At 69.6% G+C, this 48,486-nt stretch carries 57 protein-coding genes and 2 tRNA genes (1 of these 59 running past the window's edge); 27 read left to right on the plus strand and 32 right to left on the minus strand.

Annotated features, from left to right (window positions below; translation table 11 throughout):
* Positions 1-204, minus strand: the 5' end (the start) of a protein-coding gene (locus C469_RS04190; protein ID WP_008004133.1) for a hypothetical protein. Its footprint begins 1,239 nt before the window's first position; the window shows 204 of its 1,443 coding nt (coding positions 1-204); the start codon lies at positions 202-204; its stop codon lies beyond the left edge, outside the window.
* Between the two features lie 137 nt (positions 205-341).
* Between C469_RS04190 and C469_RS04195 the strand changes: the two genes are divergently transcribed.
* Positions 342-866 carry a DoxX family protein gene (locus C469_RS04195; RefSeq protein ID WP_008004136.1) on the plus strand — a complete coding sequence of 175 codons (525 nt, stop codon included), beginning with the start codon at positions 342-344 and terminating at the stop codon, positions 864-866.
* A gap of 98 nt (positions 867-964) precedes the next feature.
* Here C469_RS04195 and C469_RS04200 read toward each other — a convergent pair whose 3' ends face one another.
* The 3 genes from C469_RS04200 to C469_RS04210 form a co-directional block, all read right to left on the minus strand.
* Positions 965-1,615 carry a class I SAM-dependent methyltransferase gene (locus tag C469_RS04200; RefSeq protein ID WP_008004138.1) on the minus strand — a complete coding sequence of 217 codons (651 nt, stop codon included), beginning with the start codon at positions 1,613-1,615 and terminating at the stop codon, positions 965-967.
* A gap of 110 nt (positions 1,616-1,725) precedes the next feature.
* Positions 1,726-3,867: a type II secretion system F family protein gene (locus C469_RS04205; RefSeq protein ID WP_008004140.1), complete on the minus strand. Its 2,142-nt coding sequence runs from the start codon at positions 3,865-3,867 to the stop codon at positions 1,726-1,728.
* Entirely contained in the window at positions 3,864-5,534 is a 1,671-nt protein-coding gene (locus C469_RS04210; protein ID WP_008004142.1) for a type II/IV secretion system ATPase subunit, read from the minus strand. Before C469_RS04210 ends, C469_RS04205 begins: the two co-directional genes overlap by 4 nt.
* A gap of 205 nt (positions 5,535-5,739) precedes the next feature.
* Between C469_RS04210 and C469_RS04215 the strand changes: the two genes are divergently transcribed.
* The gene (locus tag C469_RS04215; RefSeq protein ID WP_008004144.1) at positions 5,740-6,195 is read left to right on the plus strand and encodes a DUF5793 family protein; all 456 of its coding nucleotides are present in this window, start codon (positions 5,740-5,742) and stop codon (positions 6,193-6,195) included.
* Between the two features lie 405 nt (positions 6,196-6,600).
* Here C469_RS04215 and C469_RS04220 read toward each other — a convergent pair whose 3' ends face one another.
* Both C469_RS04220 and C469_RS04225 read right to left on the minus strand, forming a co-directional pair.
* A complete protein-coding gene (locus tag C469_RS04220) occupies positions 6,601-7,467 on the minus strand; it encodes an SAM hydrolase/SAM-dependent halogenase family protein (RefSeq protein WP_008004147.1) in 867 nt (288 codons plus the stop codon).
* An 81-nt stretch (positions 7,468-7,548) separates the two neighbouring features.
* Positions 7,549-8,079: a nicotinamide-nucleotide adenylyltransferase gene (locus tag C469_RS04225; protein ID WP_008004149.1), complete on the minus strand. Its 531-nt coding sequence runs from the start codon at positions 8,077-8,079 to the stop codon at positions 7,549-7,551.
* Positions 8,080-8,249: 170 nt separating this feature from the next.
* Here C469_RS04225 and lonB point away from each other — a divergent pair, with 170 nt between their 5' ends.
* From lonB to C469_RS04250, 5 genes are all read left to right on the plus strand, one after another.
* Complete coding sequence (gene lonB, locus C469_RS04230) at positions 8,250-10,535, plus strand: ATP-dependent protease LonB (RefSeq protein WP_008004151.1); 2,286 nt, start codon at positions 8,250-8,252, stop codon at positions 10,533-10,535.
* A 49-nt stretch (positions 10,536-10,584) separates the two neighbouring features.
* On the plus strand, positions 10,585-11,367 hold the full coding sequence (locus C469_RS04235; protein ID WP_008004153.1) for a CBS domain-containing protein: 783 nt from the start codon (positions 10,585-10,587) through the stop codon (positions 11,365-11,367).
* A 66-nt stretch (positions 11,368-11,433) separates the two neighbouring features.
* Positions 11,434-11,697, plus strand: coding sequence for a glycine zipper domain-containing protein (locus C469_RS04240; RefSeq protein WP_008004154.1), 264 nt, complete (start codon positions 11,434-11,436; stop codon positions 11,695-11,697).
* A 100-nt stretch (positions 11,698-11,797) separates the two neighbouring features.
* Complete coding sequence (locus C469_RS04245) at positions 11,798-12,733, plus strand: NOP5/NOP56 family protein (protein WP_008004156.1); 936 nt, start codon at positions 11,798-11,800, stop codon at positions 12,731-12,733.
* Positions 12,730-13,368 carry a fibrillarin-like rRNA/tRNA 2'-O-methyltransferase gene (locus C469_RS04250; protein WP_008004157.1) on the plus strand — a complete coding sequence of 213 codons (639 nt, stop codon included), beginning with the start codon at positions 12,730-12,732 and terminating at the stop codon, positions 13,366-13,368. The genes C469_RS04245 and C469_RS04250 overlap by 4 nt, the downstream gene beginning before the upstream one ends.
* Here C469_RS04250 and C469_RS04255 read toward each other — a convergent pair whose 3' ends face one another.
* From C469_RS04255 to C469_RS04265, 3 genes are all read right to left on the minus strand, one after another.
* The gene (locus C469_RS04255; RefSeq protein ID WP_008004159.1) at positions 13,369-13,563 is read right to left on the minus strand and encodes a helix-turn-helix transcriptional regulator; all 195 of its coding nucleotides are present in this window, start codon (positions 13,561-13,563) and stop codon (positions 13,369-13,371) included. It abuts the gene before it with no gap.
* Entirely contained in the window at positions 13,560-13,976 is a 417-nt protein-coding gene (locus C469_RS04260) for a DUF2178 domain-containing protein (protein ID WP_049911025.1), read from the minus strand. The genes C469_RS04255 and C469_RS04260 overlap by 4 nt, the downstream gene beginning before the upstream one ends.
* 159 nt (positions 13,977-14,135) lie before the next feature.
* Positions 14,136-14,444, minus strand: a complete 309-nt coding sequence (locus C469_RS04265; RefSeq protein ID WP_008004161.1) for a hypothetical protein — start codon at positions 14,442-14,444, stop codon at positions 14,136-14,138.
* Positions 14,445-14,555: 111 nt separating this feature from the next.
* Between C469_RS04265 and C469_RS04270 the strand changes: the two genes are divergently transcribed.
* From C469_RS04270 to C469_RS04290, 5 genes are all read left to right on the plus strand, one after another.
* The gene (locus C469_RS04270; protein ID WP_008004163.1) at positions 14,556-15,257 is read left to right on the plus strand and encodes an endonuclease III domain-containing protein; all 702 of its coding nucleotides are present in this window, start codon (positions 14,556-14,558) and stop codon (positions 15,255-15,257) included.
* A 43-nt stretch (positions 15,258-15,300) separates the two neighbouring features.
* Positions 15,301-15,873, plus strand: a complete 573-nt coding sequence (locus tag C469_RS04275; RefSeq protein WP_008004164.1) for a phosphatase PAP2 family protein — start codon at positions 15,301-15,303, stop codon at positions 15,871-15,873.
* Positions 15,874-15,946: 73 nt separating this feature from the next.
* Positions 15,947-16,031: transfer RNA gene (locus C469_RS04280), tRNA-Leu, on the plus strand.
* A gap of 303 nt (positions 16,032-16,334) precedes the next feature.
* Complete coding sequence (sfnG, locus tag C469_RS04285) at positions 16,335-17,483, plus strand: dimethylsulfone monooxygenase SfnG (RefSeq protein WP_008004166.1); 1,149 nt, start codon at positions 16,335-16,337, stop codon at positions 17,481-17,483.
* Positions 17,484-18,080: an NADPH-dependent FMN reductase gene (locus tag C469_RS04290; RefSeq protein ID WP_008004168.1), complete on the plus strand. Its 597-nt coding sequence runs from the start codon at positions 17,484-17,486 to the stop codon at positions 18,078-18,080.
* Between the two features lie 446 nt (positions 18,081-18,526).
* On the opposite strand, the gene C469_RS04295 is transcribed toward C469_RS04290, so the two are convergent.
* A complete protein-coding gene (locus C469_RS04295; protein ID WP_008004169.1) occupies positions 18,527-19,045 on the minus strand; it encodes a halocyanin domain-containing protein in 519 nt (172 codons plus the stop codon).
* Between the two features lie 135 nt (positions 19,046-19,180).
* On the opposite strand from C469_RS04295, the gene C469_RS04300 reads away from it, so the two are divergent.
* Positions 19,181-19,780, plus strand: a complete 600-nt coding sequence (locus C469_RS04300) for a hypothetical protein (RefSeq protein WP_008004171.1) — start codon at positions 19,181-19,183, stop codon at positions 19,778-19,780.
* A gap of 32 nt (positions 19,781-19,812) precedes the next feature.
* Here C469_RS04300 and C469_RS04305 read toward each other — a convergent pair whose 3' ends face one another.
* Positions 19,813-20,166: a helix-turn-helix transcriptional regulator gene (locus tag C469_RS04305; protein ID WP_008004172.1), complete on the minus strand. Its 354-nt coding sequence runs from the start codon at positions 20,164-20,166 to the stop codon at positions 19,813-19,815.
* A 56-nt stretch (positions 20,167-20,222) separates the two neighbouring features.
* Entirely contained in the window at positions 20,223-21,119 is an 897-nt protein-coding gene (locus C469_RS04310) for an NRDE family protein (protein WP_008004173.1), read from the minus strand.
* Positions 21,120-21,225: 106 nt separating this feature from the next.
* Between C469_RS04310 and C469_RS04315 the strand changes: the two genes are divergently transcribed.
* From C469_RS04315 to C469_RS04335, 5 genes are all read left to right on the plus strand, one after another.
* Positions 21,226-22,296: a glucose 1-dehydrogenase gene (locus C469_RS04315; RefSeq protein WP_008004174.1), complete on the plus strand. Its 1,071-nt coding sequence runs from the start codon at positions 21,226-21,228 to the stop codon at positions 22,294-22,296.
* Positions 22,283-22,918, plus strand: coding sequence for a transcriptional regulator GfcR (gene gfcR / locus C469_RS04320; RefSeq protein ID WP_008004175.1), 636 nt, complete (start codon positions 22,283-22,285; stop codon positions 22,916-22,918). The genes C469_RS04315 and gfcR overlap by 14 nt, the downstream gene beginning before the upstream one ends.
* Before the next feature lie 88 nt (positions 22,919-23,006).
* A complete protein-coding gene (locus C469_RS04325) occupies positions 23,007-23,351 on the plus strand; it encodes a glutaredoxin family protein (protein ID WP_008004176.1) in 345 nt (114 codons plus the stop codon).
* A 212-nt stretch (positions 23,352-23,563) separates the two neighbouring features.
* Positions 23,564-24,133, plus strand: a complete 570-nt coding sequence (locus tag C469_RS04330) for a DUF7110 family protein (protein ID WP_008004177.1) — start codon at positions 23,564-23,566, stop codon at positions 24,131-24,133.
* Positions 24,134-24,265: 132 nt separating this feature from the next.
* A complete protein-coding gene (locus C469_RS04335; protein ID WP_008004178.1) occupies positions 24,266-24,982 on the plus strand; it encodes a diphthine--ammonia ligase in 717 nt (238 codons plus the stop codon).
* Between the two features lie 25 nt (positions 24,983-25,007).
* Here the strand turns inward: C469_RS04335 and C469_RS04340 are convergent, their stop codons facing one another.
* Both C469_RS04340 and C469_RS04345 read right to left on the minus strand, forming a co-directional pair.
* On the minus strand, positions 25,008-26,261 hold the full coding sequence (locus C469_RS04340; RefSeq protein WP_008004179.1) for a Glu/Leu/Phe/Val family dehydrogenase: 1,254 nt from the start codon (positions 26,259-26,261) through the stop codon (positions 25,008-25,010).
* A 67-nt stretch (positions 26,262-26,328) separates the two neighbouring features.
* Complete coding sequence (locus C469_RS04345; RefSeq protein ID WP_008004180.1) at positions 26,329-27,201, minus strand: HpcH/HpaI aldolase/citrate lyase family protein; 873 nt, start codon at positions 27,199-27,201, stop codon at positions 26,329-26,331.
* Between the two features lie 128 nt (positions 27,202-27,329).
* On the opposite strand from C469_RS04345, the gene C469_RS04350 reads away from it, so the two are divergent.
* Positions 27,330-27,800, plus strand: coding sequence for a MaoC family dehydratase (locus C469_RS04350; RefSeq protein WP_008004183.1), 471 nt, complete (start codon positions 27,330-27,332; stop codon positions 27,798-27,800).
* A 34-nt stretch (positions 27,801-27,834) separates the two neighbouring features.
* Here the strand turns inward: C469_RS04350 and cyaB are convergent, their stop codons facing one another.
* Entirely contained in the window at positions 27,835-28,443 is a 609-nt protein-coding gene (gene cyaB / locus C469_RS04355) for a class IV adenylate cyclase (protein WP_008004185.1), read from the minus strand.
* Between the two features lie 116 nt (positions 28,444-28,559).
* Between cyaB and C469_RS04360 the strand changes: the two genes are divergently transcribed.
* Both C469_RS04360 and C469_RS04365 read left to right on the plus strand, forming a co-directional pair.
* The gene (locus tag C469_RS04360; protein ID WP_008004186.1) at positions 28,560-29,495 is read left to right on the plus strand and encodes an FKBP-type peptidyl-prolyl cis-trans isomerase; all 936 of its coding nucleotides are present in this window, start codon (positions 28,560-28,562) and stop codon (positions 29,493-29,495) included.
* An 82-nt stretch (positions 29,496-29,577) separates the two neighbouring features.
* Complete coding sequence (locus C469_RS04365; RefSeq protein ID WP_008004187.1) at positions 29,578-29,838, plus strand: hypothetical protein; 261 nt, start codon at positions 29,578-29,580, stop codon at positions 29,836-29,838.
* Between the two features lie 25 nt (positions 29,839-29,863).
* Here C469_RS04365 and C469_RS04370 read toward each other — a convergent pair whose 3' ends face one another.
* The 4 genes from C469_RS04370 to C469_RS04385 form a co-directional block, all read right to left on the minus strand.
* Entirely contained in the window at positions 29,864-30,511 is a 648-nt protein-coding gene (locus C469_RS04370; RefSeq protein WP_008004188.1) for an RAD55 family ATPase, read from the minus strand.
* A 74-nt stretch (positions 30,512-30,585) separates the two neighbouring features.
* Complete coding sequence (locus C469_RS04375) at positions 30,586-31,260, minus strand: MinD/ParA family ATP-binding protein (protein ID WP_187127438.1); 675 nt, start codon at positions 31,258-31,260, stop codon at positions 30,586-30,588.
* Between the two features lie 648 nt (positions 31,261-31,908).
* Entirely contained in the window at positions 31,909-32,301 is a 393-nt protein-coding gene (locus tag C469_RS04380; protein ID WP_008004190.1) for a YlbF family regulator, read from the minus strand.
* A gap of 97 nt (positions 32,302-32,398) precedes the next feature.
* Positions 32,399-33,061, minus strand: coding sequence for an alpha/beta hydrolase (locus tag C469_RS04385; RefSeq protein ID WP_008004191.1), 663 nt, complete (start codon positions 33,059-33,061; stop codon positions 32,399-32,401).
* A 144-nt stretch (positions 33,062-33,205) separates the two neighbouring features.
* On the opposite strand from C469_RS04385, the gene dph2 reads away from it, so the two are divergent.
* Together dph2 and C469_RS04395 are read left to right on the plus strand one after the other, a co-directional pair.
* Complete coding sequence (gene dph2 / locus C469_RS04390; protein ID WP_008004192.1) at positions 33,206-34,249, plus strand: diphthamide biosynthesis enzyme Dph2; 1,044 nt, start codon at positions 33,206-33,208, stop codon at positions 34,247-34,249.
* 104 nt (positions 34,250-34,353) lie between these two features.
* On the plus strand, positions 34,354-35,142 hold the full coding sequence (locus C469_RS04395; RefSeq protein ID WP_008004194.1) for a hypothetical protein: 789 nt from the start codon (positions 34,354-34,356) through the stop codon (positions 35,140-35,142).
* A gap of 17 nt (positions 35,143-35,159) precedes the next feature.
* Here the strand turns inward: C469_RS04395 and C469_RS04400 are convergent, their stop codons facing one another.
* The gene (locus C469_RS04400; protein ID WP_008004196.1) at positions 35,160-35,612 is read right to left on the minus strand and encodes a TIGR00725 family protein; all 453 of its coding nucleotides are present in this window, start codon (positions 35,610-35,612) and stop codon (positions 35,160-35,162) included.
* A gap of 93 nt (positions 35,613-35,705) precedes the next feature.
* Here C469_RS04400 and C469_RS04405 point away from each other — a divergent pair, with 93 nt between their 5' ends.
* The 3 genes from C469_RS04405 (at position 35,706) to C469_RS17125 (ending at position 39,103) form a co-directional block, all read left to right on the plus strand.
* Complete coding sequence (locus C469_RS04405) at positions 35,706-36,362, plus strand: HAD family hydrolase (protein WP_008004197.1); 657 nt, start codon at positions 35,706-35,708, stop codon at positions 36,360-36,362.
* Between the two features lie 102 nt (positions 36,363-36,464).
* Positions 36,465-38,834, plus strand: a complete 2,370-nt coding sequence (locus tag C469_RS04410) for an ATP-dependent DNA helicase (protein ID WP_008004199.1) — start codon at positions 36,465-36,467, stop codon at positions 38,832-38,834.
* 116 nt (positions 38,835-38,950) lie between these two features.
* On the plus strand, positions 38,951-39,103 hold the full coding sequence (locus tag C469_RS17125; RefSeq protein WP_008004200.1) for a hypothetical protein: 153 nt from the start codon (positions 38,951-38,953) through the stop codon (positions 39,101-39,103).
* 146 nt (positions 39,104-39,249) lie between these two features.
* Here the strand turns inward: C469_RS17125 and C469_RS04415 are convergent, their stop codons facing one another.
* From C469_RS04415 to C469_RS04425, 3 genes are all read right to left on the minus strand, one after another.
* On the minus strand, positions 39,250-39,861 hold the full coding sequence (locus C469_RS04415; RefSeq protein WP_008004201.1) for a translation initiation factor IF-2 subunit beta: 612 nt from the start codon (positions 39,859-39,861) through the stop codon (positions 39,250-39,252).
* A gap of 130 nt (positions 39,862-39,991) precedes the next feature.
* Positions 39,992-40,066 (minus strand) — tRNA-Met (locus tag C469_RS04420).
* A 116-nt stretch (positions 40,067-40,182) separates the two neighbouring features.
* Entirely contained in the window at positions 40,183-40,431 is a 249-nt protein-coding gene (locus C469_RS04425) for a hypothetical protein (protein ID WP_008004202.1), read from the minus strand.
* A gap of 162 nt (positions 40,432-40,593) precedes the next feature.
* On the opposite strand from C469_RS04425, the gene C469_RS04430 reads away from it, so the two are divergent.
* Positions 40,594-42,210: a long-chain-fatty-acid--CoA ligase gene (locus C469_RS04430; RefSeq protein WP_008004203.1), complete on the plus strand. Its 1,617-nt coding sequence runs from the start codon at positions 40,594-40,596 to the stop codon at positions 42,208-42,210.
* 25 nt (positions 42,211-42,235) lie between these two features.
* Here C469_RS04430 and ftsY read toward each other — a convergent pair whose 3' ends face one another.
* The 9 genes from ftsY to C469_RS04475 all read right to left on the minus strand — a co-directional run bounded on the left by ftsY (position 42,236) and on the right by C469_RS04475 (position 48,382).
* Complete coding sequence (gene ftsY, locus C469_RS04435; protein WP_008004204.1) at positions 42,236-43,381, minus strand: signal recognition particle-docking protein FtsY; 1,146 nt, start codon at positions 43,379-43,381, stop codon at positions 42,236-42,238.
* 9 nt (positions 43,382-43,390) lie between these two features.
* Positions 43,391-43,846 carry a prefoldin subunit alpha gene (pfdA, locus tag C469_RS04440; protein WP_008004206.1) on the minus strand — a complete coding sequence of 152 codons (456 nt, stop codon included), beginning with the start codon at positions 43,844-43,846 and terminating at the stop codon, positions 43,391-43,393.
* Positions 43,846-44,022: a 50S ribosomal protein L18Ae gene (gene rpl18a, locus C469_RS04445; protein ID WP_008004208.1), complete on the minus strand. Its 177-nt coding sequence runs from the start codon at positions 44,020-44,022 to the stop codon at positions 43,846-43,848. Before rpl18a ends, pfdA begins: the two co-directional genes overlap by 1 nt.
* A 172-nt stretch (positions 44,023-44,194) precedes the next feature.
* The gene (locus C469_RS04450) at positions 44,195-45,010 is read right to left on the minus strand and encodes an ABC transporter permease (RefSeq protein WP_008004210.1); all 816 of its coding nucleotides are present in this window, start codon (positions 45,008-45,010) and stop codon (positions 44,195-44,197) included.
* Positions 45,007-45,999, minus strand: coding sequence for an ABC transporter ATP-binding protein (locus C469_RS04455; RefSeq protein ID WP_008004212.1), 993 nt, complete (start codon positions 45,997-45,999; stop codon positions 45,007-45,009). Before C469_RS04455 ends, C469_RS04450 begins: the two co-directional genes overlap by 4 nt.
* Positions 46,000-46,068: 69 nt before the next feature.
* Positions 46,069-46,734 carry a translation initiation factor IF-6 gene (locus tag C469_RS04460; protein ID WP_008004214.1) on the minus strand — a complete coding sequence of 222 codons (666 nt, stop codon included), beginning with the start codon at positions 46,732-46,734 and terminating at the stop codon, positions 46,069-46,071.
* Position 46,735: 1 nt separating this feature from the next.
* A complete protein-coding gene (locus C469_RS04465) occupies positions 46,736-47,014 on the minus strand; it encodes a 50S ribosomal protein L31e (protein WP_008004216.1) in 279 nt (92 codons plus the stop codon).
* Positions 47,015-47,167 carry a 50S ribosomal protein L39e gene (locus C469_RS04470; protein WP_004050128.1) on the minus strand — a complete coding sequence of 51 codons (153 nt, stop codon included), beginning with the start codon at positions 47,165-47,167 and terminating at the stop codon, positions 47,015-47,017.
* A 96-nt stretch (positions 47,168-47,263) separates the two neighbouring features.
* Complete coding sequence (locus C469_RS04475) at positions 47,264-48,382, minus strand: M20 family metallopeptidase (RefSeq protein ID WP_008004218.1); 1,119 nt, start codon at positions 48,380-48,382, stop codon at positions 47,264-47,266.
* Positions 48,383-48,486: the final 104 nt, after the last annotated feature.

Here is a 48,486-nt window from a genome sequence, read left to right on the forward strand (position 1 = left end):
GAGGACGCCCCAGCGGCCGTCGCTCGTCTTCCACTTGATCTCGTAGCGTTCGTTCGCCGGGAGGTTCCGGCCTTTAAATGTGATCGTGTCGCCGACGTATCCCTCTTGGTCGCTGACGACCAGCGTCCCCGAGGAGTCACTCCCCCGTCGGTGTCCCTGGAGGGTCTCTTCGAGGTCCGACGATATCGCTGAGTCCTTACTCATGTGTGGTTCCACGGCGGCGTTATTTAATAAACCCAGCCAGTCATTCCCAGCCGGTGGAACGCCGCGGGCCCTAGAGGATTCCTGAGGACTGAAAAGAGAGGATCAATCTTATTGAGTAGGGTGCAGACCGTGTTCGTATGTCGTCGAAAAACGCATCAGCCAAGCTGTTCGGCCGCGACGTCGAGTTTACGTACTCCGAGACGTGGATCGCCTACGCCCTGTTCGCGTTGCGGCTGATGATGGGCTGGGTGTTCTTCTACGCCGGGATCGTGAAGGTCATCGACCCGAACTGGAGCGCTCGACCGTTCCTCCTCAACGTCGATCAGGCGAACCCGCTGGTCGACGTGTGGGTGGCGATGGCCGACTGGGTCTGGCTGCTGACCCCGCTCAATCAGGTCGGGCTGACGCTCGTCGGGATCGCGCTCCTCGTCGGCGCGTTCGTACGGCTGAGTGCCTTCTTCGGCGCGATGATGATGCTGTTCTACTGGGCGTCCGCCTACCCCTTCCCGGACGCGATCTTCATCGACTTCCACCTGATCTACGCGTTCCTGCTGTTCGCGCTGGGCGCGGCGGGTGCCGGTCGCATCCTCGGGCTGGACCAGTGGATCGAAGAGCTCGATATCGTCAAGAACAACCCGCGGCTCACCGTGCTGCTCGGCTAGGTCGCGACGGATTCTTTTTAAACCCGCCGGCTGCCGGTCTCCGCCGCCGACTCCGTCCGACCCTCGATCGCGTGTCGCGTCGAGACCGGACGGCGCACTCAGTCGTCCGACGGAGCGACGGTCGCGTAGCAGTTCCCGCTGGAGATCTCGACGTCGACGGCGCCGAGAGCGCTCTCTCCGAGGTCGGCCTCGAACTCCTCGGGCGAGTAGATGTGATAGTACCGCGGCACCGTCTCGCCGCCCGGGAGCGTCCAGTCGACGGTCGTGTCGAACCCCTCCTCCCGGTCGAACCGGTCGTGGGCCGTGCTCCACGCGCTCACAAGCGCGGTCCCGCCCGGCGCGAGGACCCGCGCGAGCTCGTCGAGGCTCCGGACCCGCGCCTCTCGCGAGGGGAGGTGGTGGAGGGTCGCGACGTAGACGGCGAGCCCGACGGCGTCGGTCGCGATCGGGAGGCTCGCGGCGTCGCCGTGGACGAACGAGGCGGCCCCGTCGTACCCTCGCTCGCGGGCCCGAGCGACCGCCTCGCGGAGGAGCTCGCGGCTGAGGTCGACGCCGACGACCGCCTCCGCGCGCTCGGCGAGCGGCTCGGCGTGGCGCCCGTTGCCGCAGCCGACGTCGAGCGCGCGCGTCGCGGCGCGCCCGTCGAGGAACGACTCGACCTCCGGCCACGCGTACTCCCTCGTCTTCGAGAAGTGCGCGGCGATCCGGTCGTACGTCGACTGCGGGTCGCCGGTCGACTGGGGATCCATACCGGGCGGTCGGTCCGGACCGATTTAGGTCCGGTGGGCCGCGGTCGCCGGGCGAACGCTGCCCCCGTCCCGTCCCGCGCCCCCGTCCCGTCCCGTCTCGCGCCACCGGTTCACAGCAGGTCGATCACGAGGAACGCGGCGAGCGTCAGCGCGAGCAGGACGACGACGTGTTTCACGCCGTCTCGGACCGATCCCTCGCCGAGCTGGCCGGCGACGAGCCCGGAGCAGACCGCCTGTATGGCGGCGGCGTGGAAGAACAGCTGCTCGTAGGCGGTCGCGTCGATCTCCCCGAGCCCGTCCGTGATCCCCCCCGCACCGCTCGGCGCGCCGGGGAGGTCGCCCGCTCCGGCACCGGTGCCGGAGATCGCCGCCTCCTCGATCGCGGGGATGAACGAGACCGACAGCGAGGCGATGATCCCCAGGAACACGAGGAAGGAGATGTAGATCACGAGGAGGTACGTGAGCATCACCTGTCGGCGCTCTCGGCGGAGCGACCACGTCGCTCGCGCCTCGTCGGCCGCGATCCGGAGCACGGGACCCACGTCGCCGCTGGCGCGCATCGCGTTCGTGATCAGCGCGACCGCCCGCGAGGTCATCGGCGACCGGACCCGCCGCTCCAGCCGCCTGAGGGCGGCGCCCACGTCGGCGCCCCAGTCGATGTCGCGGCGGGTGCGTCGCAGGTCCTCGGTCAGCGCCTCCAGGTTCGAGTCCGCGACGCGGCGGACGCTCCCGACCACGGAGGTACCCGCCTCGTTGACGCTGGCGAGGCGGTCGAGGAAGTCGGGAACCGCCGACTCGATCCGCCGGATTCGACGCTTGCGCGCCTCGTAGACGCCGGCGTAGCTCGCGAGCACGAGCGCGGTCGCGGCGGCGATCGGCCGCTCGACCTGCCCGACCATCTCGGCCGGGGGGCCGAGCGTGATCGGGAAGGCGAACGCGAGGAGGCCGACGACCGCGAGCGGAACGGAGACGAGGAACACCGTCCGCGGCGCGTCGAGCACGCTCTCGACCGGAGACGCGGCCCAGCGCCGCAGCGTTCGGATCCGATCGTACGCGCGGAGCCGCTCGCGGCTCGCCGCCCAGCGGTCCCCCGCCGGCGAGTCGCCCGCCACGCCGCCGTCGGGCCGCGGGCTCCCCTCCGCCCCCGCGTTCGCGGTGTCCCTCGCTTCGACCCCGTCGTCGATCGCCTCCGAGAGGTCGACGGTCTCGGTGCCGCCGATCCCCTGCGTGACGCTGTCGACGTACACCACGAACCCGAACGTCGCCAGCGGGACCCCGAGGTAGACCACGACGCGCAACAGGGGGAGGGTGTCCTCCAACACGAGCCCGATCACCACGAGGATGGTGATGAAAAACAGCGGGCCGGCCACCAACGCGGTGACGTACGCCTCCGCGAACGTCGAGAGCAGTTCGAGGTACCGCTGCTGTTTCGCCTCGGCCTCCTCCTGGTACAGCTCGTACTGGTCGCTGAGGAACGCCGAGACGGGCTGACCGGTGCCGAGCACGGACGCGAGGTTCTCCGCGAAGTCGGCGAGGTCGTCGCTGGGGGTGCGACGAGAGGTGCGCTGGAGCGCGGTGAGCGCGTCGGTGCCGAAGGCGTTCATGTCGCGGACCGCGACCGATAGCTCGGTCGCCGCCTCGCCGTACACCGCCTCGTTCTCCGCGAGGGTGTCCATCACGCGCGGGAACGGCATCCCCGACCGCGAGAGCGCGTACATGAACGCGACGGTCCGGGGAAGGGTGGCGTCGATCTCCGTTCCGCGGGCGTGAGCGCGCTGGTCGAGCAGCTCCCACCGCCCGTAGTACATCCCGACGGCGAGCGCGGCGCCGAGCGTCGCCGACGCCAGCGTCAACAGGAGGAACAGCTGGGGGAGCTCGAGCGCCGTGAGCCGCGTCACCCCCGCGACGAACCCGATCGACGCGGGGAGGGTCTCCCGCAGGGCCGCCTCGCTCACCTCGAGCGCCGAGAGGAGCCCGGCCGCGGCGTACACGCCGGCGACGCTGCCGGCGACGCCGAGCACGCCGGCGTACAGGAGCGTCTTGGCGGCGTACGTCCGGTGAGTGCCGGCGACGTGGGCGGCGCGCATCAGGTCGCGCTGCCGCCGGCGCCGTGGCCCGTCCTCGGCCACGTAGTCGCCGAAGAGCGACAGCGCGGCCCGGGTGACGACGAGGTCCGCCCGCTCGTCGAGCGCGGGCAGGAGCAGCGCCAGACCGCAGCCGAGCGCGGCGAGGAGGGGCAGGTACGCGATCATCCGTCGCCGGCGCCCGTCTCGGCGCGAGCGCCCGCCTCACCGGGGTCGACGCTCCCGTCGCTCCGCTCTTCGAGCCGCTCCATCACGCGCTCGGGGTCGGCGTAGTACTCGTTGACGAGGGCGGTGAACGCCCGGTAATCGGTGACGCCGAGTCCGCGGAGCAGTTCGATGAAGCGCTCGCGGCGCCGGATCTCGCGGAGCAGCTCCGACCGTGACCAGCCGCGTTCGTCCGCGATCTCCTCCATGAGCGACGAGTCGTTCCGGCTGAACTCGTCGGTCTCGGCGTCCCACTCGAACGCCGAGGAGTAGTCGAGCTCTCCGGTGCGCTGGTCGATCCCGCCGATCTCGCCGATCGTCTTCGCGCGCCGGACGCGCTGGTCGCCGGAGCGGGTCAGCGTCTGGATCGACAGCATGTCGAGCGACTGGACCATCGCGCGCGGCACGTTGATCGGCTCGTTCTCCAGCCGGTTGATCACCGTCTCGATCGAGTCGGCGTGCATCGTCGAGAAGGTGGTGTGACCCGTGTTCATCGCCTGGAACAGGGTGATCGCCTCCTCCCCGCGGACCTCGCCGACGACGATGTACTCGGGCCGGTGACGCAGCGCGGAGCGGAGCAGGTCGTACATGTCGATGTCGGCGCCCTCGTAGCGGCGCTCGCGGGTGACCGAGGAGAGCCAGTTGTCGTGGTAGAGGGAGAGCTCGCGGGTGTCTTCGATGGTGAGTATCTTCGCGCGTGGCGGGACGAACATCGACACCGCGTTCATCGAGGTCGTCTTTCCGGAGGCGGTGCCGCCCGCGAAGATGAGGCTCTTGTTGTGCTCGATACAGAGCCAGAAGTACGCCATCTGTGCGACCGAGAACGTGCCGTACTCCACGAGGTCGATCGGCGTGAACGGGTCCTCGGCGTACTGGCGGATGGTGAACGCGGAGCCGCGCGGCGTCACCTCCTCGCCGAGCGCGAGCTCCGCGCGGGAGCCGTCGGGCAGCGTCGTCTCAACGATCGGGTCGCCGACGGAGACGTGGCGCCCGGACTGCTGGGCGAGCCGGATCACGTAGTTGTCGAGCTCGCCCTTCGCGAATGAGACGTTGGTCTCGATGTCTGTGTAGTCGTCGTGGTAGACGAACAGCGGGAGGTCGTAGCCGTCACACGAGATGTCCTCGATGTGACGGTCGTTGAGGAGGGGGTCGACCTTCCCGTAGCCCCGGAAGTCGCGGTAGAGGTAGTACGCGAGCGCGTGGAACGTGTCCATCCCGATATCGACGCCGTACCCCTCCAACAGCCCCTCAAGCTCCGTCCGGAGCGTCTCTTCGTCAGTCCGGCCGGTACCCTCGCGGTACAGCAGCGGGTCTCGGATGTCGTCGACCACGCGGTCGAGGAGGTCGCGCTCGAACCGGTCGAGGTCCGGCTCGACCGCGTGGTATCGGTGTTCGCTCTCCGCGTCGTCGTAGGTGATCACGACGTACGCGTACGGGGCGTTCACCCAGTAGCGGTCGACCTCGCGCTCGCCGTCGGGAACCGCGAAGGAGGCGAGCGGGCCGTCGGCGTCCGGCCTGAAGGGCCGAACGTCGATGTCGGACCCCCGAAGCACCTCCCACGTCCGCGAGAGCCGCCGCCGGAAGGCCTCGATGCGATCCCCGGCGTCGTCCTCGCGCGCGTCACTCGCCATCGTCGTTACGGAGGCGTATGCGCCGAGGCGGTTTAAAATCCACCCGGCGATTATCAGCGGCGACATCGGGGGCCGTCGCGGGGTCGGCGTCGCTGGAGTGGCGCCACGCGGGGTAGCGGCGTCGTCGACTCCGCGCCTCGCCCGGTCCGACGGGGGATTCGCCCGTTACGTTCATACGGGACGACCGCAAAGTACCGGACAGGAAATGCGGCGTGACTACTTCGAACTGACCGTCGAGGGCGTCGACGACGACCGGCCGGCGACGCCGCTGGTCCGTATCGACTTCCACGGACCGGACGGGCTCCTCCGCGACCGGCTCTCGGAGGCCGACGGCGAGCTCCTCGACGCCGACGACGTCGACGTGGCGTTCCGGCTCCGCGAACCCCTCTCGACCGCGGACGACCCGGAAGGCGTCGTCGGCGTGACGAACCGCTACACCGGGGACTTCGTCCTCGAGCTCAACGAGACGGCCACGGACGTGCTCCCTTTCATCCACGCCGCGCGCGACTCGGCGGGCGACGAGGACGCCCGCTACCGGGTCGAGATCGACGTCGACGGCGAGCGGCTCGTCACCTACGACAAACACACCTTCCTCGTGTACGACCACGAGGGGAACCTCCTGCGCAACGAGAGCCTGATTCCCTCGGGCGTCGAGCTGTGAAGATCTCCACATCCCCAGTCGCCCACGTATAACTGGTTGACCGCGAATCAGCGGTGATCACCTCCAATTCCCCAACCGCACAGCACCACACCTCCCCAGCCTCGCCGTTCGCGCTCTTCGAGCGCTCACCGCGTCCAGCGAGAATCGAAGATTCTCTGGCAGCCGGCGCGTAGCGCCGGCGACCTCGCGGGCTGGCTCGCGGCCGCCGGTGGCGGCCGCTCGCAGGCGCGCCGACCGCATCGGTTCGATAAGCGATCGTCGCTGGCACTCGCGATCGGTTAATTACCGAATCGTCACCGTCGATCCGCTTCACCTACTCCCGTTATCGGTCAGAAACGGTCGTCGACGAACGGCCGGGTCGGTCGCGACTCCGTCCGACGTGCGCGAGTTCATCGAAGCCGCCCGCTACAGACTCACGTTGTCGGCGACGATCCGCACCGAGTCCCCGGGTCGGAGGTCGAACGCGCCGTCGCCGCGCCCGTCGTTCACGTCGCACTCGACGTAGCCGTGGCTCCCGACGGTGACGAGCCGCTCGCCCGGGTCGACCGCGCCGAACGTCTCGGCGACGGGGGTGAGCTCCTCGTTTATCCGGACCCAGTCGCGGCCGCGGATCAGCTCGCCCGGGACGTTCGTGACGACGTTGCCGAACCGGTCGATCGCGAGCACCTCGCCCTCGACGGCGACCGGGTCGCCGTCCTCGTCGCGCTCGACGCTCGGGTCCGGGAGGACGAGGTCGACCGGGTCCGGCGCCGGCGAGAGGTCGTCCATGGCGGCGAGCGCCTCGGAGACCTCCTCGGGCGTCGACGCCGCCGGCCCGCCGTCGAGCGCCGCCCGGATCCGGGCCGCGGCCGGCGCGAACACGTCGCGGCCGTGGAACGTCTCGCTCGCCGGCTCCCCGGCGTCGACGACGAACGCCTCGACGTCTCGTTCGTCCGCCGCTCGGTTCCCTCCTTCCTCTCCCTCCGCGCTCTCTCCCGCGAGCGCCCGAGCGGGCGGCATCGCGAGCCCGTTGTCGGGGGCGACGAGCACGTGTGAGCCGGCGCGGACGACCAACGCGTCCCGGTCGGTGCCGACGCCGGGGTCGATCACCGCGCAGTGGACGGCCGGCGGGAACTCCGGGAGCACGAAGCGGAGCCAGAAGGCGGCCGCGCGCGGGTCCCCGCGCGGCAGGTCGTGAGCGATATCGACCATCTCGGCGTCGGTGTGGTGCCGGATCACTCCCTTCATCGCGGCGGGGTACGGGGAGCCGAAGTCGGAGGTGAGCGTGATCACGAGCGATCAGCGGACCGGCTGACTCTTAAAAGGCAGGTGGCGGGGACCGGAGCGGGCGTCGCGAGCGCTTCGGCCAGCCGCTTACGCGTCCGAGGGAGCCTCGCCGTTGGCGTCGGTCTCCGCGATCCGGCGGATGCGCTCGACGCCGTCGATCTCCTCGATCACGTCGACGACGGTCTCGGGGACCAGTTCCTGCCAGTCGCGGCCGTGGATCATGCGCTCGCGAAGCTCCGTCCCCTCCAGCACGTCGCGGCGGAACATCGGCGAGCCGCGGACCTCGACGCCGGCCTCCTCGAACAGCCGGACGACGAGGGGGTTGTTCGAGTACGCCACGTCGAATCGAGGGGTCATGCTCTGGACGTGACCCACCCACACGGAGTTGCGATCGAGGTCCTCGATGGGGACGACGTAGGTGGTGATGTCGAGCCCCTCGACGGCCTTCGTCACCATCATCACGCGCTCGCCGGCGGTGAACGGGTTCCGGGTGGTGTGGGAGTCGCCGGCCGAACCGATCCCGAGGACGAGCTCGTCGACCTCGGCCGCGATCTCCTCGACCATGTGTCGGTGACCGTTGTGAAACGGCTGGTACCGCCCGATGTAGAACCCGCGCATGGATACAGGTAGTGAGAGCCTCGTTTATAAACCCCGTGGGACCCGTCGATGGACGATATCGGCTGTTTCGGGGCGTATCAGAGGTGTTTTCCCGATTCCACACGGATCGTCCGCGGGGAGAAAGTATATCAGTTGCCGACCCTTCGTTTTTCCTAGCGAAACCCGATTCTATGAGCAACGAAAAGGACGAGAACGACCCGCCGACCGAGGACCCCGAGGAGCCGGACGAGTCCGGCGTCGGGAGCCCGGACTCGACGGGGAACGGCGAGGACGCCCACGACGACGGCGCGCGAGCGCCGGCGGACGAGGGCGTCGACGCGCCCGACGGCGCCGGCGACCCGGCCTCCGAAGAGGAGGCGGTCGGCGACGACCCCACCGAGCCCGACGAGGACTGGGACGACGGGATCGTCGTCGACGGACCGGGGTCTGACGGCGCCGAGACGGGCCGCGAGGAATCGAACGGCGCCACCCCCGAGGGTGTCACCGAAGCGAACGAGGGCGGCGGCATCGACGAGCTCGGCAGCACCGTCGAGGTCGAGGGCGCCGAAATCGACGAGGACCCGGACGAGGACGACCTCCTCGGCGGCCTCAAGATCGACACCACCGCCGAGCTCGAGATTCCCGACCGCCTCGTCGACCAGGTGATCGGGCAGGAGCACGCCCGCGACGTGATCATCAAGGCGGCCAAACAGCGCCGCCACGTGATGATGATCGGCTCGCCCGGGACCGGGAAGTCGATGCTCGCGAAGGCGATGTCCGAGCTCCTCCCCAAAGAGGAGCTACAGGACGTGTTGGTGTACCACAACCCGGACGACGGCAACAAGCCGAAGGTCCGGACGGTGCCGGCGGGCAAGGGCGACCAGATCGTCGACGCGCACCGCGAGGAGGCGCGCAAGCGCAACCAGATGCGGTCGCTGTTGATGTGGATCATCATCGCCGTCGTGCTGGGCTACGCGCTCATCATCGTCGGCCAGATCCTCGTCGGCATCATCGCCGCCGGGGTCGTCTACCTCGTCTTCCGCTACCTGAACCGCGGTTCCGACGCGATGATCCCGAACCTGCTCGTGAACAACGGCGACACGAAGACCGCGCCGTTCCGCGACGCGACCGGCGCGCACGCCGGCGCGCTGCTCGGCGACGTGCGGCACGACCCGTTCCAGTCCGGCGGGATGGAGACGCCCAGCCACGACCGCGTCGAGGCCGGGGCCATCCACAAGGCGAACAAGGGCGTGCTGTTCATCGACGAGATCAACACGCTCGACATCCGCAGCCAGCAGCACCTCATGACGGCGATCCAGGAGGGCGAGTTCTCGATCACGGGCCAGTCCGAGCGCTCCTCGGGCGCGATGGTCCAGACCGAGCCCGTCCCGACCGACTTCGTCATGATCGCGGCCGGGAACCTCGACGCGATGGAGAACATGCACCCGGCCCTCCGGAGCCGTATCAAGGGGTACGGCTACGAGGTGTACATGGAGGACACCATCGAGGACACCCCGGAGATGCGCCGGAAGTACGTCCGGTTCATCGCCCAGGAGGTCGCGAAGGACGGCCGCCTGCCAGAGTTCACGGCCGAGGCCGTCGAGGAGGTCATCCTCGAGGCCAAGCGCCGCTCCGGCCGGAAGGGCCACCTGACCCTCCTGTTCCGGAACCTCGGCGGGCTCGTCCGCGTCGCCGGCGACATCGCTCGCGGCGAGGACGCCGAGCTGACCACCCGCGACCACGTGCTGTCCGCGAAGGGGCGCTCGCGTTCAATCGAACAGCAGCTCGCGGACGACTTCATCGAGCGCCGGAAGGACTACGAGCTGCAGGTCTCCGACGGCTACGTCGTCGGCCGCGTCAACGGCCTCGCCGTGATGGGCGAGGACTCCGGGATCATGCTCCCGGTGATGGCCGAGGTCGCGCCCTCGCAGGGCCCCGGCGAGGTCATCGCTACGGGCCAGCTGAAGGAGATGGCCCAGGAGTCGGTGTCGAACGTCTCCGCGATCATCAAGAAGTTCTCCGACGAGAACATCTCGGAGATGGACATCCACATCCAGTTCGTGCAGGCGGGCCAGCAAGGCGTCGACGGCGACTCCGCGTCCATCACGGTCGCGACCGCCGTCATCAGCGCGCTGGAGGACGTGGGCGTCGACCAGAGCCTCGCGATGACGGGCTCGCTGTCGGTGCGGGGCGACGTGCTCCCCGTCGGCGGCGTCACTCACAAGATCGAGGCGGCCGCGAAGGCCGGCTGCACCCGGGTCATCATCCCGCAGGCGAACGAGCAGGACGTGATGATCGAAGACGAGTACGAGGACATGATCGAGGTCATCCCGGTCTCGCACATCAGCGAGGTCCTCGACATCGCCCTGGAGGGCGAGGCCGAGAAGGACTCGCTCGTCTCCCGGCTCAAGTCGATCACCGGCTCGGCGCTGAAGGAGGGCGGCGTCTCCGGCCCCTCCAGTCCGAGCCCGCAGTAGGACCGCCGCCTCCCGCCCCTTTTTATTTCGCCGGCGCCAACGCCTGACGATGAGCGGGAAACCGACCGTCGGCGAGTATATGACCCGCGACGTCGAGACCGTGAGCCCCGACGAGACGGTGAGGGAAGTCGCGCGCCGCATGGCCGAAAGCGACGGTCACAACGGGTTCCCCGTCACGCAGGGCCGGACGGTCGAGGGGTTCGTCTCGGCGGCCGACCTCCTGCTCGCCGACGACGAGGCCCCCGTCTTCACCGTGATGTCCGACGATCTCATCGTGGCGCATCCGGACATGAAGGTGACCGACGCCGCCCGGGTGATCCTCCGCTCCGGGATCCAGCGGCTCCCGGTCGTCGACGACGCCGACAACCTCGTGGGGATCATCTCGAACACCGACGTGGTCCGCTCGCAGATCGAGCGCGCCACGCCGAGCAAGGTGGGAAAGCTGATGCGCACGCTCGAACAGATCCACGGCGTCAGCCTCTCGGAGGAGCGCCGCGAGGTGACGCTCACCGACCTCACGCCCACCCAGGCCCGCGTGTACGCCGACGAGCTCGAGGGGCGGAAGTACGAGCTCGAGCGCGGGCTGGCGGAGCCGCTCGTCGTGATCGACAACGGCGGCACGCTCCATCTCGCCGACGGCCATCACCGCGTGATGGCGGCCCACGAGGCCGGGATCGACGAGATGGACGCGTACGTGATCGTCCCCGACCACACCGTCGATCTCGGGATGGCGAAGACCGCGAAAAAGGAGGGGCTCGACGACATCACCGACATCGAGATCGTCGATTACGCCCGCCACCCCCTCGTCGAGACCACGAAGCGGCTGCAGTGATCGCCTCGCGCCTTCCGTCCTCACACCGACGACAGGTTTTTCAGAGCTCGCAGCGAAGTGACGTGTATGAAATCCCGAATTAAGCGCGCGCTGTCCCGAGCGAAGTACGCGGCCGTCGGGGCGGCGGTCGGCGCCGCCGTCGGCGGATTAGTCAGTCGAAACGCGGCGAGCACCGGCGGCGCGCTCGGCGGGCTCGCGGGCGCGACGCTGGCGGACCTCCGAAGCGGCGCGGACGGCGTCTTCGCGGAGTTCCGATCGGAATCGGACGACGCCGCCGATGCCGACGACACCGACGACGCGGGCGCGACGATCGAACTGGCCGACGAGTAGTCGCTCCGCCGTCCCTGTTTCTCGCGACCGCTCTCGTTCCCAGTCCCGCCGCTCCGCCGTTTCGGGAACGCCTATACGACCGGAGGGGGTAGCACGGGTAATGACCGACACCGACGACAACGCGGACGCGGGCTGGTTCGCGGGCGGATCGTCCGCCGGCTCCGAGGCCACGGGCGACGACCCGGCGCTCCGCGCCCGGATCGCCGGCGGCGAGGCCGACGCGCCGCGCGACTGGCCCGGCCTCGCGGTCGAGTCCGGGTTCGCCGACTCGCGAGACGGGTACTACGACCGACTCCACGAGGCGTCCGTGGCTGCGACCCGCGAGGCGGTCCGCGAGCGCGAGCGCGCCGACGACAAACAGCTCGTTCACGCCGTGCGGGCGATGGACGACTGCGAGCGCACCGCAAACGAGCTCGCCGAGCGCGCCGCGGAGTGGGCCGGGAGCCTCTTCGACGACGCCGAGCCGGGGATCGAGGGCGCCCGCGCCGTTGCGGAGCGCGAACCGGAGGGCGAGCTGGAGCGGCGCGCCGTCTCGCTCGCGGCGCGCGTCGCCGACCTCGCCGCGGAGCGCGACGCCCTCGCCGAGACGATCGACCGGATCGCGCCGGCGGTGGCGCCGAACCTCGCCGAGATGGCCGGGCCGGAGCTCGCGGCGCGGTTGATCGCGCTCGCGGGGGGGTTAGAGTCGCTCGCGAAGAAGCCGTCGGGGACCGTGCAGGTGCTCGGCGCGGAGGACGCCCTGTTCGCGCACCTCTCCGGGCGCGCTCCCTCGCCGAAACACGGGATCATCTACACCCACGAGTACGTCCGGAACACGCGGCCCGAAGACCGCGGGTCGGCCTCGCGGGCGCTCGCTGGGAAGCTGACGCTCGCGGCGCGAGTGGACCACTACTCGGGGGAGCGCCGCGAGACGCTTCACGAGGAGCTCCGCGAGCGGATGGCGACCATTCGGGCGCGTGTAGAGGAGGGGAGCGGTGACGGTGGCGGAGACGGTGCTGGCGACGACACCGTCGCCGCCACGGAGGGCGACGAATGAGCGCTCCCGACCTGCCTGCGGGCGTCGAGCGCCGCGAGATCGACGGGGAGACGCGACTGGCGACCCGCGGCCCGCCGGTGTACGGCGAGCCGACCGCGGACGGGTGGCGCGCGTGGGACCCCGGCCGCTCGAAGCTCGGCGGGATGTTCGAACTCGGGTTCGAGACGGGCCTGTCCGGCGACGAGACGGTGTTGTACCTCGGCGCGGCCAGCGGGACGACCGTCAGCCACGTCGCGGACTTCGCGGGGCCGACGTACGCGGTGGAGTTCGCGCCGCGGCCGGCGCGAGACCTCGTCGAGGCGGCCGAGCCGCGCGACCGGCTGTTCCCCCTTTTGAAAGACGCGCGGACGCCGACCCGCTACGCGCACGTCGTCGAGAGCGACGTGGACGCGATCGTGCAGGACGTGGCGACGCGCGGCCAGGCGGAGGTAGCCGTGCGCAACGCGCGGTTCCTCGCGGACGACGGACGGCTGCTGCTCGCGATCAAGGCGCGCAGCGAGGACGTGACGGCGGAGCCGGAGACGGTGTTCGAGGGCGCGCTCGACCGGCTTCGAGAGGGCTACGAGGTTCTGGAGACGCAACGGCTCGACCGGTTCCACGAGGACCACCTCGGCGTCGTGGCGACGCCGCGGTGATCACTCGTCCGGGTCGAACAGATCCTCGATCCGGCAGTCGAAGTGGGCGGCCAGATCGAAGGCCAACTCCAGCGAGGGGTCGTAGCGCTCGCGTTCGATCGCGTTGATCGTCTGGCGGGTGACGCCGACGGCTGCCGCGAGGTCGGCCTGGCTCTCGCCCGTTTCGGCGCGTCGCTGGCGGATGTCGTTTCTCATGTTCGGTACTTATAGTAGAGGACGGAGACGCCGTAGGCGACGTAGATCGCGAACAGCGTCCACGTCGAGCCGAAGAACGCACCCGGAAGGTCCACGACGCCGCTCTCCTGTAACACGAGACCGCCCGGCAGGCCGAGGATGAAGACGTACGCGAAGACGTTCAGCGTCGTCTGGCTGGCCTTGCGGTCGATGGTGGTGTCTCGCTCGTCGTACAGCGTCACGGGGCTGAACCGCTGCACGAGCCCCATGCCGAGGCCGCCGGCCCAGTAGAGGGCGACGCCGAGGGCGAACCGGTCGAGGGCGACGGCGACGAACAGCGCCGCGATGCCGGCGCCGAGCAATCCGTAGGCGATGCGTTTGTACCGTTTTCTCGTGGAAGGCCGCGTCGTCGCGGGGGTGGTGTGTTCGCTCATGAGAGGGTGCAAAGCGAGGGGACCAAAGTGTAAAGCTCGCTTTACAGTAAAGGAGACTTTACGTTAGATAATAAATCTATCGCTGCTTTGAGCCGAGACGGCGCTCACGAGAGACGACGCGAGCCGAGAACCGCGTCAGCGACGCCCGAAACGCCGACTCTACCACGTCGGCGGCGAGAAGCCGGCGTCTTCCAAGATCGGCTTCCAGCGCTTCTGGACGGAGAGCCTGGAGACGTCCATCGCGTCGGCGACGGCGGACTGCGACCGCTCCTGCCCGCGGATCAGCGCGGCCGCGTAGAGGCTGGCGGCCGCGGCGACGCGCTTCCCGCGGTCGTCCTCGGGGGCGCGCGACAGGAAGAGATCCGTCGCCGTCGACAGCGTCTCCTCGTCGAGGTCGAGCGTCGCGCACGCGTCGTCGAGCCGGTCGATCCACGCCGCGTTATCGACGCGATCGCTCGCTCGGTACATGCCCCGGAGTTGGGCGCACCGGTTTAAAAAGGTCGCGCGGCGGGGAGGGCGGAGACGGTCGGGGATCGCCCCGGTCGTCGCCCTGAAGTCCGCGGCGCCCGTAGGCCGGGTATGTCGACGCACGCCTGGACCGAGTCGCGGGTCCGCGAGCTGCACGACGAGCTGGTGTCGCTGTACGAGCCGGTGGACCGCGTCGCCGAGCACGGCGCCGACCCGACCGCCGATCCCGGCGAGGGTGTCCGTCAACTGGTGACGACGATCCTCTCGCAGAACGTCGCCGACGCGAACACGAGCCGCGCGACCGAGGCGCTGTTCGAGCGCTACGACGGCTTCGAGGCTATCGAAGCGGCCGACCACGACGAGCTGGCCGAGACGATCCGCGTGGCCGGGCTCGCCGACCAGAAGGCCGCCCGGATCCAGCGCGCGCTGGCCGCGATCCGCGAGGAGACCGGCGGGGCGTACTCGCTCGCGTTCCTCGACGCGATGGCGACCGACGACGCGAAGGAGTGGCTGACGGCGATCAAAGGCGTGGGACCCAAGACCGCCAGCGTCGTGTTGAACTTCCACTTCGGGAAGCCGACGATGGCGGTCGACACCCACGTCGAGCGCGTCTCCAAGCGGTTCGGGCTGGTTCCGGAGTCGGCGTCGAATCGGGCCGCGCACGACGCGCTCGACGAGCTGGTGCCCGACGAGCTGATCTACCCGCTTCACGTCCTCCTGATCCGGCACGGCCGGACTCATTGCTCGGCGCGCGGCGCCGACTGCGACAACCCCGTCTGCGAGGCCCACTGCGACTGCGAGTTCTGCGCGTGAGGGCGCGAGTCATATGTTCGTCCGGCCGGTAGGCCCGGTATCCATGCAGCCGTTTATCCGCGAACTCCTGCGGTCCGTCCGATGGATCGACCGGCTCACCGCCGAGTTCGTCGCCGCGATCCGAACGCCGTTCCTGACCGAGATGATGACGTCGATGACCGGCCTCGGCTCCGTCACGGCCGGCGTCGTGTTCGTCGGGCTGTTCTACCTCGCCGGCTGGCGCGAGGAGTTCGTCAAGAGCGTCGTCGCGCTCTCGCTGCTCGGCGTCGTCGTCTGGGCGCTGATGACGCTCGTCGAGCGGCCCTTCCCGTCGACCCCGGTCTGCGTGACCGAGGGCGACGCCGGGACCACGAGCTCGTTCCCGTCCGGGCACTCGGCCGCCGTGACGGCCTACGCGGGGATCGCGTGGCACTCCGACGAGCTCCCCTTCGCGGTCGCGGCCGGCTTCGCCGGGCTGATCTCCTTCTCGCGGATCTACCTCGGCACGCACTACCTCTCGGACACGCTGTTCGGGATCGGGCTCGGCGTCGCCGCGGTGCTGTTCGCGGAGTGGCTCCTCGGTCGAGTCGGCGAGGAGGCGATCATCGATCGGTTGCCGTTCGACGCGGATATCTGAGCGGCGCGAGCGGACGCGGTCTCCGAGTCGGTAGCGACAACTATTTTTAAGCGACTCGGGTACGGTAGACCGCGCGCGGGTTGCCGAGCCAGGCCAAAGGCGTAGCGCTTAGGACGCTATCCCGTAGGGGTCCGCCGGTTCGAATCCGGTCCCGCGCATGAGCGAACGAAGTGAGCGAAGAGCAGGAGCGGATTTGAATCCTACCAGACGCGCGCAGCGAAGCGAGCACGTCTGGTTCCGGTTCGAATCCGGTCCCGCGCATACCGGCTCGACTGAACGTGAGAGGCGTGTCCGCGCGAAGGTCCGCGAGTCACCACCACTGACCGGCGCGTATCGCCGCCGGAGTAGCAGCAATAGTCGCCGCCGCCGGGATTCCCGCACAAACGCGACCGCTATCGGGGACCCCCGTCAGGCTTGGCCGTGGAGGACCGGATTAAACCGATACGGGGAGACGAGGGGGTATGGACACCGAATTCGCGTACTGGGTGCCGAACGTCAGCGGTGGGCTGGTCGTCTCGGACTGGGAGACGGAGACGGACTGGACGTACGACTACAACCTCGACCTCGCTCGCACGGCGGAGTCCGTCGGGTTCGACTACGCGCTCGCACAGGCGCGCTTCTTCGGCAGCTACGGGGCGGACAAACAGCTGGAGGCGCTGTCGATCGCCAACGCGCTCGCGGCGCAGACCGACGAGCTGCACGTGATCGGCGCGGTCCACCCCGGGCTGTGGGAGCCCGGCCCGCTGGCGAACTTCATCTCGACCGCCGACCGCATCAGCGACGGGCGCTTCTCGATCAACGTCGTCTCCGGCTGGTTCAAGGGGGAGTTCACCGGGTTCGGCCAGCCCTGGCTCGAACACGACGAGCGGTACGCCCGCTCGTCGGAGTTCATCGAGGTGCTGAAGGCGCTGTGGACCGAGGAGCGCGCGACCTACGACGGTCGGTTCTACACGATCGGGAGGGACATCGACGGCTTCGAGGGCGCGCCGCTGGAGCCGAAACCCGTACAGGACCCGTACCCGCAGGTGTTCCAGGGCGGGAACTCGCAGGCGGCCCGCGAGATGGCCGCGAGACACGCCGACGTCCTCTTTATCAACGGCGGGAGCCTCCAGGAGATCCGCGCCGTCATCGACGACGTGGAGGCGTACGCCGAGGGGTTCGGGACGGAGCCGCCCCGGTTCGCCGCGAACGCGTTCGTCATCCAGCGCGACACCGAGGACGAGGCCAAGGAGGTCTTGGAGGGGATCATCGAGAACGCCACCGACGAGGCGGTCGACGCGTTCAAAGAGCAGGTGAAAGAGGCCGGGCAGTCGTCGGAGGAGGGCGAGGGGATGTGGGCCGACTCCGACTTCGAGGACCTCGTGCAGTACAACGACGGCTTCAAGACCGGCCTCATCGGGACCGACGACCAGATCGTCGAGCGGATCCGGAAGCTGGACGCGATCGGGATCGACATCGTCCTCGCGGGCTTCCTCGACTTCGAGCCGGAGCTCGAACGCTTCGGCGAAACGATCATCCCGGCGATCGACGCCGCCGACCCGCTCGACCCCGACGAGGTCGACGCAGTCGACGAGATCGAGGAGGTCGGCGGCGCGAAGGTGGCCCGGTAGATGGCGGACCGAACCCTCCTCGGGATCGTCGGCAGCGTCTCCGCCGACTCCCGGACCCGGACCGCGGTCGAAATCGCGTTGGACGCGGCCGCCGAACGGGACGGCGTCGAGACCGAGGTGCTCCACCTCGCCGACTACGACCTCGAGACCGCCGACGGGCGCGGCATCGACAACTACGATGGCGGCACCGCAGAGGCGCTCGAACTGATCGTCGAGGCGGACGCCTACGTCGTCGGGACGCCGGTGTACCGCGGCTCGTACTCGGGCGCGCTCAAGAACCTCCTCGACATGGTTCCGCGGGGACAGTGGCAGGGCGACGCCGCCCCCTTCGAGAACGCGGCGGTCGGGCTCGTCGCGACCGGCGCGACCGACCACCACTTCCTCGCGGTCGATCAGGAGCTCCGTCCGGCCTTCGCGTTCTTCGGCGCGCACGCGGTCGGGGGCGCGACGTACGCGAGCGGCGACGACTTCGAGGAGGGCGAACTCGTCGACGAGGCGGTCCGCGAGCGCCTCGCGACGCTCGGCGGGGCCACGGTCGACCTGTCGGAAGCGATCGACGAGTCGGAGGCGCTCGGGTCGCTCGGTCCGGCGATCTGAGCTGCTCTTCGGGGCGCGGTCGCGTCCCCGAACGACGCGCCGGTCGCGTTCGAAGAGGGGCGCGACGCGTCTCTCAAAGACGCGGACGGCAACCCCCTCCTCGACTTCTTCGCGGGCATCGGCGTCTCCGACTCGACGCTCTCGTCCACGCGAACCCCTATGTCAGCGAGGGCGTCCGGGAGCCCGTCGACAAGCTCGACCGGTTCGCGCCCGGGAGCCTCGGCGGCAGCAACCGGTTCGTCTTCGGCGGCCTCACCAGCAGCGACGCCGTCGAGGCGTCGATCGAGCTCGCGAAGGACAACACGAGCGCGAGCGGTCTGTACCACTCACTCCCGCTATCGAGCGCCGCTGTGTCCGCAGCGACCGCTGTCGAGATGTCCGCAGCGACCGCTACGGGGTTCGGCGGTGCCCGTCTCGCAAAAACCGAACCGCGATCGGTGGCCGAGTTACGCTTCGACGACTTCGATGGCGCCGAGCATCCCGTTCCCTCGGTGGGGGTTGCAGTAGTAGAGCTGGATCCCGGTGTTGTCGAACGACTGCTCGAAGGTCTCGCCCTCCTCGTCGACGGAGGTCCCGCTGTCGAAGTCCGACTCGGAGCCCTCGTCGGAGACGACGTTGTGCGCGCCGCCCGTTCCGGTCCACTCCCAGACGACGGTCGTGCTGGAGTCGATCCGGATCGCCGCCGGATCGAAGGCGAACCCCACGTCGCCGGCGCCGACCGCGACCGTGACCTCGTCCTGCCCGGTGTAGTCCATGATCGTCCCGTCGTACATCCGGGCGTCGGAGAGGTACTCGTCGATCTCGTTCGGGACGTCGTCGGCGGGCGACCCGCCGCCGTCCGACCCGTCAGACCCGTCCGAGCCGTCACCGCCGTCCCCGCCGCCGGAACAGCCGGCGAGCGTTCCCAGGGTCAGCGCGGCTCCGGTTCCGGCGACGTACCGTCGTCTAGACAGTCTATCAGACATCACTATCGAGTAGGGGTTCGAGCCTTACAAACCCCTTGATGAACCCCGTGCGACGAGAACTGCCGGCCGCCGCGTAGGCCGACGACACGCCCCGCCGTCGGCGGCTTTATTCGCGGGCGCCGCCGTGGTCGACTCATGCGAGAGGACGAGTTGGCGACGCGCGTGGTCGACCACTACACGGCGGTCCACGACGACCCCGAGATCCGGTTGGAGGAGCCGTACGACGCCGAGGGTCGTCGCGGGGTCGTCGACGTGTACGTCCGCGTTCGCGCGCCGGAGCGGGTCGACCACGTCATCGAGCTCAAGGGCGACGCGGCGGTGCGGCGCGCGACCGGCGCCAACGAGGTCCTCCGGCAGTACCGCCGGATGGAACGGTACTTCCACGCCGACGCGAGCCACGCGCTTCGCCCCAAGCTCGGACGCACCGAGCCGGGCGCGCGGTTCCGCCTCTGTTTCGCGCCGACCCCCACCTGCGTCTATCACGTCGCGACCCACCGGTCGCTGTACGGTTCCGTCGACGCGGCGGCGCGGGTCGACGACGTGCCCGCGGCGCGGACGGTCGCGTTTCTCACCGGACTCGACGGCGACCCCGCCGACCTCGGGATGGTGTCGGTCAACGGGGACGCGCCGTTCGGCTCGCCGGCGTTTTTAAAGGCCGTGCCCGACGGCTCCCGGCTGGCGGAGAGCATTCGGCGGGTCGACGACGACGTGATCGACCCGGAGGGTGCAGAATAGGGGTATCCGGGCACGGCGACCCGGCGGTCGGCTCAGTACTCCTCGTACGCGAGGTTCATCATCCACTGCGAGAAGGCGTCCGCCTGCGCGTCGACCTCCTCCTCCCCGATGAACGGCGAGAGCATGTCGCCGGCCATGAGCAGCGAGAAGTCCAAGTCGCGGGGCGCGGGTTCGAGGTAGTAGGTGTTGTGGCCGTTGTAGACGGTGTCCGAGCGCTGGATGAGCCCGGACTCCTCTAACGCCTCCGCGATCCGGCTCCCCTTCCGCGAGGAGACGTCGAGTTCCTTCCAGAAGTCGCTCTGGTGGATGCCACCGGTCTCGCGGATGAGTTCGAGGCCGGCGCGTTCGTCCTCCGAGAGGTCGGCCTCGAGTTCGGACACGCTCATACAGTACCGGGCGCCCGCGAGTCGCTTAAAACTGGCTTTCCGCGCCGTCGCCGCCGCTACGCCGATCCGCCGGGTCCGAACCCCGCCGGCAGGGACACCGGCTCCGCGGGGGTCTCGCAGGGCGGCCCGTCGGCGTACGCGAACTCGGGAGCCACTCCGGGGTCGGAGTCGGTTCGGATCCGCGTGAACGACCGGGTGCCGAAGCCGTCGCCGTGGAGGCAGGCGCCGTACTCGTGGTCCGCGAGCACGGCGCTCGCGCGGTCGAGCCACTCCCCGCTCGACTCGCCGGGGCGGGGCGAAACCGCGGCCGCGACCGCTCTGGCGCTGTCGGCGCGCTCCGCGCCGAACTCCCGTCGGCGCTCCGGGACCGCGAACCGCTCGACGCCGTTGACGACGCCGCCGACGTTGCCGACGACGTGGACACCGGGGTCGAGGCGGGTGATCGTCAGCCCGCCGTCGTACGAGAGGAGGAAGGCGGCGGTCTCGTCGGCGAGCACCAGGTTGAACCCGTCGTACGACCGGGTTTCGAGGTCGCGCTCGACCGTTCGAACAGCGTCCTCCGCGGAGTCTGCCGTCAGGCAGTCGCGGACGAGCAGGCCGCGGGACCGGTCGCCCTCGCGGTCGGCGTCGAGCCAGCGGTTCGTGACCGCAGCGACGACCCCCGACCCCGAGAGCCCGATCCACGTCCCGCCGGCCTCCGCGTCGCGGGGCGCGACGTACCCGTCGCCGGTGTCGGTGCCGTCGCCGGTATCGCCGCCGTCGCCGGTATCGCCGCCGTCGCCGGTGTCGGTGCCGTCGCCGGTATCGCCGCCGTCGCCGGTATCGCCGCCGTCGCCGTCGTTCCCGCGAAGCGCCGGGGGCTCGGACGGCCGCTCCAGCGCCTCGTCGCGGTTCGCGGCGAGCGCGATCGGCGCGTCACCGAAGGTTCGCCACGCGAGCGTGAGGGTGCACACGGCGGTGATCGGGCGGGAGACGAGGAAAAACCCGCGGTCGGCAGGTGCGCGAGTCTTTACTCACAATAAAAGAAATCTTTTGGTGGCTGGCCGCCAAGACCGGGACATGAAAGCGATCGCCGTGTACGACGGGGAAGACGAACCGGTCGTTACAGAGAAGCCGCGGCCGGAGCCGGCGCCCGGAGAGGCGCTCGTCCGAACTCTCCGGGTCGGCGTCGACGGGACTGACCACGAGGTCATCGCCGGGGGCCACGGGGGCGCTCCCGAGGGAGAGGACCACCTCGTGTTGGGCCACGAGGCGGTCGGCGTGATCGAGGACCCGAACGACACGCCGTTCGAAGTCGGGGACGTCGTGGTGCCGACGGTCCGGCGACCGCCGAACGGGGCGAACGAGTACTTCGCTCGCGGCGAGCCCGACATGGCGCCGGAGGGTCGGTACCACGAGCGCGGCATCGTCGGCGCCCACGGGTTCATGGCGGAGTACTTCACCAGCCCCGCGGAGTTCCTGGTCGAGATCCCGCCGGCGCTGACCGAGTGGGGGTTCCTCGTCGAGCCCGTCTCGATCGCGGAGAAGGCGATCGAACACGCCCACGCCAGCCGGTCGGCGTTCCACTGGGAGCCGGAGTCGGCGCTGATCCTGGGTAACGGCTCGCTCGGACTGTTGACCGTCGCGGTCCTCGACGAGGAGTTCGACCGACTCTACTGTCTCGGCCGCCGCGAGCGCCCCGACCCGACGATCGAGATCATCGAGTCGCTCGGCGCGACCTACGTCAACTCCACCGAGACGCCGGTGCCGTCGGTGCCGGAGGCCCACGAGCCGATGGACTTCGTCTTCGAGGCGACCGGCTACGCGCCCCACGCCTTCGAGACGATCGAGGCGCTCGCGCCAAACGGGGTCGGCGCGCTGCTCGGCGTCCCGGGCGACTGGGAGTTCGAGATCGACGGCGGGCGGCTCCACCGGGAGTTCGTCCTCCACAACAAGGCGCTCGTCGGGAGCGTCAACTCCGGCTACGAGCACTTCGAGGCCGCCGTCGACTCGCTGTCCCGCTTCTCCGAGGGATTCCTCGGCGATCTCGTCACGGGCGTCTACGGGCTCGACGAGTTCGAGGCCGCGTTCGCGGATGACGACACGACTATTAAAACGGCGGTCGAATTCGACGCATATGAAGAACGTTGACGACCTGATAGACAGCGCGGCCGAGCTCGCGGAACACGGCCTCTCGAAGGGCGAAATCGCCGACGAACTGAACGTCTCGCGGGAGACCGCGAGCTGGCTCGTCGAGCGCGCCGGCGGGAACGACACCGGCGCCGAGACGGCGGCGTCGACCACGACGGCCGACATCCACGTCGACTGGTCGGCCCTCGGGCGCGACTCGACGCGGCTCCGGTACGCGGCGAGCGCGATGGCGGACCTGCTGGCCAAGCAGGGCGAGGATGTCGACCTGACGGTCGGTATCGAGAAGGCCGGCGCGCCGCTCGCGACCGCGGTCGCGAACCAGCTCGACACGGACCTGGGGACGTACGCGCCCGCGAAACACCAGTGGGAAGAGGGCGACATCGACGAACAGGGCGGCGGCTTCTCGCGCAACTTCGCCGCCATCCGCGACCGCGACTGCTACGTCGTCGACGACATCATCACCTCGGGGACGACGATGCGCGAGTCGATCGACGCGATCCGCGAGCAGGGCGGCGAGCCCGTCGCGTGCGTCGTGCTCGTCGACAAGCGCGGGTACGACGAGATCGACGACGTCCCCGTGTACTCGCTCGTCGACGTGGTGCGCGTCGACCGCGAGGAGTGAGTCGCTCGCGAGCCGCCACCGGCCACGCCTCCCTGTCGCGTCGATCCCGTGCGGAACCCATTTGCGTCGCCGGCGCGTACGGCTCTCCATGACGTTCCAACCCGAGACCGACGCCGAGCCCGACGAGATCGCGGCCCGAGTCGAGGAGGCGATCGCCGACAACGACGTGGTGCTTTTCATGAAGGGGAACCGCCTGATGCCGCAGTGCGGCTACTCGCAGCGCGCGGTCGAGCTGATCGGCCAGCACGTCGAGGAGTTCGAGACCGTCGACGTACTTCCGGCGCTGCCCCACTACCGCGAGGCGCTCGAGTCCCGCAGCGGCTGGGAGACCATCCCCCAGACGTTCGTCGACGGTGAGTTCGTCGGCGGAAGCGACGTGCTGGCGGAGCTCGACGAGCGCGGCGAGCTGGCCGCCGAGCTGGGCGCCGAGTAGCTCCGCCGGGATCCGCCCGAGTAGTCCCTCCGCGATCCGCCCAAACCGACGCCGACGGAGGCTCACGGCCCTCGTTTTTCGCGGCGTAGTCGAATCCTAACCTCGAAGGTCGAAGGGCAGGCGATATAAACCTACGGACCCTAGGTAGGGTAGGTGCAGCAGTCGCCGCTGCCGCCGTGTCGATCGGCTCGACCCATCTCACCCAACCAACAATGACAGGCCGCGTGTTCAGACTTCATTCGACGCTCGAACTGCCACTCGAAGACGTGGAGACGTACTTCGAAGAAGATCCCGACCTCCCGCCGGAGATCGACGACATCGACATCACGCGTCGAAACAACACCCTCATCATCAAGGCCCTGTCCGACGACGAGTCAATCAGCAAGTACACGCCGACCGCCCAGCTGAAGGCGTCGGTCACGGAGACGCGCGTGTGGGAGGAAGAGCCCCCGCGCGCCGGCGGCCCGCAGTGGATGGACGACGAGGAGGAAGAGATCCCCTCCGAGCTCGTCGAGTTCGCCTGCTTCAAGGGCGACCGCGAGACCGTCCTCCAGAACTCCGCGCTCCAGTACCCGATGTTCCTCGTGTTGCGCGAGATCGCGACCCTCTCGGAGAAGGGGACGCTGACCGCGATCACCGAAGAGGACGGGGAGCTGGAGGCGACGCGCATCGTCGAGGGCGAACCGCGTCCCGCGAGCATCGAGGTCGTCGAGAGCCCGCAGGGGGCGGGCGACGGCGACGGCGGCGTCAACTGGCGCGACAACGAGTTCATCTCGGACTGAGGTCCGGTCCGGTCCGGTCCGGTTCGGTCCGGTGCGATGCCGACCGATTTCTCTCGCGTCCCGTCGTTCACCCGTCCAGCGACGGCGTCGCGGACCGCCGACGCTTTAGGCGCGCCGAGCCTTCCACCGCCAATGACAGACGACTGGGTGAGCCTCTTCTCGGGCGGGAAGGACTCCTCGTGGGCGCTGTACCGCGCGCTGGAGGAGGGCCTCGACGTCTCGCGGCTCCTGACGATTCACCCCGCTGGCGACTCGTACATGTACCACACGCCGGCGACCGAGCTCGCCGAACTCGCGGCCGAGAGCGTCGGGATCGACCTCGTCGAGGTGTCGCCCGACGACTTCGGTGCCGACGACGTCGACGACGCGGGCGCGCAGGGAGACGCCGAGTTGGAGCCGATGGAGGCGGCGCTCCGCGAGACGGCCGCCGAGGAGGGGTTCGACCTCGCGGGCGTCACCGCCGGCGCGGTCGAGAGCGAGTTCCAGACGAACCGTATTCAGGGGATGTGCGACCGGCTCGATATCGGGCTCTTCGCGCCGCTGTGGCAGGAGGACCCGGTCGCGCTCGCCGAGGCCATGTTCGACGCGGGCTTCGAGATCCGGATCGTGCAGGTGGCCGCCTACGGACTCGACGAGTCGTGGCTCGGCCGACGCTACGACGCGGACGCGCTCGCCGACCTCGTCGACCTCCGCGAGGAGTACGGGGTCCACCCACTCGGCGAGGGCGGCGAGTTCGAGACGTACGTCGTCGACGGGCCACATATGGACCGCCGGATCGACATCGAGTACGACGCGGTCTGGGAGGGCGACCGCGGCCACGTCGAGATCCGCGACGCGCGCTTGGAGTAGGGGTCGTCGCTCCGGGCGCTCCGGGTTACGGCCAGTTACCGGCCTGGTCGTACGCGTCGACGATCCGGTCGATGGCGACGACGTACGCCGCGGTCCGGAGGTTCGGCGTGTCGCGGGCCCCGTACGCGTCAACCATGCCGTCGAACGCCTCGGTGATCACACGCTCTAACTCCTCGTTCACCCGCTCTTCCGTCCAGTAGAACCGCTGTCGGTTCTGGACCCACTCGAAGTACGAGACGGTGACGCCGCCGGCGTTGGCGAGGATATCGGGGACGACGTACACGTCCTTATCGACGAGCACGTCGTCCGCGTCCGGGGTGAGCGGCCCGTTCGCGGCCTCGACGACCACGTCGGCGCGCACGTCGGTCGCGAGGTCGCCGTCGATCGCGTTCTCCAGCGCGGCCGGAACGAGGAGGTCGACGTCGAGCGTCAGCAGCTCCTCGTTCGTGAGCGCCGCCGCGTCGCCGTACCCGCTGACGGAGCCGGTCTCCGCCTTGTGGGTTTTCACGGCACGCGGGTCGAGCCCGTCGGGCGCGCGGATGCCGCCGGAGGAGTCGGAGACCGCGACCACGTCGGCGCCGAGGTCGTCGAGCAGCGCGGCGGCGACCGAACCCGCGTTCCCGTACCCCTGGACGGCGACCGTCGCGCCCGCGAGGTCGCGGTCGAGCCAGTCGAACGCCTCCCGCGCGGCGAGCGCGACGGAGCGGCCGGTCGCCTCGACGCGCCCCTCGCTGCCGCCCGAGTCGAGCGCCTTCCCGGTGATGACGCCGGGAGCGGTCGTGTTTTCGAGGGTCTCGTAGGTGTCTTTGATCCAGTTCATCTCCCGCTGACCGGTGTTGACGTCGGGCGCGGGGATGTCGCGGTCCTCGCCGATCAGCGGGCGGAGCTCCTTCGCGAACGAGCGGGTGAGCCGTTCCAGTTCGGACTCGGAGTAGTCGGCCGGATCGATCGCGATTCCGCCCTTCCCGCCGCCGTACGGGACGTCGACGACGGCGCACTTGTACGCCATCCACCCGGACAGCGCCTTGACCTCGTCGCGGCTGACGCCCGGGTGATACCGGATGCCGCCCTTGTACGGCCCGCGGTCGCCGTTGAACTGCGATCGATACGCCCGGACCGTCTCCAGCGAGCCGTCGTCGAGCTCGAACGTGAGGTTCGTTTCCAGCACGCGCTCGGGGTTCTTCAGACGGTCGAGGACGCCCGCGGGCGCGTCGAGGAACGCCGCGGCGTCGTCGACCTGCTCTTGAAGGCTCTCGAAGGGATTGGCTTGGTCGGCCATACCTCTGTCTCCCGAGGGGTCGAGGTTAACTGTGGCGGACGGTTCGGTTCTTGTCCCGACCGGTGTCCTACCGATCGCTCGCGGCGGCGCGCTCGGCGATCCGCTCCGCTTGCGCGATCAGGGGGGCGTCGATCATCTCGCCGTCGACCTGGAAGACGGCCCGTCCCTCTCGGTCCGCTGCGTCGCGGGCGTCGAGCACCGCCTCGGCCCACTCGACCTCCTCGGGGTCCGGCGTGAACGCCGCGTTGATCGGGTCGACCTGGGCCGGGTGGATCGCGAGCTTCCCGTCGTAGCCGAGCGTGAGCGCGAACGCGGCCTCGTCGCGGAGCCCGTCCGTATCGGAGAAGTCGGTGTACACCGTGTCGATCGCGTCGACGTCGGCCGCGCCGGCCGCGAGGACGACGTGCTCGCGGGCGTACAACACCTCGGTCCCCTCGTCGGTGCGGGTCGCGCCCACGTCGGCCGCGAGGTCCTCGGCGCCGAAGACGAGCGCGTCGGTCGCTGAGGCGGCCGCGATCGACTCGGCCGAGAGGACCCCTGCCGCCGTCTCGACCAGCGCGAACGCGGCCGGGTCGAGCCCGCGGTCCGCGCAGAGCGCCGCCGCCTCCTCGACGCGGTCGGGCGACTCGACCTTCGGGAGCATGACCGCGTCGAGGCGCGGATCGGCCCGCCGGTCGACCGCGAGCTGCTCTCCGGCACCCACCAGCGCGTCGAGGTCGACCGCCGGCTCGGCGGCCGTGAGCCGGACGCACACCTCCGCGTCCGGGTCGAAGTCGGGGTCCGTGAGGACCGCGCGGACGTGCTCCCGGGCCTCGGCCTTCCGGTCGGGCGCGACCGCGTCCTCGAGGTCGAAACAGATCACGTCGGCGCCGGCGCCGGGGGCCTTGCGCATGAGCTCCGGGCGGTCGCCGGGAGAGAACAGCAGGCTTCGTCGGGCCATGTCGGGCGGTCCGCACCCACGGACATAAATCGTCGCGACGGCGACGGCGACCGGTCGGTTCGTCGCCCGACGCGCCGCGCGCCCGACGGAACGGTAGCGATTTGACGCCGCCCGCCGACGGTGGCGCCATGCCCGGACGCTACTACGAGGAGTTCGCGGTCGGCGAGACGATCGAGCACGCGACGCGACGAACGGTGAGCGAGGCCGACAACCAGCGGTTCTGCGACATGACGATGAACCAGCAGCCGCTCCACCTCGACGCCGACTTCGCCGAGGGGACGCAGTTCGGCGAGCGGCTCGTCAACGGCCTGTACACCATGTCGCTCGCGGTCGGCGTGTCGATCCCGGAGACGACCGACGGCACCATCGTCGCGAACCTCTCGTACGATAGCGTCGAGCACCCGAATCCGGTGTTCCACGGCGACACAATTCGCGCGCGGTCGACCGTCACGGACAAGCGCGAGACGAGCGACGGCGAGCGCGGCGTCGTCACGATGCACGTGGAGGCGTTCAAGACCGTCGAGGAGGGCGACGACGTGCTCGTCTGCGAGTTCGACCGGACCGTGCTCTCGGAGAAGCGGCCGAACGACGGGGAGTAGCCGGCCGACGGCGAGTCGGCGACCGCGGAGCGACTCAGTTCCCCCCGTCGTCGCCGGCCAGCAGCAGGCCGAGATACGACGTGCGGACCTGCGAGTCGCCGTCGAGCCCGAGGCGGTCGAGGGCCTCCATCGCCTCGTCGCGGGTGGCCTCGATCGCTCCTTCGTCGTCGACCTCGCGCTCGATCTCGACGAACTCGCCGACGCCGTCGACCGCGTCGAGAGTCACGGTGAACCCCGCGAACGACCAGAACTCGCGGCGCTTCTCGACGACCGCGGCCGGCTCGAAGCCGAGCCCCGAGAGTACGCCGGCCATCGCCTCGCCGTCGTCGACGGCGGTCTCGTGTTCGACGCGCGTCTTCGACCCCTCGTCGAGCAGCGGCCCTTTATAAGTGACTTTCGTCGTTTCCGCGGTCGACGCCTCGTCGCTCCGGCCGTCGTTCGGGGAGTCGGGCGGCGCCTCGGCCGGGAGCGGGCTCTCGCGCCGGATCCGGAGCGCCTCGTCCGTCTCGGCGAAGTCGCGGTGCGGCGCGTCGTAGTACGCGTCCCGCTGGCGGCGGGCGTCGACGCGTTCGGCACCGGCCTCGCGCAGCCGTTCCCTGACCGCGTCGGCCTCGGCGGGCACCTTGATCTCGACCTCGTACATACCACCGGGTCCGCCGGGACGGTTCTTAAGCGCCGCGGGATGCTGACTCCCGAGCGGTGCGGTCGTCGCCGTGTCGAACCGTGCGCCTTAAGGGTGTAACAGGAAACCTTCTGGGTATGAGCGACCAGGAGCAAGCGGACGCGGCCGAGGACGCAGACGAGGCCGAGACCGAGACCGAGGGACTCGCCGACGGCGACTTCGTGCGAGTCGCGTACACCATCCGAACCGCCGACGACGACCGCGTCATCGACACCACCGACGAGGAGGTCGCCGAGGACGCGGAAATCGACACCGAGGAGCACGAGTTCGAACCGCGCGTCATCGCGCTGGGCGCGGGTCACGTGTTCCCGTCCGTCGACGAGGCCTTCATCGGCGCCGAGGTCGGCGACGAGGGCGTCGTGGACGTGCCAGCCGACGACGCCTTCGGCGCGTACGACCCCGACGAGGTCGAGACCGTCAAGGCCGACAAGATCCCCGAGGACAGCCGCTACCCCGGCGCGCAGGTCCAGATCGACAACCGCCAGGGCTACCTCGAGACGATCATCGGGGGCCGCGCCCGCGTCGACTTCAACCACCCGCTGGCCGGCGAGGACCTCGAGTACGAGTACGAGATCCTCGAGCAGATCGACGACCGCGAGCAGCAGGCCGCCGGCATGCTCGGGATGTACCTCCAGGAGGCGCCCGAGGTCCGGATCGAGACGGTCACCGAGGAAGAGGAGACCGTCACCGAGGACGACGACGGGGAGGAGGTCGTCGAGACCGAAGAGGTCGAGAAGGACGTTCTCTACGTGACGGCCACGCAGGCGATGCAGATGAACCAGCAGTGGATGTTCCAGAAACAGCAGATCGCGCAGGACCTCATGGGTCGGCTCGACCTCGACCGCGTCGTGGTCGAGGAGGTCATCGAAGGCGGCGGCATGGGCGGTCTCGGCGGCATGATGGGCGGCATGGGCGGCGCCGGTGCCGGCGACATCGAGGAGGCGCTCGAAGACGTCGACGTCGACGCCGACGAGATCGTCGACGAGATCGACGACGAGATCGACGACGAGTAAACCGGACCGCGGCCGGACCCGCAGAGGTGCCGTGCGAACGCGAACCGATCCCTTTTGAACTGCGGTCGACGCACTGAGAGACATGGAGATCGAACGTGCGCGCGACGACCTCGTCGTCGCCGCGAGCGCCGGAGGCGCGACGATCGCGATAGCGCTTCTGTCCGGCGTCGCCGGCGTCGTGGACGTGTCGACGCTGCCGACACTGGCGCCGCTGGTCGTCTACGCTGGCTACCTCTTCTCGCGGAAGGGCGGACCGTACGGTTCGCTCGACAGACCGCGGAACTGGGCGGCGGTCGCAGTGCTCGTCGGCGTCATCGTCGTCGCTGCGGCGTCGGTGGTATAAGGGGAGAGAGTCAGCCGCGTCCGGGTCAGGCGATGTCGCGGCTCGTGTCTACCGAGACCGTGTCGGTGAGCTTCAGCTTGAGGGGTTCTTCGAGCGCCGCGCCGCCGCGGAACTTCGGAACGATCAGTCGGTTCACGATCTCCGTCCCGGTCACGGTCGTCCGGAGGTCGAAGACCACGTCCGCGATCTGCTCGGTGACGACGCGGTTGTCCCCGCTTTCGCCTTTAAACGCGTGTATCACCGCGATGCCGCCGGCGTCGGCGACGCGCCCGCGGAGGTCGGTGAGGAACGAGGCGTACCGCGACCGGTCGACCGCCTCCAGCGGCTCGACGGAGTCGACGACGAGGGTGGCGCGCTCTGGGAGGTCGGCCGCGGCCGCCAGCACGTCGCCGATCGGGTCCTCGCGGTCCGTCTCCTCGACGACGGTCTTCCTGTCTCCGCCCTCGACACCGTCGTCGCTCCCGCTCGCTCCGTCGAGGACGAGGCTCGCCTCGACCGCGTCGGCCGAGCGCACCGTCGTGAGGTAGCGACACTTCCGCGGGCGCGAGAATCGGTCCACGATCAGCTCCGATTGACTCGCGGGGTCCGCCTTCAACACGACGACGCTGCCGCTCGGGAGCCCGCCGCCGAACTCTCTGTCCAGCACGGAGATCCCGGTCGGAAGCGTCTCCATACACCCGCTGCCGGCTCCGGAGGTTTGGCTCTGTCGGTGGGGGGCGAGCGCCCGACGCGAACCGGGGCCGACGTTCACGCGACCCGCCAGCGGTCCGCCCCGTGCGCGTCGACGATCCGACGCGCCAGGTCGTCGTACGCCGCCCGCACCGAGGTCGCTGACAGGGGTTCGGGTTCAGCGGGGGGGATCCGCCCGAGCACCGGACAGCCGAGCAGGTCTTCCACCCCCGCCGGAACCGACTCGGCCCGGACGGCGACGACGCCGAGCGGGGGACAGTCCAGCCGGCGAGCGAGCGCCGCGGTCTTGGCGGCGTCTCGGAGCGCCGCGCGTCGAAGCGGCGTCGCGATGAGACACCGGTCGGCGACCCGGAGCGGCGCCGCGGCGTCGGGCGACGCCCCCGCCGGACAGTCGAGGAGGGTCGGGGAGTCGTCGGGGACCGTCTCGGCGAGTGCGCTGAGGACGCTTCCGGCGTCGACGTCTCCGGGGTCGTCGGGCGCCGCAAGGACCGTCGGCGCCCGCCGATCGGGACGGAGCTCACCGTCGGGCCGGATGGCGTCGATCACGGTCGGCGCGCTCGCGGCGGGCTCGCGGTCCCCGTCCGTCGCGCTCGCCAGCCGCGCGAGGTTCGGGAGGTCCCAGTCGGCGTCGGCGGCGACGACGGGCGCGCCCCGCCGCGAGAGCGCCCGCGCGAGCCCCAGCGTGGTGGTCGTCTTTCCGCTTCCGCCCTTTCCGCCGGCCACGGCTATCACGGGGCGGGTTGCGTCGCTATCGCTGATAAAGGGTCGGACGCTTCGCCGAAACCCTCAGCAGGTGAAGTTGTCCACTTCAATCGTTCAGTGCAGGAACACCGGCGAGAGATAGTGGGAGTGGACGTTTCAGATCGATGGCGGCGATATCGCACTTAAACGACCGTGAGTGGTAGCAGCGGTTACTTATAAGCGTACTGCGGTGGCGCGCCCCGGTGAGCGGCCGACAGGCCGCGAACCGACGGTGCGAGGGAGTCGCTGGCGCCGTCGGCGCCAGCGACGAGGCTGGGGAGGTGTGAGGTGCGGTGCTGTGCGGGAGGGGGTGGGACTCAAAGGGGCAGTCGCTGCGCGCGGCGCAGGCGACGTAAGGACCGCAGGGAACGAGCGAAGTGAGTGACCGAGGACCGCAGCGAGCGTGCGCCGCGCGCAGCGGCTGGGGCTTTGGAGGTCGTCACCGCGTCGTCGACGACGTATAAACAGCCGACGGCAACACCTCAACCCGACTTATAAACAACTACTTCACCACAGTGATCCACGTACTCCCGCCATCGATCAAGAACCGCTCTTCGTCGATCAGCGGTTTCGGACAGGAATACGTCTGGAGAGCAGGGCCTCAACAGAGCCGGTGGGACGGGATCGAAACCGAACGGCTCAGTCCTGACAGCAGCCGCCGGCCTCGCCGCCGAAGTCGACCGCGAGCGGCTCCGAGATGGCCTCGTTCACCGTTTCGAGGGTATCGGTCAGCTCCGCTTGGGCGTCGAGGAACTCGCTCATGACGGGCATCGAGTGGAGTTCGTCCTGGGCCGCCTGTACCTTTTGAAGCCCGGAGTTCGTCGCCTGTCCGGTCTCTCGGGCCTGCATGAACTCCGCGCGGAGCTGCTCGAACTCGTCGATCTTCGCTTGGACCGCCTCGTCGCGCTGCACCGCTTCGCGGGCCGACTCGAACCGCTCGTACTCCGGTGTCTGGGCGATGCGCTCGCCGAGCTCGCGACCGAGGTCCTCGATTGCGGCCTGTTCGTCGGGGGAGGCCTGTTCGACGCTCATACCCGATCGTCGGGACGGATCGGTTTCAACCTGCCGGAGCCGGGGGTGTCTCCGGGGGTCGGGCGGGCGTCCGTGACCCCCGATCTCGGCCTCCGGCTCACTCCTCCTGCGCGACCCGCGACTCCACGAACGCGACCACGTCGCTCAGCTCCTGCTGGCCGATGCCGTGACCGCCCGGATAGCTTCCTCGGGTGACGGCGGCGCCGATCTCGTCGAACCGGTCGGCCGCCGCGGCCGACCGAGACTCCGGGATCACGCGGTCCCCGGAGCCCGCGCCGACGAACACCGGCTTCCCTTCGATCCCGTCCGGGTCGAGGTCGGCGTGCGCGTCCGCGAGGTAGCCGTGGAGCGCGACGACCCACGCGTAGCGGTCCGGCTCTTCCAACGCGAGCGAGAGGCTCGTGATCGCCCCCTGACTGAACCCGAGCAGGCCGAGCCGGGCGGGGTCGAGGCCGTACTCGTCGACCGCGGCGTCGACGCTCTCACCGACCAGATCGAGGCTCCGCCGAAAGTCCGCCGCGTCGGGCTGGCTCGCCTCGAGGCCGCCGCCGGAGAGGTCGAGCTCGTACCACGTGTACCCGCCCTGCAGCGGGTCGGGCGCGCGCAGGCTCACGACGTGAAGTCCGTCCGGGAGGTGGCGCGCGACGGGCAGCAGGTCCTCCTCGTCGGCGCCCCGGCCGTGCAACACGAAGACGGCGGGGGCACTCTCTGACTCGTCGTCGGGCGCGACGTGGACGTGTTCCAGCGGAATCTCGGTCATGCGTCCCGCGTTCGTCGGCTCGGGGGTTGTATCCGTCGGCCGCGGCAGCGCGGGCGCGGACTCACGGCCCCGCTCGATCCCGAACGATCACGAGGATGAGCGTCGAGCGCGCCGTTTAACCGTCCCCCCGCGTAATTCGCGTTCATGAGCGGCTCCACGGAGGGCGACCTCACGAAGACGGGGATGGCCCTGAAACACGACCGCGAGTGGGACTACGAACTCGATCGGATCGTCGAGGCGATCGAGGAGCGCGACGCCTCGAAGGTCGGCCTCCAGTTCCCCGAGGGGCTCAAGCGCCGCGGCCCGAAGGTCGCCGACGACCTCCGCGAGGTCGCGCCCGACGACGTGACCTTCATGCTGTCCGGACAGCCCTGCTACGGCGCCTGCGACCTCGACACGTACCTGATGCGTCGGACGGACGTGTTCGTCCACTTCGGCCACACGCCGATGAAGGAGTCCGACAGCATCGTCTACGTCCCGCTGTTCTCGAACGTCGACCCCTTCCCGATCATGGAGGACGCGCTCGAGGAGGAACTCACGGCTCCGGAGGAGGACGCCGACGTGGGGCTCGTCACGACGGCCCAGCACATGAACCGGTTCGAGGAGATGACCGGCTGGCTGGAGGAGCGCGGCTACGAGGTCCACACCCGCCGCGGCGACGACCGGCTCACGAAGGAGGGGCAGGTGCTCGGCTGCAACTACGCCTCCGCGGACATCGACGCCGAGCAGGTGCTGTACGTCGGCGGCGGGAAGTTCCACCCGGTGGGGCTCGCGATGGAACACCCGGACAAGCGCGTCGTCATCGCCGACCCCGTCAACAACGCGGTCTCGGTCGCGGAGCACGACCAGTTCCTCAAGCAGCGCTACGCCTCGGTCCACAAGGCGATGGGCGCCGAGAAGTGGGGCGTCATCTTCTGTACGAAGATCGGCCAGGGCCGCTGGGAGAAGGCCCAGGAGATCGTCGAGAACAACGAGAACGCCTACCTGATCACGATGGACGAGGTGACGCCGGACCGCCTCCGCAACTTCGACATGGACGCGTTCGTCAACACCGGCTGCCCCCGGATCACGACCGACGACGGCCCGCGGTTCCACAAGCCCATGCTGACGCCGGGCGAGTACGAGGCGGCGATCGGCGAGAAGCCGCTCGACTCGATCGAGTTCGACACGTTTCACGACACCTGGTGAGCGGCGCGACACGGAGCCGCTGACACCTCGGCGGCCGCGGACCCGGTCGGTTTTGCGCTCCCCGAATGGAGAAAGGGTTTCACTCGTGAGAGGGATCTCCGCGCATGGTCCCGACACAGGTTGCGTCCCTCCTCCGGCGCGTGGTCGCCGCGACCGGTCCCGCGCTCGATCGTCCGCCGCAGTGGACCGGCTTGGAACTCCTCGGATCGGCGGCCGTCGAGTTCGTCGTGACCGCCGTCGGCGTCGCTCTCGTCAGCGTGGTCGTCTCGACGGTCGCTCCCGACTTCACCGACGGCGGCGTCGAATACCTCCGAGCGGAGCCCGGAGAGGCGTTCGTCTACGGAGTCGCGGCGTACGTGGCGGTCGCCGTCGCGATGTTCGCACTCGCGATCACCATCATCGGCCTCATCGTCGTCGTCCCCGCAGTGATCGTCCTCGCGATCCTCAGCTTCGGCGGGACGGCCGTCTCCGCAATGGGGCTCGGCGCGTGGATCCGATCGATGCTCGGGAGAGGGGCCGCGGGCGGGCGCGGGCCCGACCTCGTCGTCGGCGCGGTCGCGTGGGCGGGGCTCGACCTCGTTCCCGTCCTCGGCGGACTCGCGAGGTTCGTCGTCGGCGCGATGGGGTTCGGCTACCTCGCGCTCTGGATCGCGAACGGTCGGTTCGACCGCGATTACGGCTCCGTCGACGCGGGCGGGTACGGGGGATCCGGCGGCTCGACGCGCGGTCCGGACGCCGTCGACGAGGACGCCGCCGATGAGGGCTCGGACGACGCTCCCGACCGCTTCCGCAACATCGCGGCGTTAGACGCCGAGCGCGAGGCGGAGGCGAACGAGCGAGCGGCGGGGAGTGACGCGTCCGACGAGACCGACCCGGCCGGGCGCGAGCGATAGCGTCGGGGACGGACCGCTCACCGAGTCGCCTCGACCTCCCGTTCCACGTAGTCGACGGCGTCCGCGGGCGAGGCCATCGCATCCACGCCCTCGATGTCGTGCGTGTCGATCCCGGCGACGGCGCGCCCGTGCGCGAGCGCCATCCCGATCTCCGAGAGCGTGCCGTGCGAGCCGTCGACCGCGATCGCGGCGTCGCCGTTCAGCACCACGAGCGCGTTGCGGGCGTGGCCGAGCCCCGTCGCGATCGGTACCGTGACGTGCGGGTTCGCGTCCGCGCGGCGGTCGGTCGGAAGGATACCGATCGTCTCTCCGCCGGCGTCCGCAGCGCCGCGGCAGACGGCCTCCATCACGCCGCCGAGGCCGCCACAGACCACGGTGTGACCGCGGTTCGCGAGTCGTTCTCCGAGCGCTTCGGCGACCGCCGCCGTCTCGGGCGGGACCGAGCTCCCCCCGATGACACTGACGCGCATACCGCGGGACGCGGGTCGGACGTATATAAATGGGAGCCGTACGTGTCGCGATGTTGGTGAAACCCTTTTAAGTGCTGAGCGTCGACACTCCCTATGACGTACGATACCGTCGTGTTCGACAACGACGGTGTCCTCGTGGGCCGCACGCGCTTCGACGTGCTCCGGGATGCGACCCGGAACGCGTTCGAGGAGTGCGGCGTCGAGGAGCCCGATCCGGACGACGTAGAGCGCATGACCATCGGTGCGACCCCCGGCAGCGTGGGGACCGTCTGCCAGACGTACGACCTCGATCCGGGGTCGTTCTGGCGGACCCGGGACGATGTGGTCTCGAAGGCCCAACAGCAGGAGGCGCGCGAGGGGCGCAAGACTCCCTACGACGACCTCGACCAGCTGCAGAGCCTCGACGTGGAGATGGGGATCGTCTCCTCGAACCAGCAGGCCACCGTCGACTTCCTCGTCGAACACTTCGACGGCTTCGAGCGGTTCGGGGCCGCCTACGGCCGCGAACCAACGATCCACTCGCTCCAGCTCCGCAAGCCGAACCCCCACTACATCGAGCAGGCGCTCGGCGACCTCGACGCCGGCAACGCGCTGTTCGTCGGCGACAACGAGTCGGACGTGCGCGCCGCCGAGAACGCGGGCATCGACTCCGCGTTCATCCGTCGTCCGCACCGCCGCGACTGGGAGCTGAACGTCTGGCCCACCTGGGAGATCGAGCGGCTCTCCGACCTCCACGACATCGTCGGCTAGGGTCGCCGGTTCGGGTCGCCGCGCTGACCGCGACCCGGCCGGCCGCCCTGCCCGGCACCGCTCTCTCAAGGTTTAACTCCGATCGGGAGCTACGCCGCCACAGTGACAGACGCCCCGCCGTGGACCGACATCTTCGGCCACGCAGAGCCGTACCCCGAGCAGGCGGACGGGATCGACGCCGCGATCGACGCCGCCGAGGACGGCGGCTTCCTCGCCTTAGAGGGCGCGTGCGGGACGGGAAAGACGATGCTCGCGCTCACAGCCGGGCTCGACCGCGTCCGCGACCCGGACTCCGACTTCGAGCGCGTCTTCGTCCTCACGAGCGTCAAACAGCAGCTCCGTCAGTTCGAGACGGACCTCGAGACGATCAACGGGGGCCTCCCCGACGGGTACGACCCGGTCTCCGGGCTCACGCTCGTCGGAAAGGCGGACGTGTGTCCGTACGCCCGTGAGAACCGCGGCGGGATCGACCGCGAGAACGTGTACGAGCGCTGCGAGGGGCTCCGCGAGCGCACCCGCAACCTCGTCGGCGACGGCGGCGCGACCACGACATCGAACCTCGTGAGCGAGGCGCGGAGCCAGCAGGTCGGGCTGATGGACTCGGGCTCGAGAGGGAGCGCCGGCGCGAGCGAGAGCGACGCGCCCGGCGCCGACTACCTCGCCGTCGACGGCGAGCCGACCCCGTACCGGCCGGACACGGAGGAGTTCGAAGGCACCGAGTTCTGCCCGTTCTACGCCGGGTTCCTCGACGACCTCCCGGAGGACGGCGACCCCGCGGAGGCGGTCCCGTTCGACGTGACCGAACTCGGCCACGTCGGCCCGACGGAGCTGGTCCGGCTCGCCGCCGGCCACGGGAGCTGCCCGCACTCGATCATGGGCGCGCTCGTCCCCGAGGTCGAGGTCGTCATCGGCAACTACTACCACGCGTTCGACCCCGTGACGACGGGCACGTTCACGGGCGCACTGTTGGACGACTCCACGTTCGTCGTCTGCGACGAGGCGCACATGCTCGAACCGCGGGTGCGCGACCTCGTGAGCGATCAGGTCGCCGACGCCAGCCTCCGCGACGCCGAGAACGAGCTCACGCGCGTCGTCCAGCCGCTCTCGTTCGAGACGGCGGGCGCGGAGTCGGACGACGCCGGGCTCGTGCGCGGCGAGCTGGAGGACGCCGACGTGAGCGTCGAGGAGATCGAGGCGGTTCGGGAGTTCTACGCCGACCTCCGTGGCGAGCTCGACCGCCGCGTGACGGAGCGGCTGGACCGCGATCGCCCCGACTGGCGGGCCTCGATGCGGACGCTCGACGACGACGAGATCGCGCTCCGCGACCCGGAGGAGCCGGCCGAAGACGAGATCACGACGTGGGCGAAGCGAGAGGGGTACGGCGACCGCGTCTGGGCCCGCGCGGAGCAGGTCGGCGCGGTCGTCAAGCGCGTGCTCGACTCGCTCGAAGACGAGGACAAGAAGCGCGCCGCGCCGGGCGTCGGGCGGACCCTCAACGCGTGGTACCGCGAGGGTCACGAGGACTTCTTCCGAGCGATCGACTTGGAGCGGACGTGGGACGAGACGGCGCCGCCCGACTCGTGGCGACGCGCGTACAACGCGAGTCTCGGGCTGTACAACTGTCTCCCGAGCGAACCGATCGGCGATCGGCTCGCGGAGTTCGGCGGCGGCGTGTTGATGAGCGCGACGCTGGAGCCGATGGACGTGTTCCGCGAGGTGACCGGCCTCGACCACCTCGAAGAGCGGGGGCGGCCGGTCGTCGAGCGCACCTACGGGCTCTCGTTCCCCGCGGAGAACCGCGCGAGCCTCGCGGTCGACGCGCCCAAATTCACTCACCAGAACCGCGGGGCACCCGGCGAGGAGAACGACACGCGCCTCGCGCACCTCGACGCGACTGCGGCGGTGGCGGGTCGCGAGGGAAACGTGTTGGTCGGAACTCCCAGCTACGCGGAGGCGACGTGGATGGCCGAGTCACTCTCGGAGCGGCTCGACAAGCCCGTCTTACTCGACGAGTCCTCCGGCGACCGCGCCACGGAGTCGCTGAAAGACGACTTCTTCGCGGGCGAGGGGAAGGTCCTCGTGACCAGCCTCCGGGGGACGCTCACCGAGGGCGTCGACTACCGCGGCGACCGCCTGTCGGCCGCAGTGGTCTGTGGCGTCCCGATCATCAACACGGCCCGACCGCGGACGCGGGCGGTCATCACCGCCTACGACCGCCGGTTCGAGTCGGGGTTCGAGACCGCGCTCACCGTGCCCGCGGTCCGGAAGGCCCGACAGGCCGTCGGTCGCGTCATCCGCGGCCCGGACGAGCGCGGCGTCCGCGTCCTCCTCGACGCCCGGTACGCCCGCGAGTCGTGGAACAGCGTCCGAGCGTACCTCCCGGAACACGAGCGAGAGGAGTACCAGCCGGTGAGCCCGGACATGCTCGGACTCGCGCTGGATCGGTTCGAACGGCGGAGCCGCAGCGATTGAGGCGCGAGGCGAGGAGACGGTGACCGGAAGCCCGTCGGGGTTACCACTCGCTTAACGTTTCGTTTGACGCGGGTATGAGGCTCGTAACTAACGCTCCGTAACCCTCGTCCGATCTCATGCAGCAACCGACACCGAAAGAGCGGTACCACGTCGTCTGCAGGGAGTGTCAGCTCGAACAGCTGTTCAACGTCGTCGACGACGCGAACAGTCTCGAACGCGAACACGTCGCAGAGACCGGCCATCGGGTCGCAGTCGGCCGAGTTCGCTAGCTCGCGTCGTTCGGACGGGGACCGTACCGGCGCGGTTTGTCGTCCGAAACGAGTCGGAAAAGCCGTCGGTGCAGAACAGCGCGCCGACGGAGAGCGAGACGGCACGACAACGGGAAGCGGAGGACTGGGTCTCCCCCGTCGGCCCGTCAGTTCTCGCGGCGGGCGAACGCGAGGTTGCCGGAGACGTTCTTGATGTAGGCCGTGACCGTCTCGCCTTCCTGTGCGCCGGGGACGAACACCGTGTACTCGCCGCGCTCGGCGACGCCGTCGCCTTTGCGGCCGGTGCCGACGATCTCGAGCTCGTACGTCTTGCCGGACTCGATCGCTTCCTCCTGACGCTGCGTGTTCGAAGTGTTCTGCTTCGCGACCGGTCGGAAGGCCCCACAGGCCTCACACCGGAGCATCGGGGTGCGGTTCTCGGTCTCAAGTCGAGTGTCCGGAAGACCGCACTCCGAGCAGGTGACGAACGACTCGATGTACGAATCGACCGCGGCCTGGAAGTCGCGCTCGCGGAAGTTCCCGCTGTAGCGGGCTCGTCCGTCCTCGTACTGGCCGGCGGTGCCGAGCTCCTGCTGGATCTTCGAGTGGACGTGTTCGGGGTCGCGGCTCAACGCGTCGGCGATCGCGGAGAGGTTCGTCAGTCGGGTGAACGCGCCGTCCTTCTGCGTCTCCGGGTCCGGGACCGACAGCCGCTCGTCGGAGCCGCCCAGGTCCGGAACCTCCTCCATCGCGCGGTCGAGGCTCGATTCGTAGTCCATGTCCGAGCGGACGGCGGCGCGACGGAAATCGCTTCCGGGTTCGGGATCGAACGGCGGCGACGCGACTACCGGTCGAGGAACGAGCGGGAGAAGCGAACGCGCGACTCGGCGTGTGGCGTTCGTCCAGAAGTAGCGGGAGGTAGATTTGAACTACCGATCTCCGGGTTATGAGCCCGGCGGAATCTCCTGGCTATCCCATCCCGCTATCGTATCAAAACCGCGTGCGACTGTTAAGGGTTCTGATCCCGTCGCCCGTATGCGATTCGTCCACGAACCGTTTAAATACTTCTCAGAGCAGTCGCCCGCGGTCGCCGGCGGCCGTCAGGCGCTTTCGTCGTCGGGAGCGTCGCCGTCTGGGTCGGCACTCGCCGCCGCGTACCGCTGGCGGAGCCGGAGCGCGGCGAGCGCGCCGACCGCGAACCCGATCGGCAACACGGCGTCGGCGGGATCCCCCGAGAGTGCGCGCTGGGCGGTCAACCCCGCCATCAGGGCGAAGAGAAGCGCCATCAGCCCGGCGATCGGGACCACGTAGCCGTCGGTGAACGGAGTTCGGTCGGGTCCGTCGCTCATACGGATACGTCGGGGAGGGCGGATTAAAAACCCGAGGCGGACGCGGCCGGGACGATCGCCGTCGACGCGAGCGTGATCGGGGCGCTTGCGGCCGAAGCGATGGGGGCGCCCGCCTTGCGTCGGCCGCAAACGCTTTTATGAATGATAGATAGTGATCAACTGATGCAAAAACCGCTACTGACGACGGACTTCTTGGACCGGGCCCGGCGCCACTACGCCGACGAGGAGGCCGTCCTCGCCACTGACGGGACGCGGTACACCTACGCCGAACTGGGGGAGCGCGCCGATCGGTTCTCCGCCGCGCTGCAGGAGCGCGGGATCGAGAAGGGGGACCGGGTCGCGGTGTTGGACCCGAACACCCACTACCACTTGGAGGCCGCCTACGGCGCCATGCAGGTCGGCGCGATCCACACCCCGCTGAACTACCGGCTCACGCCCGACGACTTCTCGTACATGCTCTCGGACGCCGGGGTCGACGCCATCTACGCCGACGCCGAGTACGCCGCGAACGTCGAAGCGGTCCGCGACGAGGTGCCGACCGAGACGTTCCTCACGAACGACGCCGACGCGGTCGACGGCGACTGGGAGTCGTTCGACGAGGTCCTCGCCGACGCGGACCCCGACGGCTACGAGCGCCCGGAGATGGACGAGGACGACGTGATCACCATCAACTACACCTCCGGGACCACGGGCGACCCCAAGGGCGTCTGTCGCACCCACCGCGCCGAGACGCTCCACGCCTACCTGATCACCATCCACCAAGAGATCACCGACGACGACGTCTACCTCTGGACGCTCCCGATGTTCCACGTCAACGGGTGGGGACACATCTACGCGATCACGGGGATGGGCGCCCGCCACATCTGTACCCGCGGCGTCGACGTCGAGGCCGTGTTCGACCGGATCCGCACCGAGGACGTGTCGTACTTCTGTGCGGCGCCGACCGTGCTCAACATGCTCGGCGACCACCACGCCGAACACGGCGGCGCGACGACCGGCGCCAACGAGGTGCGGGCCGCCACCGCGGGCGCGGCGCCGCCGGAGGCGACGATCCGCACCGTCGAGGAGGAGTTCGGCTGGGAGCTCAAACACGTGTACGGCGCGACCGAGACGGGGCCGCTCGTGACGACCTCGGACGCGAAGCGCCACTACGACGCCGACTCGGACGACCGGTTCGCGGTCAAGAAGACGCAGGGGATCGGCTACCTCGGGACCGACGTGCGCGTCGTCGACGAGAACGGCGAGGACGTGGCCCCCGACGGCGAGACGATCGGCGAGATCGTCGTCCGCGGCAACCAGGTGATGGACCGCTACTGGAACAAGCCCGAGGCCACGGAGGAGGCGTTCTCGGAGCGGTTGGAGGGGTACTATCACATGGGCGATCTGGCCGTCGTCGACGAGGACGGCTTCGTCTCGATACAGGATCGGAAGAAGGACATCATCATCTCCGGCGGGGAGAACATCTCCTCGATCGAGCTGGAGGACACCCTCTTCGAGCACGAGGTCGTCTCCGACGTGGCGGTCATCCCCGCGCCCGACGAGCGGTGGGGCGAGACGCCGAAGGCGTTCGTCGTCCCTGAGAGCGGTGACCCCGACGACGCGGGCGCGACGCCCGAGGAGCTCAAGTCGTTCGTCCGCGAGCGCGTCGCCGACTACAAGACGCCCGGCGAAGTGGAGTTCGTCGCCGAGCTCCCGACGACGGCGACCGGGAAGATCCAGAAGTACGAGCTGCGCGAGCGCGAGTGGGACGAGGAAGACCGGATGGTCGGGGAAGGATAATTAAAACGACGATGCGACCGCCCGCTTACTCCTCGCCGAGCAGGCTCTCGACGAGCTCCTCGGGCTCGAACAGGGTGAGGTCGTCGTACCCCTGTCCGGTGCCGAGGAACAGGATCGGCTTCCCGGTGACGTACGCGACGGAGATGGCGGCGCCGCCGGAGGAGTCGGCGTCGGCCTTCGTCAGGATGGCGCCGTCGATCTCGGCGGCGTCGTTGAACTCCTTCGCGCGGTTCACCGCGTCCTGGCCCGCGACGGCCTCGTCGACGAACAGGGTCATGTCCGGGTCGACGACGCGGTCGATCTTCTCGAGCTGGGCCATCAGGTCGTCGCTCGTGTGGAGCCGCCCCGCGGTGTCGCCGAGGACGACGTCGATGTCGTGCGCCTCGGCGTACTCGACGCCGTCGTAGATGACGGCTGCGGGGTCGCCGCCCTGGTCGTGGGAGATGAGCTCCCGGTCGAGCCGGTCGGCGTGCTCTTGGATCTGCTCGTTCGCGCCCGCTCGGTAGGTGTCGCCGTTCGCCATCACGGACGAGTAGCCGCGGTCGGCGAGCCACTCCGAGAGCTTCGCGATGCTCGTCGTCTTCCCGACGCCGTTGACGCCGGTGAACACGACGGTGACGGGCTTGTCGGCCGCCGCGATCCGCTCTTCGAAGTCGAACTGGCCGACGGCGATCACGTCGAGAAGGGCGTCGTGAAGCGCCGACTCGACGAGCTCGCCGGTCGTCTCGACCTGCTTCCGCGACTCCCCGAGCATCTTCTCGCGGACGGTGTCGAGGATGCGCTCGGCGACGCTCATCTCCACGTCGCTCTCGAGGAGGGCCATCTCGAGGTCCCACAGCGGCTGTTCTAAGTCCTCCTCCTCGATGATGATCCGACCGGTCGCGAACGCCTTCGCGCGCTGGAAGGTGCTCGGCTCGTTGTCGTCGGCAGCGTCGGCGCCATCCGCGTCGTCGGCAGCGTCCCCGCCGGCAGCGCCGTCACTGGCGCCACCGGCGTCGCTCGCCTCGACGGTTTCAGCCTCGCTCTCCGTGGGCTGATCGGCCTCGGCGGACTCGGCGGCGGCGCTCTCGGCCGCCTCTGTCTCGTCCTGCTCCGCGGGCTCCTCGACTTCGGCGTTCTCCTCGACGTCTTTGCGGAACCCGGAGAGCTTGTCTTTCAGTCCGTCGAACACGGTCGGTCCTTACTCCTCGTCGCCCTGCTGTTGCTGCATCTGCTGCATCTGCTGTTGCTGCATCTGCTGTTGCATCTGCTGGGCCTGCTGTTCGAGCTCGTCGCTCTCGGTCTCGAGTTCGTCGACCTCCTCCTGCGTCTCCTCGATGCGGTCGTCGAGCGCGTCCCGCTTGCGACCGAGCACGTCGATGGCGTCCCCTTCGCTCTGCTCGGCGGAGTAGTTGCCGCCGAGCGAGACGATGATCTCGTCGATGTCCTGGACCTCGGCGCGGACGTAGGCGCCGCCGCCGAGCGGGACCTGCACCGTCGCGCCCGTGTCGAGGGTCTCGATGGCCTCGATCGCGTCGTCGATGTCGGACTGCTCCTCCTGGTAGTCGGCGATCTCGGCTTCGAGCGCCTCGATCTCCTCGTCGAGCGCCTGCAGCTCCTGGGAGAGCTGCTGGAGCTGCTGTTGCCCGCCGCCCATCATGCCGCGGACACCTCCTCGATCTCGATCTGGGCGCGCTTCCGGCCGTGCTGGCTCCCGACCGTGGTGTAGATGCGCTCGCGGGCGAGGTCCTCGTTCTCCGCCTCGACGTCCTTGGTGAACGGCTGGAAGCCGTCTCGACTCTGGAACCGTCCACTCACCGTGTAGGTACTCATGTTCACCGATCCGGCAGGGACAGGGAAGTATCTTCCTAAAAAGCGAGACGCGAACGCTCGCGACAGAAGGCGGTGAAACGTCACGGAGACGGCCCCAAACACCGGAATCCGTCGGCTCCGAGGTCGGAATCCGTCGGCTCCGAGGTCGGAATCCGCGCCGCCGGACACGCAGTCACCCGGCGAGGTCTGCCCGCCGGAACCGGAGGACAGCGAGGAGCACGAGCGCCGCGGTCGCGGCGAGCAGGACGGCCGCGCCGGCGGCGTCGTACTCGGCGTTCACGAGCACCGCGGACGGGTCGTAATGGGCGGTCGGGCTGACCGCTCCAGCCCAGTCGTACTCGCTGCTGGCCGCGAGCGACTCGAACATGAACAGCGCGAACAGGCCGCCGAGCGCGACCCGCTGGGCGACGCCCGCCCGCGAGACGAGCGTCGAGACGACGACCCCGAGCGCGACGCAACACAGATGGTACGGCACCGCGAGCGCGTGGACGGCGACGAGTCGCTCGGCCGCGATCGTCTCGCCCACCGCGAGCACGCCGACGTACGCGACGACCGGTAAGACGACGTTCAACAGGAGCACGAGCGGCACGAGTCCGAGGAACCGTCCGAACACCACGTCGCGGCGCGCTACCGGCGCGGACAGCGTGAGGTCCATCCGCCCGGAGGCCACGTCGCCCGCGATCGTCCCGCCGCTCAGGTACGCGAGGTAGAGGCCGACCATGAGCAGCCACGCGAACTGGTAGAACTCCACCGCGAGGAACCCCTCGATCGTGGAGATGGAGATGATCCCGAACGCCTCCTGAAACGCCGGCGGGAAGGACTCGACGTAGGCGTCGAGGTCGATCCCGGCGCTCGACATCGACGGGAAGAAGGCCAGGAACAGCAGGAGGAACCCAGACAGCAGCCCGGTCAGGACGACCGAACCGCGCGCCCGCCCCGCCGCCTCGTACCGCGCGATCGCCAGCCACGGAGCGGGGCGGTCGCTCATCGGTCACCTCCGTCGGCGTCGGTCTTCTCCGGGTCCGTTCCCGTTCCGCTCGCGGGCGCCGACGCCTCGGTCCCGCGCGCTCCGCGTGCGTCGTCTCGACGACCGGGACCCGGCACGTCGCCGTCGTAGAAGGTCATGAACGCCTCTTCGAGCGGTGCGTCGACGATCTCCAGGTCATGGACGGTGAACCCGTCGAGCAGGTCGATCAGCGCGTCGTACCCGCCGGTCCACGTGAACGAGACGGTGTCCCCGACCCGGAGGTTCATCGCGCCGCGGACCTCGAAGGCGCCACGAGAGACGTCCTCGGCGACGCGGACGCGTACCTGTTTGCCGCCCCGCGACCGGAGGTCCTCGACGGACTCGACCGCGGCGAGGCGTCCCTCACGGAGCACGCCGACGCGGTCGCAGAGCGCCGCCACCTCGCCGAGCACGTGCGAGGAGAGGAGCACGCTCGCGCCGTCGACGACGCGCTCGCGCACCAGCGCGGCGAACTCCTCCTGGAGGAGCGGGTCGAGCCCGGAGGTCGGCTCGTCGAGCAGCAGCAGGTCCGGGTCGTGCATGAACGCGGCGACCAGAGCGACCTTCTGGCGGTTCCCGCGCGAGAGGTCGCCGATCCGGCGCGACTCGTCGAGCCCGAATCGGGCGACCAACGCCTCGCGGCTCCCGGACCCCCGGAGCGCGGCCTGATGATCGAGGAACGCCTCGGCGGTTCGGTCCTCGTCGAGTCCCGGGTCGCCCGGGAGGTAGCCGATCCGCTCGCGGGCGGCGCGGGACTCGCCGGGATCGGTCGCGTCGTGGCCGAGCAGGGCGGCGCCGCCGCTCGTCGGCGACAGGAACCCGAGAAGGGTGCGGATCGCGGTCGTCTTCCCGGCGCCGTTCGGCCCGAGGAATCCGAACACCTCCCCGTCCTCGACGGTGAACGAGACGTCCTCGATCCCGCGAACGTCGCCGTAGTACTTCGTCAGGGACCGGCACTCGATGGCGGGCATACCGTCCGCAACTCGCCGTCGAATCTTAAAACAGGGGGCGGAATCGCCGGACGTGAGGTACGCTTCGGCTCAGTCGATGAAGCCGAGCGTCTCCTCGATGCGGCCGAGTTCGGGACCGGTGGTGTCCTCACCCACGACGTACCCCTCGTCGGTGGCGACGAGCCCGGAGCCGACGAGCGGCGCGCCGTAGTTGATCGTGCCGAGGTCGGCGCGGACGTCGAGCGCCTCCTCGACGGCCTGCAGCTCCGACTCGGTCGACTTGGGGTGGCAGAGCACGCCCGTGTTGTTGGCGACCGCGGCGGTGCCGACCGTTCGCACGTCGCCGAGGTCGCCGCGCGTCACGGGGACGCCGAGGGTGTCCCTGATCGTCACGATCGACTCGCGCGGGAGGTCCGGATGGACGTAGGCGCCGTAGTCGTTCGCGAGGACGACGTTCCCGGCCGCGTTGATCTCGCCGGGGAGCTCGCCCACCTCTCGGTCGGCGGCCTCGGCGATCCGCGACTGCTCGCGCTCGGTGGCCCGCGCGGAGACGAGAACGCCGTTCTCGTTGCCCGTCGCGAGGGAGCCGACGGTGTTGGCACCGCCGACGGTCGTGAGGAGGGGCTCGGCGCCCAGCTCCTCGCCGAGCGCGTCGGCGAGCTCCTCGTCGACATCCGGTCGGACCAACAGGAGGTCGTCGATCGCGCGGGCGAACACGCCCACGTACGACGAGCCGGTGAAAGTCGCCCGTAACACGTTACTCGGCGTACTCGGCTTCGACGACGGGCTCGCCGTCCTCGACGAACCGGGCCGCGCGGACGCGGACCTTGCTCGGGGGATTCTGGCGCCCGTTCGCCCAGACGGCCTCGTTGACCGAGGTGTCGAGGACGACTTCCTCCTCGTCGACGGAGAAGTGCTGCGCGAGGTGTTCGCGGACGATCTTCATCGCGAAGTCGGCGCGTTCCTGGACCGGCTTGTCGTTGGCGTCGCGGAGCGGGACGGTGACGACGCGCTCCTCGAAATCACTCGTCGACATTTACTCGTCCAGGTCGTTCCGGCGCCAGTTGCGCCGCTTGGGGTTTCGCGTGACGTTCATGTCGGTCTTCATCATGACCCACGCGGGGACGCGGGTGTTCTGGCGTTCCGCCTTCGCCAGACGCTTCTTTTGGGCCTTCGACTTGTCTCCCATAGTGGCGCACACTTCCCCCGGGGCGCATAAAACCCCTTCCATACCGCGTCGCTCGGCGGCGGCGAATTCCGCGAGACACACCGCGTCTGGGCGGGGTCAGAACGCCCGCTCGGCGAGGGTCTCGTAGATTCGGTAACACCGTTCCAGCACGTCGATCCCGACGCTCTCGGTGTCGGTGTGCGCCTCTCCCGGTTCGGACGCCCCGCAGACCAGACAGTCGGTGCCGGCCTCGGCGAGCCAGCCCGCGTCGGTCGCGTGGGGTTTGACGACGTGTCCGGGCGCGTCGAGCCCCAGTTCGTCGTGGACCTCGCGGGCCGCGTCGAGCGCTGCGTCGGCGAACGCGTCGTCGCCGCAGGCCATCGGCGGGAGGTCCTGATCGACCTCCCACGCGACGCCGTCGACCGCTTCGGCGGCGCGGCCGATGTCGGCGCGGTCGCCGGGGACCGTGCGCTCGTCGATCGTTACCTCGCAGCGCTCCGGGATCACGTTCCACGTCTCGCCGCCGTGGACCATCGTCACCGCGAGCGACCCCGAGACGGTCTCGCCGAAGACGGTCGCCTCCGGGGCGTCGAGCTCCCGGACCGCGTCGATCACGTCGCTCGCGCGGTAGACCGCGTTCTCGCCGGCCTCGGGCTCGGAGGCGTGCGCCGCGGTCCCGCTCGCGACGAGCGTCGAGGCGCGCCGGCCCTTGTGCGCGACGGCCACGTCGGTGACGCCCGGCTTCGAGTAGTTCGTCGACCCCTCGGCGACGACCGCATGATCGGGGGCGAACCCCTCCTCGATCGCGTGACGCGCGCCGGTCCCGCCGACCTCCTCGCCGACGAACGAGGCGAACGCGAGCTCGCGGCCGTCCGGCGGCTCGGCGTCGCGGAACGCGAGCATACAGGCCGCCAGCGCGCCCTTCATGTCCGCGGCGCCGCGGCCGTAGATCCGGCCGGCGCGGCGCTCGACGACGTACTCGCCCGCGTTCCCCTCGCCGGCCGTCTGGCGCTCGGCCGGCGGGACCACGTCGTGGTGCCCCACGAGCGCAAGCGTGTCGGCGTCGGGATCGTCTGTCGCGCCTTTATATGCGATGACGTTGCCGACGGCGTCGCGTTCGACCCGCGCGTCGGTCTCCGCGCGGAGCCACTCCTCGATCGCGTCGCCGGCAGCGGTCTCGTCCTCGTGCGACGGGATCGCGACCAGCGACTCGGTCAGGTCCGCGAGTTCGTTCATACGGTCGGGTCGGTGTTTGGCGGCTTAAAAACTGAGTGGGCGGATGCATTTATAAGCCGATCGCGGTGGCGCGCGCCTCCGAGCGCCCACCGGGCGCGAGGAGC

This window comes from Halorubrum lipolyticum DSM 21995 (genome assembly GCF_000337375.1).
In the GTDB taxonomy this organism is placed as follows: domain Archaea; phylum Halobacteriota; class Halobacteria; order Halobacteriales; family Haloferacaceae; genus Halorubrum; species Halorubrum lipolyticum.

Excerpts from the sequence above, each read along its gene's own strand:
- C469_RS04195 (WP_008004136.1), top strand. The coding sequence starts at position 342 with ATGTCGTCGAAAAACGCATCAGCCAAGCTGTTCGGCCGCGACGTCGAG.
- C469_RS04200 (WP_008004138.1), bottom strand. The coding sequence starts at position 1,615 with ATGGATCCCCAGTCGACCGGCGACCCGCAGTCGACGTACGACCGGATC.
- C469_RS04205 (WP_008004140.1), bottom strand. The coding sequence starts at position 3,867 with ATGATCGCGTACCTGCCCCTCCTCGCCGCGCTCGGCTGCGGTCTGGCG.
- C469_RS04210 (WP_008004142.1), bottom strand. The coding sequence starts at position 5,534 with ATGGCGAGTGACGCGCGCGAGGACGACGCCGGGGATCGCATCGAGGCC.
- C469_RS04215 (WP_008004144.1), top strand. The coding sequence starts at position 5,740 with ATGCGGCGTGACTACTTCGAACTGACCGTCGAGGGCGTCGACGACGAC.
- C469_RS04225 (WP_008004149.1), bottom strand. The coding sequence starts at position 8,079 with ATGCGCGGGTTCTACATCGGGCGGTACCAGCCGTTTCACAACGGTCAC.
- lonB (WP_008004151.1), top strand. The coding sequence starts at position 8,250 with ATGAGCAACGAAAAGGACGAGAACGACCCGCCGACCGAGGACCCCGAG.
- C469_RS04235 (WP_008004153.1), top strand. The coding sequence starts at position 10,585 with ATGAGCGGGAAACCGACCGTCGGCGAGTATATGACCCGCGACGTCGAG.
- C469_RS04240 (WP_008004154.1), top strand. The coding sequence starts at position 11,434 with ATGAAATCCCGAATTAAGCGCGCGCTGTCCCGAGCGAAGTACGCGGCC.
- C469_RS04245 (WP_008004156.1), top strand. The coding sequence starts at position 11,798 with ATGACCGACACCGACGACAACGCGGACGCGGGCTGGTTCGCGGGCGGA.
- C469_RS04250 (WP_008004157.1), top strand. The coding sequence starts at position 12,730 with ATGAGCGCTCCCGACCTGCCTGCGGGCGTCGAGCGCCGCGAGATCGAC.
- C469_RS04255 (WP_008004159.1), bottom strand. The coding sequence starts at position 13,563 with ATGAGAAACGACATCCGCCAGCGACGCGCCGAAACGGGCGAGAGCCAG.
- C469_RS04260 (WP_049911025.1), bottom strand. The coding sequence starts at position 13,976 with ATGAGCGAACACACCACCCCCGCGACGACGCGGCCTTCCACGAGAAAA.
- C469_RS04265 (WP_008004161.1), bottom strand. The coding sequence starts at position 14,444 with ATGTACCGAGCGAGCGATCGCGTCGATAACGCGGCGTGGATCGACCGG.
- C469_RS04270 (WP_008004163.1), top strand. The coding sequence starts at position 14,556 with ATGTCGACGCACGCCTGGACCGAGTCGCGGGTCCGCGAGCTGCACGAC.
- C469_RS04275 (WP_008004164.1), top strand. The coding sequence starts at position 15,301 with ATGCAGCCGTTTATCCGCGAACTCCTGCGGTCCGTCCGATGGATCGAC.
- sfnG (WP_008004166.1), top strand. The coding sequence starts at position 16,335 with ATGGACACCGAATTCGCGTACTGGGTGCCGAACGTCAGCGGTGGGCTG.
- C469_RS04290 (WP_008004168.1), top strand. The coding sequence starts at position 17,484 with ATGGCGGACCGAACCCTCCTCGGGATCGTCGGCAGCGTCTCCGCCGAC.
- C469_RS04295 (WP_008004169.1), bottom strand. The coding sequence starts at position 19,045 with ATGTCTGATAGACTGTCTAGACGACGGTACGTCGCCGGAACCGGAGCC.
- C469_RS04300 (WP_008004171.1), top strand. The coding sequence starts at position 19,181 with ATGCGAGAGGACGAGTTGGCGACGCGCGTGGTCGACCACTACACGGCG.
- C469_RS04305 (WP_008004172.1), bottom strand. The coding sequence starts at position 20,166 with ATGAGCGTGTCCGAACTCGAGGCCGACCTCTCGGAGGACGAACGCGCC.
- C469_RS04315 (WP_008004174.1), top strand. The coding sequence starts at position 21,226 with ATGAAAGCGATCGCCGTGTACGACGGGGAAGACGAACCGGTCGTTACA.
- gfcR (WP_008004175.1), top strand. The coding sequence starts at position 22,283 with ATGAAGAACGTTGACGACCTGATAGACAGCGCGGCCGAGCTCGCGGAA.
- C469_RS04325 (WP_008004176.1), top strand. The coding sequence starts at position 23,007 with ATGACGTTCCAACCCGAGACCGACGCCGAGCCCGACGAGATCGCGGCC.
- C469_RS04330 (WP_008004177.1), top strand. The coding sequence starts at position 23,564 with ATGACAGGCCGCGTGTTCAGACTTCATTCGACGCTCGAACTGCCACTC.
- C469_RS04335 (WP_008004178.1), top strand. The coding sequence starts at position 24,266 with ATGACAGACGACTGGGTGAGCCTCTTCTCGGGCGGGAAGGACTCCTCG.
- C469_RS04340 (WP_008004179.1), bottom strand. The coding sequence starts at position 26,261 with ATGGCCGACCAAGCCAATCCCTTCGAGAGCCTTCAAGAGCAGGTCGAC.
- C469_RS04345 (WP_008004180.1), bottom strand. The coding sequence starts at position 27,201 with ATGGCCCGACGAAGCCTGCTGTTCTCTCCCGGCGACCGCCCGGAGCTC.
- C469_RS04350 (WP_008004183.1), top strand. The coding sequence starts at position 27,330 with ATGCCCGGACGCTACTACGAGGAGTTCGCGGTCGGCGAGACGATCGAG.
- cyaB (WP_008004185.1), bottom strand. The coding sequence starts at position 28,443 with ATGTACGAGGTCGAGATCAAGGTGCCCGCCGAGGCCGACGCGGTCAGG.
- C469_RS04360 (WP_008004186.1), top strand. The coding sequence starts at position 28,560 with ATGAGCGACCAGGAGCAAGCGGACGCGGCCGAGGACGCAGACGAGGCC.
- C469_RS04365 (WP_008004187.1), top strand. The coding sequence starts at position 29,578 with ATGGAGATCGAACGTGCGCGCGACGACCTCGTCGTCGCCGCGAGCGCC.
- C469_RS04370 (WP_008004188.1), bottom strand. The coding sequence starts at position 30,511 with ATGGAGACGCTTCCGACCGGGATCTCCGTGCTGGACAGAGAGTTCGGC.
- C469_RS04380 (WP_008004190.1), bottom strand. The coding sequence starts at position 32,301 with ATGAGCGTCGAACAGGCCTCCCCCGACGAACAGGCCGCAATCGAGGAC.
- C469_RS04385 (WP_008004191.1), bottom strand. The coding sequence starts at position 33,061 with ATGACCGAGATTCCGCTGGAACACGTCCACGTCGCGCCCGACGACGAG.
- dph2 (WP_008004192.1), top strand. The coding sequence starts at position 33,206 with ATGAGCGGCTCCACGGAGGGCGACCTCACGAAGACGGGGATGGCCCTG.
- C469_RS04395 (WP_008004194.1), top strand. The coding sequence starts at position 34,354 with ATGGTCCCGACACAGGTTGCGTCCCTCCTCCGGCGCGTGGTCGCCGCG.
- C469_RS04400 (WP_008004196.1), bottom strand. The coding sequence starts at position 35,612 with ATGCGCGTCAGTGTCATCGGGGGGAGCTCGGTCCCGCCCGAGACGGCG.
- C469_RS04405 (WP_008004197.1), top strand. The coding sequence starts at position 35,706 with ATGACGTACGATACCGTCGTGTTCGACAACGACGGTGTCCTCGTGGGC.
- C469_RS17125 (WP_008004200.1), top strand. The coding sequence starts at position 38,951 with ATGCAGCAACCGACACCGAAAGAGCGGTACCACGTCGTCTGCAGGGAG.
- C469_RS04415 (WP_008004201.1), bottom strand. The coding sequence starts at position 39,861 with ATGGACTACGAATCGAGCCTCGACCGCGCGATGGAGGAGGTTCCGGAC.
- C469_RS04425 (WP_008004202.1), bottom strand. The coding sequence starts at position 40,431 with ATGAGCGACGGACCCGACCGAACTCCGTTCACCGACGGCTACGTGGTC.
- C469_RS04430 (WP_008004203.1), top strand. The coding sequence starts at position 40,594 with ATGCAAAAACCGCTACTGACGACGGACTTCTTGGACCGGGCCCGGCGC.
- pfdA (WP_008004206.1), bottom strand. The coding sequence starts at position 43,846 with ATGGGCGGCGGGCAACAGCAGCTCCAGCAGCTCTCCCAGGAGCTGCAG.
- rpl18a (WP_008004208.1), bottom strand. The coding sequence starts at position 44,022 with ATGAGTACCTACACGGTGAGTGGACGGTTCCAGAGTCGAGACGGCTTC.
- C469_RS04450 (WP_008004210.1), bottom strand. The coding sequence starts at position 45,010 with ATGAGCGACCGCCCCGCTCCGTGGCTGGCGATCGCGCGGTACGAGGCG.
- C469_RS04455 (WP_008004212.1), bottom strand. The coding sequence starts at position 45,999 with ATGCCCGCCATCGAGTGCCGGTCCCTGACGAAGTACTACGGCGACGTT.
- C469_RS04465 (WP_008004216.1), bottom strand. The coding sequence starts at position 47,014 with ATGTCGACGAGTGATTTCGAGGAGCGCGTCGTCACCGTCCCGCTCCGC.
- C469_RS04470 (WP_004050128.1), bottom strand. The coding sequence starts at position 47,167 with ATGGGAGACAAGTCGAAGGCCCAAAAGAAGCGTCTGGCGAAGGCGGAA.
- C469_RS04475 (WP_008004218.1), bottom strand. The coding sequence starts at position 48,382 with ATGAACGAACTCGCGGACCTGACCGAGTCGCTGGTCGCGATCCCGTCG.